Source organism: Bacillus sp. L_1B0_5 (assembly GCF_000836715.1).
Taxonomy (GTDB): Bacteria; Bacillota; Bacilli; order Bacillales; family Bacillaceae_G; genus Bacillus_A; species Bacillus_A thuringiensis_S.
Map to the genome: position 1 here is coordinate 1 of NZ_JXIS01000020.1, position 56812 is coordinate 56812.

The window sequence follows — 56812 nt, forward strand, 5'->3', positions numbered from 1 at the left end:
TTACATTTTTGAGTCGTCCTTTTTGCTTTAAAATCATTTTTAAACTGTTTTTAATAATTACTGCGCCCCCGCCATAAATAAACACGTATGGATCGTCTTTCATATCATCGATTTTATTTATAATATCTGTTGCAACACGCGCTGCTAAACCTAATAGTGCCGGCTGTGATTCCTCAACTAATAAGATATTTCTCGGATGCTTATCATTTAAATAAATTTGATTGAACTCTGTAATGCTATCAATCGTCTTAGTTGGATACTTCCGGTTCCATCTCGTAATGATTTGTAGTAACGTTTCTTTTACACCATAAGATAAACCTTTACTTAGTTGCGGACGGAAATTTACCCCTAATGAAACAACTTCTTCTGTCGTCCCTGCACCAATATCAAAAGAGAGTAGTGTTTTATCTACAAAATCAATTTCAGAAACTTGATTTTGCTCACATTCTATTTTATGTTTCACAACATTTCCTTCTTCATCATATACAATGCCCCACGTCCCAGAAGCGCCCTCAGGCAGGCATTTACAAAACTCAATTGAAACATTAATTGTCACATCGCGTCCGTTCGGATAATGGAAAATAACCTTATGATTTCCCATATAACGTTTTGCATTTTCAGCAGCTATTTCTTGTGTAATAAGCTGCATAGGAAGAGCGACAGATAAATCATAACGAATATTAATATGGCTAGAAGTTGGACTTTGACGCATAGCGCTTACCGCCAAACCTGATAGTATTGTAATAACCATTAACTCATCCGTTGACTTATTCGATTTTTTCTCTACCTCAGTACCTTTTAATTGATCTTGAATGACTTTTTCTCCAACGATGTATCGTACATTATTTAGCATTAACGATGGCGAACTTATAGTCACATCAATGTGGTTTTCTAATTCCGATAATGAAACATCTACCTCATCTAAGAGTCCTGTCGGCTCACCTATATATAAAGAATAAATACTCGGAATAAAAATAGGGTCTTGCCCTTTCACCATTAACTTCAAACCGTTATTTCCTGCATCTGCACCAGCTTTTAAAAGTATAGACATAACTACCCCCTAAATTAATCTGACATCCCTTCCAAATATATGCGAGCCCATTCTTTTACATTCAAATGTATTGTAATTTTTTACTTATCATAAAAACAAAATATTACACACTTACATATTGTGTGTAAAAAGTATTTGACATGATACTTCTACAATTTTATACTTATATTTGTAAAGAGTTTTTTACAATCGAGGGGGGCAATTATTTATTGAATACTAAAAAAACTATTTTTATAATCATTGTTTTAGCATTAATTGCAATACTAGTACATGGCACATATAAATACATCACTGAAGGTTCTATTTTGGGTGGTACGATTTTTGCTATCTCGTTAATACTTAGTAATTTAATTAATCACATTACTTGGGGAGATCCCCACGGTGTATCAGAAGAAAGTCAAGATGAAATGGGCCAACAAATTACATATAAAAGCTTTAAAATTGCGTATTTTGTGCTTGTAGTTGTAATGTTCCTTTTATTAATCTTCTCCGAAGGATTTTCTATGGGGGCTAATTTAGATGGCGTTAAAAACCTCCCTCTGTTCATCGCAATTTGCTCTTCATTCTTTATTTATCCTATTGTCGAACTCATAGTTGCAAAACAATATAAGTAAAAAGATGAGGTTTTCTACATGTAGAAAATCTCATCTTTTTATATTTACATACTCTCTACAATTGCTTTTAATTTATTCACAGTACGCCAATTCCTAACTGTAGCTGGTGTATGTAATTTCTGAAACTGGTTCATTAATTTAGAATTTCGAATGCTATTTTTGAAAAACAAATAAGCAACCTTCTCATCTATATAGCAATCTTCAAGTTCACTTTTAAATGTAAGCAATTGACTACTTTCCTCTTCAGAAAGTACATTAGCTAAAAAAGCAACATGAACACTTTCTCCTTCTAACAATGAATGAACTTCATACGGACATTGTTTAATAATATTTATAAATTCACCATATGTTCTTAGCATGACTGGAACATCGAAATCAAATTCATTTTTTATTTCAGATTGTATTCGGTCCTTTAGAAAGTTTATATCTTCCTCAGATTCGAACACGATATTACCACTTTGTATATATGTTTTCACTTGTTTTAACCCTATTGATTCAAACACTCGTTTTAAATCAGCCATTTTGATTACTTTATGGCCACCGACATTGATTCCTCTTAGTAATGCAATATAAAGTGTCATATTATCCCCCCACAATAAAATGAACTTATCAATTGAATCGATTTTCCCACTCATATTTCTCGGATATTTGTTTTAATTCTTCTAACATATCATGAATAGATAATACCTCAAATAAAATAATAGATTCACTTAAAAAATGGTGATGATAATGATTTGGTTTATAATCTTTTAAATCATTTTTATAACTCCAAAATTGCTTATCTAATTCAGCAATAAGTTTGAAATGTTCCTCATCAATTTCATTACAATGGTTTCTCAATATAGCAATTATAGAATGAATTGTTCGTTGTAATATTTCTCTTTCACTTTGTGACCAGTCACAAATCTCAATTGATACCCGAGCTAAATTATCTATATGGTAAATGATTTGCTGTAATATATGAAGTTGCTTCTGCATCATTAAAAAGCTTCTCATTTCCTTCTTTGTATGTTGATGATATTTCCAATCTTTCTGCTCATATTGAACAAATTGTATCGCCTTATGCAATAATACAGTCAATTTAGATAAATCCTGAGCAGTCTCCTTTTTCATACCTTTTCCTGCAACTAATGCAGTAATCCATTCTTCCATAATATTTGCTGTTTTAGCGAATAGATCCTCTGTACATCCAAAAATCGTTTTCGTGTAGTGGGGTGGGAAAATGAAAAAATTCACTAAAGTAGATACTATAATACCAGTAGATGTAGTAGCTAAACGAATTAAAAATGCAGTAAAATAATGATCTGCCGTAATTGGAATCATAGCTACAGCAGTTAAAGTTGCGACTAAAGTTCCCGCGTGTAACCTTAGTTTTTGACATGTTACGATTGTAAACATTGCAGCTGATGCATAAGAAATTGCTTGGTGACCTAGGAAAAATGTGAAAGTCATAGCATATGCCGATCCAATTGTTGAGGCCAGAAAGCGAATAAGTCCTTTTTTTATTGAGTCTGTTGCAGTTGGTTCAATTGTAACAATTGCTGTTATTACAGCAAAAATAGTTGGAATGTTAAAAAAATCACAAACTAACACTGTAAGAAAAACTGCAATCCCAGTTTTAATCACTCTTCCCCCAACGATATTCCATTTTCTATCTTGATTCATTTTTTATATCCTTCATTTCTATTTCATTTTATATACATATATTATATATTGTTAAAATAAAAAAACCTACTACATGAATATTCAAGAGTAAGTTTTCTATCTCATTATTTCATTATAGGTAAATGCATTATTATTTGTTGGCTAATTGGTCCCATTCTTCTAAAACCTTTATCCTCGAAGCCGACTTTTGCATATAAATTTTGTGCAGGAATATTTCTTTCATTCACAGCAAGTACAACTTCATTTTTTATTGGAAAATAGCGTTTTACAAACTCTTCTAATAATAACAATGACTTTTTAGCGAATCCTTTTCTTTGTCTATTGTGATTAATAGAAAATGACGTTAAAAGTAAAGCATCCTCATTATCTGTGAACTCCTTTACTCTATCTCCCGTTTCCAATGCGAAAAGACCCACCGGTACCCCATTGTAATCTAAAATAACAATCACATTTTTTGTACGATCACTTTTTGCTTTTTCCAGTAATGCGCTTGGATCTGCTGTAAACTGAACTTGTTCACTTGGTAAAGTAAATGTTTGTATAACTTCTTTATATTTCTCCTTATACGGAACTAATTGAATTTCCCCTGTGTGTGTGTTCATGCTAAACTCTCCCATTTTTTAGCTTATTAACTTATACCTTGCTGTGCTTTTGAATGCACTCTTCCATCTAAAAAGGTAATTTCAACAAATGAATTTGGATCGTTTCCTTTCCAAGCAAAAATTTGTTTAATTTGTGTAGAATGTTCTACCCCTTCTTCTATAAGTAAATCCCCTTCAAAACCAATTAAATCTTTCACTTCTGTATAAGTCATTCCTTCATTTATGTTCGAGAAATGATTTATATTGATAGATTCTTTCTGTTGCCTTTCCATCACAGTAGAAGAAGTTGCTGTTTGATTTTTCACTTCTTTTCTCTGTTCACACGCTGTCATACTGAAACCTAAGCATAAACTAAACAATATACATGCGCTTTTTTTCATCATAACAGTTGTCCCTCCCATCATAATTAAACCATATATTCCCTTAAAAATAAACTGAATATTTAATATTATACTTAAAAACCTCGCACAATTAAGTACGAGGCTAATTTCATTTATTCAAATGATTATTTGATTGATCATCCTGTTCTTTTCTTAACTCTTGTTCTTCATCTTTTGGTAATTGTTTATCATTATCTTTAATTGGATTCGTTTCTCGATTTTCAATCATATCATTTGGAACTTGTGGCATTACTCGTCCCACAATAGCCGCTAATTCATCTAGTATACCTTCACCTGTTTTTCCTTTTTTAATTTGCTTTCCGATTTGTTTGAGGCGTTCATACGTATCAACATCTGCTACAACGACTGCATTAGCACCGTCAGGGTCATTTTTTAAACTTTCTGCAACAGAATATTTAATTGATTCAACACGAGTTCGATCAAGTTTTGCTTTTACGTCTATACCTACAATAGCATATTTTCCAACAACGACCGCTGTCGCATCATTCACACCTGGCACACTTGCTGCTAAAGATGCTAAATGATCTGCCGCTTTTTCATTTGGCTTATTGGATTTATTCGTATAATTAACATTTTTCATTGAAACATTTTTTTGTTCCGGCTTTTCGTTTGGGTTTTCTTTTGTTCCAATACTGCATCCAGTTATAACGAAGCAAAGCATTAATATATATATTAGAGTTTTCATTATTTTCACCACTTCACTTTTAAGGTTTAATCATAAATTTTTTCAACAGCTTGCATTTTCTTTACCTTTTCCTCGGCCCCACTATTAGCATTAATGAATATTTGGTACGTATCTTTTCCTAAAGTACCTACAAATTCATAGCAAAGTACTTCATTATGCAAATCATTGACTACTACAGCTTTACGTTCTTCCATGACTTTTACATCCGGATTGATTTTCTTTCTTGCTTCTGCTGCAGTTAGCTTCGCCGATGGAACTGTTCGCTTTTGATGTGACGCTAAATATTCTTTTGCGGAGAACCCAACGATAGAACCATCATCTAAAGCAATTTTCATTTGGATTGCTTCTGGATAAATTCGTACTCCATTTTCATTTACTACATACGTAAATACACCAACATTATCATATTGTGAGCTATCATAAAGCTCCATATTATTAAACTTATGGTCCTTTAAAAATTTTAAACCTTTACTACCTGCATCGTTTAAACTAACTTTCTGTTCTTTAATTTCGCGGTTATTCATAACCCAAATTGGATATCCGCCTTTTCCGGTAATATCCATATAGAACTCATTGTTCGTTGCTTCATCTTTAATTTTCACACTATAGAAGGATTCTTTCGCACCTTTTCCACTTTTCTCTACATCTACTTTTTCATTTCCTTTTAAATTCAAAAACGATTTGGCAATTTTCGCCGCTTCATCTTTAGAAATTGCCTTTCCTTCCGCTTCAAATCCGCCTTTTTTATTTTTTTGCGCACTTGTAAAGGTCGGTCCGAAGTTTGTAGAAGAATATGATGTTACGTTTTTCTCTACAGTTTTCAATCCATCAATAATTGTGTTATCTGCTGGATCACGATTTGATGCAAGTGCCATTTCTACATCCATCCAGCGTAAATTATTTTTCAAAACAAGATGTTGTACTTTTCTTAGTTCATCTTGTATATTTCCTGCATTTGAATATAAAGTTTGTAGCGTTTTATATTCTTGCTCATTTAACGGCTCTTTTTCTAAATCACGAATGGCTGCACGGTAACTGAAATCACCGATATTCGCTAAAAATTCTTCCGTTTTATTAAATGGCATTAATGTTAAAGGAAGTTGTCCTACATCTGAGCGAGCTTCAGATGTTAAACGCCATACATCCGCTAATGCAGGTGATAAAGATGATCGTGAATTCATCGCAAGTGTTGTGCCAATTTTATCGTGTAATAAATCGACTTCGTATGCTAAATCATGGAATGCACGTTGATAGCTATTTTCCGCTCGAATTAAAACCGCATTTTTCTCTTGGTGCTCTTTATAGCCCCAATAGCCTGTTCCTACTACACCGACTGTTAATAATACAATGATAATACCTCGTAACATTGTCCCACCTCCGCTCTATTTACAGAAAATATGTTTACCGATTTTTTTAATTTGTGGACGAGTCCAAATCCATTTACTAGTCGCAGTATCTGGATTGAAATAATATAAAGCATTTCCTGTTGGATCCCATCCGTTAATCGCATCTAAAACTGCTTTTTTTGCTGTTTCATTTGGCGTTAAATATATTTGTCCATCGGCTACTGCTGTAAATGCTCTAGGCTCAAAGATTACACCTGAAACAGTATTTGGGAATGACGCACTTGTAACACGATTCAAAATAACGGCAGCTACCGCAACTTGTCCTAAATACGGTTCACCACGTGATTCTCCGTATACTGCGTTTGCCATAAGCTGAATATCATTTTGAGAATAACCGTTCGGAACATTTGTCCCTTTATTTTGAGGTGGTTTATTCTCTTGTGCAGTTCCGCCGCTATTTCCTTTATTCGTTGTTGTCCCTTTATTAGCAGTTGACTTGTCATACTTCGTTGCCTTCACGAGCATTTGCTTCGTTTTAGCTCCAGCTAAACCATCAACGGGTAATCCGAATTTCTCTTGAAAATTCCGAAGTGCCCAGTATGTACCCCATCCGAAAACACCATCCACTTTTCCCGTATAAAATCCGTTATATTTCAAACGAGATTGCAGTTCAATGACATCTTCGCCAGATGCTCCTCTTTGAATAACTTGATTAGAAAAAGCTTCTACATTCTTTAGTTGTATACTACTGACCATTAAAGACAGTCCTATGAACGCAAGTAAAACTGCTATTTTAAAAATAGCTTTTTGGCGCATAATTTTCCCTCCTTAATTACGGAAATGATTTCTTGGTTATGTTTTGTAAAAGCCTCGCTTTTATGTAAAGAAGACAAAAAAATCCAAACTAATATCGTTGAAAAAATATGTAAACAATATAAAAAAAGGATGAAAGGAGTTCATCATGAAGAAATCGTTAAAACGTGTCGCACTCGTCATTCTGTTCCTAACAACATGTTCAAATATATATACAGGCTCATCAATTGTTCATGCGCAGCCGCCGTATGCCAAATGGGGTAAACTTGCCGTAGAAAAGACGAAAGAACAATACCCAAAAGCAGAAATTATTGACTATCTTCATATAGGTAGAAAACCAAAAACAGTTCAAATAACTGTTGAAAAATTTAAATTGTGGTTACGTGAAGATGGAAAAGAATATGGTGTTTTTGTTGATGTAGAATTTGAAACGAAGACGGAGAAATTTATAAAGTTGTCGTTTCAGAAGACGAGTAGATAAAGTGAAACTTTAATCAGCCCTCACCAATCGGGCTGCCCGTTAATGCGGGATAAAATGAAACCCCACTGTTAAAAATGGAAACAGTGGGGTTCCTTGCATTTCTAAAATTTTTTCCTAAAGTTTCGATTCCCTAAAAATCTTACCAATATACAAATAGCGCCAATTACTACAGCTATCCCTATGCTATATAAAAGTACTTTACCATATCCACCTATTCTCGGATCTAAAAACGGATATGGATACCAATTCACGATTGGACCACGTATTAAGCTATATACAACGTAAAAACACGGGAATAAGAGCCAACTTGCAGCTTGTTTCCAAGTGATTTTCTTAATAGGTGGATTTAAAATCCAATCTAAAAGCATTGCAATCGGCATGACATAATGTAGCACAGTATTTACCCATGGTATTGCCGTTTGAAGTGACTCTTCTAACCCTCTTAGTAACAAAAAATAAACGAGTCCTGTCGTAAGTATGTATACCGTTGCCGCACCACGAAGTATACTAAACTGTTCTGAGCGACCAAATGTAGCTGTTCCGATACTGCTTAAAAGGAGAATACATGCAACTAAAATGTTACTTTCAATGGTGAAGAAACTAAAAAAGTTAACTGGATTAAACGGCTTCACTTGTGCCCTAATTATGAATTGCGTAACAATGGCGCTACACACTAGAAGACTTAAACATAATCTAAATAAAGATAAAATTTTTTCATCCTTCATACATTCCCTCCTTTTCTTATATATAATTAGAATTTCCCTGTACATGCTCAATAAATAGTTTTAATGGAACAAGCCCACGTTTTGGCATATGACTACTTATAATTGCTACTATTTCTAACTGAGGAATGATAACGATGTATTGTCCGCCGTATCCCATAGCAAAATATATACAATACGGTATGTGAAATCTTCCGTTATGTAATACCCACCAGTGATATCCATATGCACCGACATGTTCATATGTTTCAAATAGAGCCCTACTTGACTCTTCTAACCATTTCGCTGATACAATTTCTTTTTCATTCCAATATCCATTTTGCAAACATAACTTTCCTAATTTTAATAAATCGGTAGATTTCATTTTCATACCGAAGCCGCCGACATATATACCTTGCGGATCTTGTTGCCACTCGTATTCGTTAATTTCTAATGGATCAAATAAATATTTCTTTGCAAACCGCTCTGTCGACATTCCAGTAGCTTCTTGAATAATATAGCTCAGTAAATGAGAAGAACCTGAATTATAATTCATTTTTGTAGCGGGTTCTTCAATTATTGGCTTTTCTAATATGTACTGCACCCAGTTCTCTGATTCTACAAAGTCATTTGGGAATACTACTCCATTTCCAAACTCTTTCCAATCCTCACCAGTAGTCATTGTTAATAAGTGATAAAGCGTCAAATCATGTTTTTCTCCAGGTACATTTTCAATCCACTCTGTAATCGGTGTATGTATATCATTTATATAGCTCTTATCAATTGCAATACCAATTAATAAAGATACGATACTTTTTGTAATCGAATTTATTTTATATAAGTTATTTGCACATTCGGGTGTTTTATAATACTCAGTTGTTAATTCCCCTTTTTGATAAACAAGAAATGTATTCACTTTTTTCTTTTCGAATTTATTTTCTAGTTGCTTGAAATCCAAAAACTTTACCTCCATTTAAATAGTTACTCCATTTATTATATCTTGTTACTTCATTTTAAACATAATTGTGCTCAAATAAAAATAAACCTGTCAGCCATAATGGACTGACAGGTTTATTTTTATAATTTCGTACGAACATTCCAAAGCTCTGGGAAGAATTGTTGATCAAGTACTCGTTTTAAATAAGAAACACCGGAGGATCCACCTGTTCCCATTTTATGTCCAATAATTCGTTCTACTGTTTTCATATGACGGAAACGCCATTGTTGTAGCCAGTCTTCAATATCAATCAATTTTTCAGCAAGCTGATATAAATTCCAATATTTTTTCACATCCGCATATACTTCTAACCACGCTGCTTCTACTGTTGCATCTTCTTCATAAGGCTGCGTAATATCACGGTTTAACACATCTTTATGAATAGGGAATCCTTCTTTTACTAATGCTTGAATCGCGACATCATATAGACTTGGTGCATGTAGCGCTTTATGAAGTCGTGCATGTAATTCTGGATCCTTTTCATAAATTTTTAATGCGTGTGGCGTTTTATAGCCAAGTGCATACTCAATCATACGATATTGATACGATTGAAAACCTGAGGCTTGACCGAGTGAATCACGAAACTCAATATATTCTGATGGTGTTAATGTCGCAAGAATATCCCAAGATTGAATAATTTGAGACTGAATTTTTGATACACGTGCTAACATTTTAAAAGCTGGTTGTAATTTATCTTGTTTAATAGATTCAATCGCCGCATTTAGCTCATGTAAAATGAGCTTCATCCAAAGCTCACTTGCTTGGTGAATAACGATAAATAACATTTCATCATGATGGTCCGATAATCTTTTTTGAGAAGATAGTAAACTATCTAATTGTAAATACTCCCCATACGTCATATTCTCTTTAAAATCCGTATGAATCCCTTTTTCCATAATTACTTTTTCATTTTCTTTCATATTAGCCAAACGCCCCTTTTATATGATTCTACTTATATTGGTCTAATAACGGCTCGAACTGGACTTCCATCTGCATCAGTTAATGCAAGTGGTAATGCAATAAGTTCATAATCACCGTCTGCTACATGATCTAGTACGACATTTTCTAAAATATGAATTCCATGTTTAAATAATTGATGATGCGCTGCTAATTCTTTATCATCTAGCGGATCAACTGATGGTACATCTACTCCGATTAAACGAATACCTTTCTCTGAAAGAAACGACGCTATGTCTGCACGTAAATGAGGGATCACATTTGGAAATTCTTCAGCTTTTCCATGTGAAGATGTACGTAATAATAATCGTTCTACACCTTCTAAATGAAAGCTTTCTAATTCCTTTTTCCCGATGCTTTCAAGATTAGAAACGTCAATAATCCGTGCTGGGCCAACATACACTTGAACATCTAAATCCAATACTTTCTTTCCATCATTATCAAAATGAAATGGTGCATCAATATGAGTGCCTGTATGAATACTCATCGTTAACTTTCCGACATTTACCGAGCCACTTTCTTCTTTTGACCATGAAACTTCATACGAGAACGGTGTGTCTCCTGGCCACGTTGCAATATTATTATTTAGCGGTTGTGAAATATCAATCCATTCTGATATTTTCATACTTATGCCACAACCTCTCGCTTATTTTCAAACTGCTTATACTCTTCATTTTCCATAATTTCCTTTAATATCTGTACAGATTTCCACACTTCTTCGTATGTGTTATATAAAGCGACCGGCGCAAGTCTCACCCCATTTGGCGCTCTAAAATCTGGAATTACTCCATTTGCCTTTAGCGCTTTACATATACGTGCTGCTTCTGTATGCTCTAAATAAATGTGCCCGCCTCGTTTTTCATCCTCTAATGGATTTCCAATTGTAAATTCGAAATCTTTTAATTCATGTCCAATTAAATTCAGCATGTACCTCGTAATATGTAAAGATTTCTCACGTAAACGCTCAATACCAGCATCCTTGAAAATTTCAAGTGAACCAATTAATGGTGCTGTACTTAAAACGTGAGGTGTACCAATTTGATAAGCACCTGCATGATCAGCCGCTGTTAATGTATGCTCCATATCAAACTGCTTATCTTTTCTAGAACTAAACCATCCAGACAACCCTGGTAGTCTATTAAAATGTTTATTATTTACATAAATTCCTGCAACGCCACCCGGTCCTGCATTTAAATATTTATAATTGCACCAAACAGCAAAATCGACATCCCAATCTTTGAAATGATGCGGAATAGATCCTATTGAATGGCATAAATCAAATCCGATATGAATGCCGCGTTTATGAGCTTCCGTTGTTAAACGTTTCATATCCAGAATTTGACCACTTCTATATAAAACAGAAGGTAATAAAATTAAAGCGATATCATCTTCCATCGCATGAATAATATCTTCTTCAGAAAGTGTTCTACCATCTCGGCTTTTCACTCTTACTAGATGCTCCTCTGGATCTAATCCTTTTAAACGAATTTGACTTTGAAGTGCATAAATATCTGACGGGAAAGTCAATTCATCCGCAAGTATTTTTGTACGAATTCCTTTCGGCTCATAAAACGTCGCAATAACTTGGTGTATATTTGTAGTCGTAGAACCGGTTACAATAGTTTCCTCCGGTAAAGCTCCAATAAGAGGGGCTGTAAGTTTACCTAATTTCTCTGAAAGGAAGAACCACGGGTGCTCACCTTCAGTCCAGCCGTCAATTCCATATTCTTTCCACGAATCTAGCAACGTAAGTAATGATTTCTCTGCTCTTTTTGAAAGTAGCCCTAATGAGTTTCCATCTAAATATATAGTACCTTCTTTTTTATAGAATTCAGTTTGAAAATCTTTCAGTTCATCATGTTTATCACATTCAAGCGCATACTCATAAGTTGGTTGAAATGGTTCTTTATACATGGTGTCACCTTCTCTTAATTTTCTTTTTATTCTAACTAATTGAAATATAGCACCTTAATTGATATAACGTCAATGATATTATGTCAGTTGACTTTATATATGAACTTCTTTTACAATACAGTTATATTTTCAGACATTTCAGTATAAAGAGGTGATTCTTTGAAAAACTCTACTCTTTCATCAAGAAAACACCGCTCCTTAGAAACGAAGAAGAAACTATTACACGCTGGTTACACTATTTTTATAAATAACGGATTTCAAAAAACGACAATTACACAAATTATTAAACATGCAGAAACCGGTTACGGAACAGCATATGTATACTTCAAAAACAAAGATGATCTCCTAATTAGTTTAATGGAAGATGTTATGAATCGTTTTTATAATATCGCTGAGCGCTCTTTTTCTCCACAAACAAAAGAAGAAGCACGTATAATGATCCAAAATCAAGTTAGAGCATTCCTGCAATTAGCAGATGAAGAACAAGCTATTTTGCAAGTTGTAGAAGAAGCAATAGGATTATCAAGAGAAATACGTCAAAAATGGGATGAGATTCGGGAACGTTTTATAAAAAGCATTAAACAGGATATTACATACTCTCAAGAAAGTGGATTAGCACAACCTAATTTAAATAAAGAGATTGTAGCACGCGGTTGGTTTGCGATGAATGAATCGTTTCTTTGGACTATTATGCAAAATGATAAAAAGATTAACTTAGAGGAAATTGTGTATACGTTAACGGAGATGTATACGACCGGGTTATATAAATAACACACCTTCAATAAGTAAGGTGTGTTATTTTACATCTATAAAAATATATTATCTGGGTATGGTAGTGCTAAAGTAGGCTTTTCAGAAAATGAGAAATATTGTAGTTTTAAAGATTCACCATCTATCGATTTCAGTTTTCCACTAGTAATTTCACATTCAAACACAACAACAATATATTCTACTTGATCGCCATTCGGATATATATGACGGAACCTTTCCCCTCCAAATACCCCTTTTTGTTTTTTTACTTGCACTTTCAAACCCGTTTCTTCCCACACTTCACGAACTACCGCTTCTTCTGGAGTTTCACCAAGTTCAATTGCTCCAGCTGGCAAACTCCAGTATTCTCCACCAGGATATTGAAATAAGATTTTCCCTTGCTCATTTTTAATAACAGCAGCTACACTCGGTATTAGAATTAGTTCATGGCCTAATTGCTCACGGATTTTTTTATAATATAGCGACATTGACATACAATTCTCTCCTAACCTATTAATAACTGTATTTTCTGATATTAATTGTATAATATTCTTAATACAAACTACTATATAGAAAGGATAAGAACATGTCACAAGAAAAACTTGTAAACAAGTTTCTATCGTTTTTAGGCGCTACAAAACAACCTACTAGCTTAAAGTTTTTAAATGAGCTTATTAAAGCTCATCAAGAAAAGGTAAAGTGGGAAACGCTTACTAAAATAATTGACTGGGAAAAAGGTAATGAAACAGAGGATTATTTTCCTTACATTGAGACATACATAAACCGTATTACAACAAAAGGTCTCGGGGGTACTTGTTGGACGCACTCAATTGGATTCCATTGGTTATTATCAAATCTTGGTTTTAATGTTCATTATATGTATATGGATCCCGGACATTTATGCTTACGGGTTAACTTAGACCAACCTTATTATGTTGATGTTGGTTATTGTGCACCCTTATTCCAAGCTTACCCACTTTATGAATCATTTCAAGTAAGTACTGTAAGAGAAACTTTCACTTATCAAGTATCAAATAAGGAAATTCATATTACTAGAGATCCTGGTCCAACAAAAACCTTAATTACAGAACCGATACAATTAACAAGTATGAAAAAACAAATTATAAAATCTAATGATTGGCGTACATCTCCTGTATTAAAAAAGATTCAGATTTTCGGTTATGTTGACAGTGTCCCAACTTCTATTAATGGGAATGTATTAAAGCAATATTTCGCAGATGAGAAAATGGAACATATCCTTAGCACTCCTGAACTTACTTATTGGATAACAAAAAAGTTTTGTATTGATAAAGAAATATATGAAAGAGCTATTAAGATTTTCAATGAAAAATCTTCAAACAGTAAAAGCGTTACTCATGAGATTGAGTAACGCTTTTACCTTAATATATTTTTAATATCAATCTTCTTTATGATAAGCAGCTTCTACACATTCTGCTAGACGTTCCATTTGTTCCATAGTTAAACCTCGTGAAATCCAGCCTGTTAACTTATACATCATTTTATAATAAAAATTACTAGGTTCATATTCTGAAATTAATGTTAGTGCTGTACCTTCCTCATCTTCTTCTAACATATAAGTCATTGCTGAATATCCTTGCTTCATTTCACTACCAAGTGAAATAATATGCGGTGCATCGTATTCAAGGATTTCTACTTCAGCCTCGAATATTTTCTTACCGACTTTTTGAACAGTAATATATTTATCTCCTACACGTGGATTCTCTTTATCCATATTTGAAGGATAGCGATTTTCTATTATAAACGTATTCCATTCTTTTATTTTTTCATCTTCTATTATGTAGTCACATACAATATCCAATGGTGCTTTTATTACTATTTCAATTGCAAAACTCATTATACTGCCCCTCTCAAATACCCTATCCATTTCTATTTTAACTAAATTATTATGCCATATTTTATATAGTGAAATACAAGTAGAATTTTAACTTTTTATTGTGAGGGGGATTCAATAAATAATCATTTTTTATTAATTTAAAAACTTATTCATACAAAATATTTTATTAAAGATACAACAATTAAAAACAAAGCCACGAGTAGTAAAGCAATCCCTATACTTCTATTTTCTTTTTCGTTATTTTTTAAATTTTGCACACCTAAGCTAACTAACATAAACCCTAAAAGCGTTTGTAAAATTAGTACACTCTGTTTTGAATCATCATTCCAGCTATAAATAGAATATCCCATTACAATTATTGCAAGTAAAATCGTTAAGATCCTATTCATACAAAAATCCCTCCTATTTAAAAAGAAGCCGCTAATTTTCCTTAGCGGCTGTATTAACATTCTATATTTGCAAAATTACTTTTTATGAACTTGATATAAGTCCAAAGAATTTCCTAGCCAATATAACGATGTATGTTAACACACTTCTTCTTTATTTAGTCTACTTACAATCCCAACTATAAATTTATATTCACTCCTCCTCTTCTGAACTTTTTTAAACCCTTCTTTCGTATCAAAAATAAAACACGTTTTCCGAAACCAAATACGTACGTATAAAGACTCAAAATAAATAGGTTTTATAATTCCTCGTTCTTCAAATTCAGTTCCATCTTTATTTTCAGTTTCCGTTCGAACAAACTACTTATTCCCGATTCCAATTTCAATGTACTTCACACACTAACCCCCATTTGGAAATTTCCCTTCTAACAATTCTATTATTTCCCCGGTAAGCGCACATTCCGACAGAACATGAGCCCACAAAGAAAAAGTAGATTACAAAAATCTACTTTATAACTTATATTTTTGCATTCGTTTATAAAATGTACTACGGGGTACATCTAATAGTTTTGCAGCTAATGAAACATTTCCATTTGTCTTTTGTAATGCTTCAATCATGCTATCACGCTGTATTTTTTCGCGAAAATTCAATGTATGTTCGGTTTTATTTTCAACTTGTAACTCAAGTTGTTGTTGATTTCCCATCATTGTTTGTATCAAAAGAGCGACTTGTTTTTCGCATATTTCCCGTCCTTGCGACAAAATGTAAATGCGTTCTAATGCATTTACTAGTTCTCGAATATTTCCGGGCCATGTATGTTGTAAAAATTGATTGCAAATACTCTTCGGAAATACAACATTCCAATTCTTCCGTTCGCAAAAGTGTTGTATAAAATATGGGATATCCTCTTTTCTTTCTATTAACGATGGAACATATAACGGATAAACGTGCAAACGATAATATAAATCTTGACGGAATTCCCCTTCTTCTACTAACCGTAGTAAATCTTTATGTGTGGCAGTAATAATACGAATATTTACCGGTACCTCTTTTGAACTTCCTATTGGAGTTATTGTGCGTTCTTGTAAAACACGCAATAATGCTACTTGCATCTCTGGTGGTACTTCACCAATTTCATCTAAAAATAATGTTCCTCCATTCGCTTGTTCAAATTTCCCTTTATATCCTTGACGTCGCGCACCTGTAAATGCACCTTCAGCATAACCGAACAATTCACTTTCCATTAATTCTTTAGGCAAAGAACCGCAGTTAACAGCTATAAAGGGCCCGTCTTTTCTTGGACTATTTTCATGAATCGCTCTCGCGACATATTCCTTTCCTACTCCTGTCTCACCACATACATACACACTAGCATCAGTCGGTGAAACAAGCTTAATTTCTTCTAGTGTGTGTTGAAATGCTTTGCTTGTCCCGGTAACTCCTGGAAAAGTAATTCCTTTTATAAATGTGAAAGCAGAATATGTATTCATTTGTTTGTTTTCCTTTAAATACATACATTTCCCGATCATTCTTTCATTACTATATACTGGTATCTCTAATTTAATTTCCAATCCATGGTGCATTAACTCTTCAAGTTTCATTCTTGACCAATTATTTATTCGTTCACGAACGCTCTTACTCGCAGAAACGATAACATCACGATGATTACAAATAACTACTTGTTCATCACTATCAATGACATCTAAAAAACGATGAATTAAGTGTAATTCATTTTGATGAACTCTTATGCTACATTCACGTTCTATCGCATGTGCAATTGAAGTTACCATACCGAGCATATATGGATGCGAAAATTCAATTGGACAGGAGAAATCTAGAACACCAATTAATTTCCCGTCATCATTATGAATGGGAGCAGCCGCACAACTCCAGCTATGAGATACCACGGAGTAATGTTCAGTACCACTTATCATAATAGCTTCTTCAATTTCTAGCGCTGTTCCTATTGCGTTTGTCCCCACAGCTGCTTCCGTCCATTTTACACCTTCAATAAAATTAATATGTTTCGCTCGCTTTAACGTTTGTTTATTTCCACTTAACGATAGAACATAACCATCTGGATCGATTAATAATGCCATCATTTGTAGTTCATCAATGGTTTTTCTCATATTTTGTATTTGAGGGATTGCGATATCTAGGAAGATTTCACTCTTTTTCTTTTGATCTTGAAAAAAATTAGAAGACAAAATTTTCTGACCTTTATTCATGTGAGGATTCACATTTGCTTGTTTACATCGATGCCATGACTCTGAAATTCTTTCGTTTATACGGTTCGAATCAAGGACTCCTTCATTAATAAACTTTTTCCATGTATGTAAGTAAAAAGGTGAAGCTAACATTGTATCATCTCCCTATTCATTGTTTTGGAGATCTGTAAAAACATACTTTTATTATAAAACTGAATAAAAGCGTTTTCAATAAAACTAGAAAGACGACACAAATATGTTAATAATTTGAATATCTTAACGCACTTCTTTATTCTTTTTTAGTAGCACTATATTTTGTATAATGGACGCAAAGAAAATAAAGAACCAAAACCACTTTTGTGGATTACCGTTTATAAAGAAAACAATCACGGCTATTGCAAATAAAATAGTGGATGCTAAACTAAAATATAATTTTGTTTTCATTCCTATTATCCCTCACCCCTCTATTACTTTACAGTACATACTAACCCTTCATTTTTCATCTCTACTATGTACTCCTGTAAAACATATTCTTTCCCGCCATGGTTTTCATACCATTCATGTATTCTTTTAATATGCCTCTCGTCACTTCTAATTTTCAATTCTATTTCTTTATACTGTTCATAACTATCATATTCCCATATGGCAAATACTTCAGACGTACCATTCTTATTATCTTTCATCCAGCGTCCTATTAGCTTAGAACCATGCTTTAATTGATTAGGTAAGTTTGTGTTATTGAAATGATCATTAAATACTTCTATGAATTCATTTTTCACTACATAGTACTTCCTTCTGTAAAACATACTTCTTCACCTCTTTTATGAAAAGTATCAGTAAACCTTCCCATCACTACCGTATTATAATACTTTCCGTCCGATAGTCTTTTGTCATTTTTCAAAACGCCTTCTACTTCAAAACCTAATTTTTTATAAAGATGAATAGCTTTCTCGTTTGTCTCTAATACTTGTAAAGATATTTTATTTACTGCATTTTCGTCAGCCCATTTAATAGATTGTTGTAATAGGCTCTTACCCATTTTATATCCCCAAAACTCTTTTAAAATGCAAACGCCAAACTCCACTTTATGAGATAATCTCTTAAAATTTGATCCTTCACACCTTGAAAATCCAACGATTCGATTGTGCACTTCTGCAACTAAAAAGAGATTCTTCGTCTCTTCACTATCTGTTTTTATTATTTTTTGAAATCCTAGATTATCTATAAATCCCTCTCCAGCATCTCTATCCATATTTTCAGTTTCTCCATCAATCTGAACTCTAATTTTCGATAACTGGTCAGCATCTTTCTCAGCTGCAGAACGAATTGTATAAGTTAATCCATTTATATGAAACTCTTGCTCTTTTACAATCATGTCAAACTCCTTTCAAATGAATATAATGGCGCTATTACAACTTGTTTACCTTGTTTCTCAAATTCCTGAACAGTTTCTTTACTAGCCTCTTCGTCAGTTATAATAAGGTCAATTTCTTTTAGAGACTCTCCTCTTATAAAACAATCTATTCCAAGTTTATTATGCGGGGCTAAACAAATATTTTTTCTAGCAATTTCACTTACTCTTTTACTAAAATAAGCAACTTCAGGTGTTGCAGTACTAATACCTTGTAATGAAATGCCTCCACCTGTAGAGAAATAAAGATCAATAGAAAATCTACTTATCAATTCAGAAGCAAGTGTATCAGTAATATTCCCTGAAGGTTTTACTTTTCCGCCAATTAAATACGTATCAATATTCTTATATTCTCGTAGATAACCAGCTATTTCTATAGAATTCGTAATAACCGTAAATGATACTTCCGGTAAATATTTCAGCATCGCATTATGAACGGAAGCCCCACCAATAAAAATCGAATCACCTTCTTGTATATAAGATGCTGCAACTTTTGCAATTGTGTCCTCATATATTGAGCTATCACTATAACGTTTAGTTGGTTCCGTAGCTAAGTTTCTCACTCGCGTAAGTTCAATTGCACCTCCGTGCGTTCTTTTTAATAAACCATCCTTTTCCATAATAGACAAATCTCTTCTTATAGAATCAATAGACATATCAAATCTTTCCGCAAGATCCTTTGCTATTACTCTTCCATCTGTATTAAGTAGTTCTAAAATTTTCTCTCGACGTTCTTCAGTAAACATGTTATCACCACCGTTATTGAAGGTTCAGAAACTTAAACTTTATTTTAATTATATGCATGCCTCTTCCGTTTTACAATATTTTCAATTCTTATTTATTCCGTTTTATACAGTCTTCTCCCTCTTTCTATCCTGTTAACTTGACAACCAAATAAATGTATATCTGTATATTACGCAAAAATACTTCCATTTACCTTCCTATTGATGTAAAATTATTCCTATGTTTTACTTTTTAATACAGAAAGGGATTACTATGAACTCTTTAATTAAAGTAACTTGTACAGCATTATTATTTACAGGAATATTAACAGGATGTAATAGCAATACTTCACAAAAACAAGAAAAGAGCGCTCTCAATAAGAATGCAATGCACTATGGAGAAATAGTTAAAAACGAATACTATAGAGCGACAGTTGAGAATGCAAAGTTTGAAAAAATAGACAAAGAGCGGCGCCTTACTACTCGTGTTATGATTAATAATGTTCGAGACGATGGACAAACTATTGATCTTTCGGAAATAAAATATTTCATACAAGATGAAAAAACTGGTGAGAAATATGAAGGTGAAGCTCATCCGATAGATGACGAGCACTATAAAAATGTTCCACACGAATTCTCTTTAACTACTGACATTGTGTTTGAACTGAAAACTTCACCAAAAGATTTAAATAATATGTATTTATACATAGATAGCAAAGCTGCGCCGTTAACAAATACATATTGGAAGCTTGATAATTTAGTATCTAAATAGAAAGACCAGTCTTAAATGACTGGCCTTTTTATATTCATACATTTACCTTTCATTAGCACTTATATTAATTTTCTAATAACAACTTGAATAACATCGGCTAAACCAGTGTGCCCTTTCCCTTCAACTCGCTCTTGTTCTCCATTAAAAAAATGAATTACCTTATGTTCTTCACACCAAGTAAGGATATCAATTGGATCATACAGCATATCAACATCTTTTGGTCCACCAGTACTATAGTTTATTTGTTTTTTTGAGTAAACTTCAAACATAATTAATCCACCAGGCTTTATCGTTTGTATCATTTTACCTAATATCATTTTTTTATAATCATCATGAAAATGTCCAAATACCATAATTGCTGCATCATATTCATTTTCTGGCAAACTATCAGCTAATAAATCTACTTTTTTTGTATGCACGTTTACGTTATGCTTCTCTGCCAATTTTTTTGTCTTTTCTAATCCATCTTCCGAATAATCAATAGCTGTTACTTCGTTCCCTTGTCTTGCTAGAAATACAGCATTTCTACCTTCTCCCTCCGCAAATGCTATTACTTTATTGTGATTTGCTAAACGAAATGCTTGTTCTTTAATAAATGTATTAGGTTCTTCCCCGTAAAAATATTCATCTGATTTATATCGATCATTCCAAAAATTATTCATCATCTTCTCTCCTTCTACATATCATTTTCTAACTACAATTAAAGATATTAAAGAGCCTTTTTATCCTTAATTAATTTAAAAATAAAAGCAGATTAAAAATCCACTTTTATTTTTTTCGCAAGATCTACGATTTTTTGATTTCTTAACTCTTCTTCCATTTTCTCTTCTGCTGCGAGCATTGCCTCATTAATTAAACATCCAGGTTTGTCATGTAAACAACAGTCAAACAATGATGTTTTCCCTTCAATTGCATGTATAATATCTAAAAATGAAATATCTTCCCAATTCTTACTAAGCGAGTAACCGCCCTTTGGACCAGATGATGAATGTATCATCCCTTCCTTTGTCAACTTAGTTAGTATTTTAGACAAGTACGTTGGTGAAACATTTTGCATTTCTGCTAATTGGTGAACACTAACTAACTTATTTGGTGTGGCCTTTGCCAGAAAAAGCATTGTATGAAGAGCATAATTTGTAGCTTTAGAATATTTCATAGTACAGCTCCTATTGTAGACTTCATGTATCTACAATAACTTTATTTTTTTATTATGTCAAACGTTTGTAATACTCCATACAACATTATTTCTTCACAAGTAATACATCTGCTGCGCAAATCGTCACTTCTCTAAATGGAGAGTCAAATAAAACACCTAGTTCGAAACCATCTTCAGTAAGAGCTATTTCATGATATAGCCACCAAGCACTTTCAAAGTTTTCCGGCATAGAACACTTTGTTACTCCTATAAAGGTTACTTCAAGTTTATCAAATTCACTAAAAGTACCACTGCAATCTAATACGATAGACAAAGTATCTTCTGATTCTCTCTTTATTACTTTCATTACACTATCGTGTAGTGATGTCTTGTGTAACTGAGCGACATTTGACGGAAGTTTTTTCTCAATGGAATTAAAATATTCTACGTATGATTGATCTAATTGTGCCACTCTTTTCTCATAATCTGTTGTCCACTCTTGCATACGTTTTTTCAGTTCACCTGATGGGTATTCTGAATTAATTGTGATGTTTTGTATAATTGAGTATATCGATTCAGGAAGGAATTTTAATAAATCTATTTTCCTTTCCTCTATTTCTTCCTTTAAACTTTGTATATCTATTTCTGACCATTCTTTTATAGACTCTATAAAACTTACAAATTCTAAAACTTGCATTTTTTTATACCATTCTCTTGTAAAATATTTCAATGACATCTCTCCTAAAACATCTTTACATCCAGTAAAAGCAATACATTCACTTATTATATCATTCCAATAACCATTTTTTCTAAAGAAATAATGTAAAAATGTAAATATTCCGCCTATTATTTCTAAAACTTCAGAATATTTACAAAAATATAAAATTAGAATACATTTTAGCTGTACAAGATTCACCTGTACAAAAATTCAAACAAAAAGGGATGGTTATATGTTGAAGAAATTAGTAGCAGGGACATTAGTAGCGGGTTTTGCATTAACTGGAGGACTAGGTGCAGTAAGTGCTGAGGAAAAAAGTAACACAATTAAGTCATTTGATTATTTAAAAGTGGATGAACAAAATGTTAATTCATTTGCAAAATTAAGTGATCAGGATAAGAAAGATATCCAAATTACTATGGTATTACCTAAGCAAAATGAAAATGGAGATTGGCTAGCTTATGGTTTTACTAGCCGCGAAACATTGGATGCGTATATTGCAAAGGATAAAAAAGCAATTAAAAATAATATTAATCCTTTAGGTAGCGGTGCTGGTAGTACTGATTTTTACGAACATAAAGATAAAGGTGGTCAATATATTTACTGGAGCAGCGGCTTTAAAAACTTACCATCTAGCTGGAATGACAGAATTTCTTCTGTAAGTACAGCCTCACCTTCTGCAAGTTATTCAACGACACTTTGGGAGCACACTTCAACACAAGGATATGGAAAAGGTGTTATATTTAAACACGCTGATTGGTATGGTAAAACTGCTAATTTAGCTCCTGATTGGAACGATATTACTTCAGCGATTGAAATTAAATAGTAATAAGATATTTAATTTCTTCTATAAAAATTCAAACCACTATTCTCTCTTTCATTTAGAGAATAGTGGTTTATCATATTTCCATTTAAGCATGTACAGCATGTCCTACCGCTTGCATTAACGCTTCATGAATTGCTTCTGATAAAGTAGGGTGTGCTGCAATATAATCTCTCATTATATCAGCGGTAACTTCTGTATGAATCATTACGGTTCCTTGACCAATAAGTTCAGTTGCATGAGGACCGATAATAGAAATCCCTACAATTTCTTGGTATTTAGGTTCTACAATGACTTTTACTTTACCTACTTGTTCTCCTAAAATAAGAGCTTTTCCGTTCGCTGTAAAAGGAAATTCTCCGATGAGAATATCACCATATTGTTCTCTTGCACCTTTTTCACTTAACCCGACACTAGCTATTTCTGGAGTTGTGTATATACAACGGGGCACAGCGTGATAATTTACTTTCACGTCTTCTCCGCTTGCGTGTAATGCTGCTGTCGTTCCTTCATGGAAGGCAACGTGAGCAAGCTGAATTCCACCGATCACATCACCAGCTGCGTAAATATGCGATATGTTCGTTTGCATATTTTCATTCACAGCAATCCCTTTATTTGAAAACTGAACTCCTGCCTTTTCTAATCCTAATTGTTGCACTCGTGGTTTTCTTCCTACAGAAACAAGAACAAATTCTGGAGTTACTTCGTGAGTAATTCCCTCGTATTCAAATGAAGCTTGCTTCTTATAGTTATTTAAACCTTTTAAAACTGCTCCCGTAAAAATTTTCACCCCATCTTTTTCTAATTTCTCTCTTAAAGTATTCGCGATATCTTCATCTTCACCAGGTATTAATTGCGGTGCCATCTCAACTATCGATACTTTTGTGCCAAGTCTACTATAAATGCTTGCAAACTCGCATCCTATTACACCACCGCCAACGATTAACAATGAAGATGGTACACTCTCAAGAGACATTGCATGGCTACTATTTAAAATCCATTTTCCATCGAACGGAGCGAATGGTAATTCTGTAGGCTTGGAACCAGCTGCGATAATAAAGCTCTCTCCATCGATTAATTCTTCTTTATTTTCTTGTACAACTCGCACACGATGATCCGTTTCGAATTTCGCTTTTCCTTTTACAACTTTAATTTTATTTTTCTTCATTAAATATTGTATTCCTTGGACAAGTTGCATTACGATTTGTGATTTCCTCGCCTGTATTTGATCCCAATCAATTGAGATATTTTCTGTATTAATCGTAACTCCATAAGCATTCGCTTTTCTCACAATGTCATGTACTTCAGCACTTTCTAACAGTGATTTCGTCGGCATACACCCAACATTTAAACATGTTCCACCAAGGTCAGCTTCATCAATAAGAGTGACATCTTTGCCATTTTGAGCCGCGGTAATCGCTGCTACATAGCCAGCAGGTCCGCCCCCAATAACAACTAATTTACCCATTCTCTCACCTTCTCTTTATAAAAGAATTGTTATAGGTTCTTCTAAATAATGTTTAATTGTGCGTAAAAATGCAGCTGCTGGTGCACCGTCTAGTACACGATGATCGAATGTTAAACTTAAAGGTAACATACTACCTTTTTTCAATTTTTCCCCTTTATATACAGGAACATGTTCAATTGCACCTACACCTAAAATACCAGTTTCAGGTGTATTTAATACCGGCGTAAAATATTCAATACCAAAGCTACCTAAATTACTAATTGTAAATGTCGTTCCGTGCATATCATCACTACTTAAGCTACCTGCTCGTGCCTGTTGTGCCACATTCTTAATCTCTTTAGACAACTCTACTAAAGATAAATTATTTGCAAAGCGAATAGCTGGAACGACTAACCCTTTTTCTAATGCGACTGCCATGCCTAAATGCACATGTTCAAATTGATGAATTGCATCATCTATATAAGCGCTGTTCATTTCTTTATGCTCTCTAAGTGCTAATACAACAGCACGCGAGACGAAATCCGTAATGGTTAATTTATTATCATATCTTTTTTGTACAACTTCCGTTATTTCTTTATGTAAAGCAACTAAATCTGTTACATCTACTTTCATCGTTAACGTTAATTGTGCACTATTTTGTAAGCTTGCGTGCATACGATTTGCGATTGCTTTACGCATACCAGTAACAGGAATCGCTTTACTTTCTTCTTGTTCAGATATTTCCGGAACGTTTACTCTTACCTCAAGTGCTTTTAATACATCTGCCTTTGTAATCCTTCTGCCAGGACCTGTACCAACTAATGCCTTGATATCCAGATTTTCAGACTTTGCAATTTTCTTCGCTACAGGTGAAATTTTAATTCTTTGCTTCGATACTTCTTTCCCATTTGCTTCTTGATTTTGTACATTTTGTACTTCTATATTAGATGTTTTTTCTTCTACAACATGTGTGCTTTCCTGCATTTCTACTTTTTCATTCGGTTTACCGATGTAGCAAATTACAGTACCAGGCGGTACTCCTTCATCTTCACTTACAGCTATATCAAGTACCGTACCATCAGCTGGCGCTTCAATTTCTGTTTCAATTTTTTCTGAGTTAATACTAGCGATCAGTTCTCCTTTTGCTACATTATCGCCTGCTTTAATATTCCAGCTCGTAATAATACCTTCTTTCATCGCCATACCTAACTTCGGCATTACAACTTCTACAGCCATGTGTCTCTCTCCCTTCTCATCGTTTTATTACACATGTAATAAAGATTGGTCTCCGATCATTTCTGATACAGTTTCAATTACTTTTTCTGGCGTTGGCAAATACAACTTTTCAAGTGGTGGTGAGAACGGAACAGGTGTATGTGGTGCTGTAATTCGTTTAATAGGTGCATCTAACAAATCAAAACCTTTATCCGCTACAATTGCCGCAATATCTGTTGCGATACTACATCTAGGATTCGCTTCGTCAATGACGATAAGACGATTTGTTTTTTCAACAGATGATAAAATAGTATCTTCATCAAGCGGTGATAAAGATCGTGGATCAATTACTTCTACTTCAATCCCCTTTTTCGATAATTGCTTTGCAGCTGCAAGCGCTGTATGAACTTGCTTTCCAATTGCGACAATTGTTACATCAGAACCTTCCCGTTTAATATCTGCTTTTCCTAATGGAATTGTATAGTATCCTTCTGGTACTTCACCTTTCATATTGTAAAGTGTTTTATCCTCAAAGAAGATTACTGGATCATCATCTTCAATTGCTGCTAATAACAAGCCTTTTGCATCATACGGCGTGGAAGGAACAACAACTTTAATACCTGGTATACTCGTAAATAATGCGTACAAACTTTGTGAATGCTGAGCTGCTGCACTAAAACCAGCGCCATGCATCGTACGTACTGTAACGGGTACTTTTGCTTTACCTCCAAACATATAACGGAATTTCGCACCTTGGTTTAATACTTGATCAAGACAACTACCGATAAAATCATTAAACATTAATTCAGCTATCGGACGTAACCCAGTTGCTGCAGCTGCCATCGCAGCTCCCATATAACCCGCTTCAGAAATTGGTGTATCCAATATACGATTTCGGCCAAACTCTTGTACAAGTCCTTTCGTAACACCAAGAACACCACCCCAAGCTTCATCATCTTGCAGATGATCAACTTGTGCACCGCCTGCAACATCTTCACCTATTAAAATTACATTTTCATCACGACGCATTGAGATTTTCATCGCTTCATTAATTGCAGTTGACATACTTACTGTTCTAGTCATAATTTTTCACCCTCCTCTTATTTGTAAGAAACGTATACATCTTTTAATAATTCTTCATCGTCTGGGTATGGACTATTTTCACTAAATTCAATGGATCTTTGTACTGCATCATCTACTGCTTTTTCCATATCAGCAAGTTCAGATTCCGTTAATAAACCTTCATGAATTAAATGCTTACGGAAATTCACAATTGCATCTTTTTCATTTAAATGTTCTTCTTTTTCTTCTGATGTTTTATATGTTTGCGCTTCACCTTCGAAATGACCATAATTACGATATGTCATACATTCAATAATTGTTGGACCATCACCATTACGCGCATGTTCCACTGCTTCTGCAGCAGCTTTATATACAGCTAAAAGATCTTTTCCATCTACTTGAACACCTGGAATATTATAAGCTTTTGCACGATCAGCAATAGAATCACAACTTGAAGCATATTCGAATGTAGTTGCTTCACCGTAACCATTATTTTCTGCGATAAAAATAACCGGTAACTTCCAAATCGCTGCTAAATTAACCCCTTCATGAAATGTCCCTTCATTATTTGCTCCGTCACCGAAGAAGCAAACACTTACATCTTTTGTTCCTTTATATTTAGCTGTTAATGCTGAACCGCAAGCAAGTGGAAAACCGCCGCCTACAATGCCATTCGCACCAAGCATTCCTTTATCTAAATCAGCAATATGCATGGAACCGCCTTTGCCTTTACATAATCCTGTCGCTTTCCCAAAAAGCTCAGCCATCATACCATTTAAATCACAACCTTTTGCGATACAATGTCCATGCCCCCTATGTGTACTTGTAATACTGTCACTATCCGTTAAGTGGGCACATACACCAACTGCTACCGCTTCTTCACCTGCGTATAAATGAACGAAACCTGGCAAAACGCCTTGCGCGAACAATTCATGCACCTTATCTTCAAACTTACGAATTTCTAACATTTTTTCGTACATCCAACGAGCTTGTTCTTTCGTAATTTCATTCCCTTTACTTTCAGTTGTTTTTAACATGTCCAGCCCTCCTATTTTCTTGTTCGTCTTTTATATTGCAAGTATTGTGCCAATTTTGAATCCTTGATTTAATAGGTTTTCTCTATCTTTTAACAATAAAAAAGTGGACAAAATGAGACGTTTGTCTCGTTTTGTCCACTTTTGTTCCCTTAATAAGAGAATTGTTACTTTATTCATTATCAAAGCTCTTCTGTAGTTTTCGGATGTAAATAATTTGACCAATATGATATGCATTATGAGTTGTTACATTCGCTAGCACTTCCCACCACTTTGCAGAAACAGGAAATCCCACTACATCACTTTCAACCTTTTCTTCATTTATGAGATTTTGCCATTGTAACAGTTTTTCTAGTAGTTTTTCCCGTAATTCATCGAAAGTTTGATTATCTGAGAGCATAAAACTTTTGTTATTATCTCCTATAGCGGGTACTGCATTCACATTTGATTCTTTATACCTAGTTTGCCACGTAGAGTTCCAATAAAGTAAATGTTGTACGATTTCAGCTATACTATTACTCTCTTCATTCGGTTTCCAGAAAGCTTCCCTCTCAGATAAATCCTTAACTGCATCTGAAAATGGCATATACCAACTAGGATCATTTGCATTCGCTAATAGCTGATCTGCTAATACATCTTTCACATGGACCATTTTTCTCCCTCCTGTTAAAAAGATTCATTTCATGACAAGACTCACTTCTCTAAATACGCTGAGTTTGTAAGATTTCCTCTTTTTAAACGCAATCCCATACATATGCACATAAAGAAACTGAAAGCACCTAATCCATAAGCTGCTGTATAACCACTTTCCCCAATAATCCAGCCCGCAAGTCCTGGTCCAATCATTTGACCAACTGCATAGAAAACAGAAATAAAACTAATTGCCATTGATACATATTTCCGAGATACTTGCTTTGAAGCTGCAACTTGAATTAATAAAAGTATACCTCCGAGGCTAGAACCCCAAATAATTGCCGACACGATAAAACCAACTATATTTCCAAATATAATTGGAACCATATCACCTATAACAGCTAATAAAAGCGCAATACATAAACTCTTCTTTATACCTATCCGATCCGAAATAAATCCCCAGCCAGGTGCTCCTGCTATTGAACAAATACCAGCAATCGCATAAACAGTTCCCGAAATTGATGCTGAAATACCACTATCAATCATAAAACTAGTTTGATATAAATTTGGAATTAAATATACAACACCAACAATAAAATACATCCATGCTATGATATAGAGCTCTTTCGTTTTCCATAAAAACAATTTATTACCCTTTTTTTTCTCATCTTCAGTAACTTCTGGATTTTTCAAAACAACTGAAGCGGCGAATACAACGATACATGTAATAACTCCAAACAAAAACCATGCACCACGCCAACTATACTCAGGAAATGTGTGCACTACATAAGGAACAATTATTCCACTAAATAGCATACCTATACCTGCACCACTTAATAACAGCCCCATTACAGTTCCTCTTTTGTCTGGAAACCACCCTACCGTTATTGACATGAGTGGTGTATATACAAGAGCACTACCAGCTCCAGCACATAGCATACAAAAAGCAACTATCCAAAATGAAGAAACAAACGCTAATCCCATTAAGCTTATAACGACGAACCAACTGCCTATTAATAAAACTGATTTTGCGCCAAAACGGATAGTAAATATTCCAGATGTTCCTACAGTTAATAAATAACCTAAAAAAAGTATGGTTCCTAGCATACCTGATTGAGCCGTAGACAAGTGAAGTCCTTCCTGCATAAATGGCAGTATTATTCCATATGCCCTACGGGCGAAACCAGTTGTTGTTATAATAAGAAAGATTCCTATTAATACAAATATCCAAAAATGACTTTCATTCCGCTCTTTCATTTAAATTCCTCCATAAAAAATTATTTCCAATTGGATGTTGATTGTAATTATAATGATTATGACAAAATACAACTACCAAATGGCGGAGGAGTTTACGGTATAACGGATTTTTAATACATACGCAAAATTTCAGAAGGTTTCATTCCATATTTCTTTTTAAATGACTCTGAAAAATGACTAATATTATTGTATCCAACAGCAACTGCCGTTTCGGTCACATTACTAGTTCCCGAACGTAATAAAAGCATTGCTCTTTCCATTCGCTGTTCTCTTAAATATGCAAATGTGGACGTACCAAATAATTCTTTAAAACCAATTTTTAATTTATAATCATTTAATCCTACTATTTTAGCCAATTCTAATAATGATGGGGGTGACTCTATTCTTTGAAGTAAAATTTCTTCAGCTTGTTTTATTTTATTCAAATCCTTTTTGGATAATTGACTCCTTTTATTTGCGTCACGATCATTAAGTAATACTTTCCCAAAGTATATAGAAAGCAATTCGAGCGCTTTGCTTTCTATTTCGAGTTGATTAATACGATCCTTTTGGGGATTCTCTAACATTCTCTTAATAATATTAGATGTTAGGGAATCAATGGGGGTTTGAAACTTTTTAAAACATTGATTTCCTATTATAGTATGAAAATCATGACTTTTTTCAATAGCGTAATTTAGCATGAAATGATTAAACAACTGTACAGGAATTCCAATTGCTAATGAATATAGTGGAGTTTCTTTTTCATATTCAAATAGAACTTCAAAGTCATTCATAAAATATAAATAGCTATTCCCAGCCATTAATTTATTTGTGGAGTGACCAACTTGTACTTCCCCGGATCCTTGTAAACAAAAATTAAGTTCCACCATTGCTGCATCCGATGCAAATTGAATGCGATGGTTTTTATGAAACTGATAATTTGATAGTACTATTTCCATCCCAGAAAACGAGCTCCACCTTCGCACTTCACCCTTACCTATTGTTTTTGGCACATACATATATCTTTCTTCTACAACTTGTAACCCATGAAAATATTTATTAAAAATGTCATGAAAACTGTTAGTCTTCATGAAATCCACACTCCTTTTATATACAAATTACAATCAATCGATAATCATTTTCAATTATAACAAATATCTTTATACAATAAATAGCTTTTACCTTTATATCTCGTTATGATAAAAGAAAAAGAAAGCGAGCCGACAATGAATAAAAAAATTGCAATTATTACTGGGGCTTCAAGTGGATTCGGCCTATTAACAACGCTTGAACTTGCAAAAAAAGACTATTTAGTCATTGCTACAATGCGACACCTAGAAAAACAAGGAACCTTACTATCTCAAGTTACTAAGCTCAACTTACAGCACAATATAAAAGTTCAACAATTAGATGTAACAGATCAAAATTCTATACATAATTTCCAATTGTTTTTAAAAGAAATTAATAGAATAGATCTCCTAATAAATAATGCAGGATATGCAAATGGGGGCTTTGTAGAAGAAATCCCAGTAGACGAATATCGAAAGGAATTTGAAACGAACCTTTTTGGAGCTATATCAATCACTCAGCTTGTTTTACCATATATGAGAAAACAAAGAAGCGGAAAAATCATTAATATAAGCAGCATTAGCGGCCAAGTTGGATTCCCTGGCTTATCTCCTTATGTATCTTCAAAATATGCATTAGAAGGCTGGAGTGAATCGCTTCGCTTAGAAGTAAAACCTTTCGGAATAGACGTCGCTTTAATTGAACCTGGTTCTTACAACACAAATATATGGGAGGGTGGTAAACAACTAGCTGAAAACCAATCTGATACAACATCTCCTTACAAAGAATATATGGATAAAATACAAAAACATATTAATAGCGGTAGTGATACATTTGGTAATCCGATAGATGTTGCTAATAAAATTGTAGAAATTGCTGAATCTAAGCGTACAAATTTACGATATCCAATCGGTAAAGGTGTGAAATTTATGATCTTTGCAAAAAAAATTCTTCCTTGGAGATTGTGGGAACACCTTGTTTTGAGAAGCTTTAAGAAAATGTAATAAACTTTTTGAAAACTATTTTGAAAGAGGTGCTAATTAAATGTTAGGTTTACCGTATGGGAAAGTGTTTTTAGTGCCGTGGACTGAAGAATGGGAAATTGAGTTTATGAAAGAGAAACAAATCATTGAGGAACAAATTGGCGAACATATTTTAGCTATACACCATATTGGTAGTACTTCTATTCCACATTTAAGTGCAAAGCCAATTATTGATATAGCAATAGAACTAAAAAATAATGCAGTTGGCATACAATGTATCGCAAAGTTGGAACTACTAAATTATAAATACAGAAAAGATGTCTTGCCTGAAAGATACTATTTTAATAAAGGAGAGCCACGAACTCATCAAATTCATATGTATGAACAAGGAAATAAATATTTAATAGAACAATTAAAATTTCGAGATTACTTAATAGACAATAAAACTGCTCGTATACAGTATGAACAGTTAAAAATTCAACTTTCACAAGCTAATCCTACTGATAAACATAAGTATGCGGAGGACAAAACAAATTTCATTACATTCATACTAGCTAAAATAAATGATTGAATGAAGAAGACCGAATTTCATACACAGAATAAGAAACCATGTATTCCTAAGTAAATGGTTTCTTATTCATTAGTTATCTCATTATTTGTACTATTAATTTTTTATTATACAGCAGGTGGAACGAAATAAAATAGTATTGAGAGCATCAATATAAGTGCAACCATTCCCGTTATTGAAAGTATATACTCTTTTGATTCTCTATCATACTTCCATTCCATCCATGCTCTTAAAGTCCAAGATATTCCTAAATAAGTGAACATGACATAAGCCATTTTAGAATTTTCAAATTTAAACATATAATAACAACTACCTATTACATAAATAATAATAAGCCCTATTTCTAATTTTACATGTAAACTATTCACATGCTTATATCCAAAGAAGCCTCTTTTCTCCATATTCAATTTTTTTCTTAAAAACTGTTCTAAAAAGTAACCACCTATACCTAGTCCAATAATAATAATCAAAATTGTAGAGGTCCCCATTGTTATCCACCTCCTATTCCTTTATTTATTTTTAGAAATAAAGTGGACTATATTTCGGTTATTCTCTTCTAAACAACTTACAATTCCTTCAGGATATGTTGGTTTCTCCTTTAATTCGTCTAGACTTTTCCAAATTAATATAATATCCTCATGCTCTTTATGCCTTATTTCATTTGTAATTATCTCTTCAACCGTTCCCCAATGTATGAATGTACAATGATGTCCTATTTCGTTGTTCCATTCGAAAATATGCTCATTTACAACGGCTAGTTCTTGAACATCAATCTTCAAATTGTATTCTTCCATTAATTCTCGTATTATTGCTTCTTTTGCCGTTTCACCAAATTCAATAGAGCCACCTGGAAAACGATAAAATGTTTCTCTTAAATCACATTGTACAAGTACTTTAGAATGATTTTCATTTAAAATCATTGCTTCAGCACGTAATTTAGCCATTTTCATTTTTTCTCCCCATTCATTCCACATATAATTAAATCCAATAGCTATAAAAGAAAAGGTTAACCATAATTCCTGTTATTACTAATAGCGGAACCGTTCCTAAAGAAATGACATATTCCCTCGATTCTTTATCAAATTTCCACTCCATATATGATTGAAAGCAGTATAAAGTTATTAAAAATAAAATAGGTAAATTACTAATATAAACGGGATTTAAAGTAGCACATATCATCGTAACAATTATATAAGAAACGATCAGAGCCCTAGTGCCCCATTTATGAGAGTGGTTTACATATTTACTATTCCAGTCTGTTTGTTTCGGTATATTTAATTTTTTTCTCACTACTTTTTCCAAAATAACTACAAATATGATCCATAATACTAATAAAATTACTTTAACTAAAAACAGTGATGTCTCCTCCTTTACCTTTTATCTGGCTGGTCACTCGGATACGTAGCATTCTCTTTGTTTTCAACGTCCCAACTAATAATTGTCGCACTATCTCGTCCGAATTGATGATGAACGTGCTCTAATACATGATGAACACTTTCTTCAAGCTCTATTATATTTCTATTCATATCATTATACAGATTTAATGGTGTTTCATAGTGTCGTTCCCCGCATTCTAATACCCCATCTGTCACCATTACAATTCGGTTTTTTCCAGTACGTAATTCACGAAAACCTGATGAATAGCAAGGCACAGGTAAATCAAATGTGTTTACATTTCCAATCCATTCGTAAAAATGACGTTGATTTAATGCATATTGTCCTAACTTATGTAACTCTTCATGAAATACATACACTAAACAATCACCAATAGAAAGCCACCATATATAATTTTCTTTTCTTACACATAGTAAGCAAGCTGTTTCACCTTGTATTCTTTTACACTTTTCCTTAAATGAAGATGACTGAAAAATTGTAAGTATATGATTTTCAACAGACTGAAATACTGTATCAATTGGTTCATTCAAAATTACGCTTATATTTTCATATTCTTTGTCGATTGTATTTACTACTAAATCAACACTTTCCGCACTATTATGTCCATCTAAAATAGCTGCAAATTCCCATTCACCATTTGACCAAACTAATGCACCATCTTCATTCTTTTTCGCTCCAGCACTTATATTCCCGCCATATTTACCAAGTACAATATCACCATATTGCTTAACTGAAATTTCTCCTAAACACATTTCTGTATTTCCAACCCATGAATATTGTATATTATTTGTTGTATGCATACTCATTTACCATATACTTTCGTATTCTTTCGCATAGTTTTTTTATTTTCTCTTCATCACCATATGGTGCACCAGTCCATTTCGCTACTTCGGTTGGTGACCAAAACTCTTTTGGTGTATTCGGATAACGCGGAATAATGTGCATATGCATATGTGGTACACCATTTCCTGAAACAAAAGTGTAAATATGCTCTGCACCTTCGCTTTCTTTTAGCGCTTTACTTACTCTACTTGTTATAAGTCCGAACGCTTTCGCTTCTTCATCTGTTAGTTCAGCAAGGCCAGGTACATGTCTTTTTATATCTATCATTACATAACCTAGGTATGTTTCTTCACTATCCCAGTAGACATGTCCAACGTAAACGAGTTCATCTTCGTAAATAGCTCCACCTGGAACTATAATATTTCCTTTATGTTTTTCGCAAATGAAGCAGTTTTGTTCTACTTGATTGTTTGTTGACATATCCATCACCATCCTTTTCATATATAATATCACAAAAAAAGGAAAAACAAGTTTCACATTCCGAATTTTCATTCTTTTTATGCAGCAATTTTTGAAATGAATTTACACCTCATTATTTCTTCAAAAACGTAATCCCAATTATAATCCCAATCACAATTCCGATTACTAAATTATTTGTAAAGTGCCCTTGAAATACACCGATTACAACCCCTATACCGACACCTATTGCCAAAGCATCATTTCTTTTTTTATTTTTAGCCAAAATTGCATCTCCTCCCATCATTTCTCCCTAAACAACATGCATTCACTTAAATGTATTAATATACGCACTATCTCGCTTGAATCTTTTCAAAAAATGCACTTTAACTTCATATATAATATTTTCCATTTTCTGTACATACTCCTTTTATAATGAAAAAATTTCAAGTAACCTTTAAATATATATAGGCATTTACTATAAGAAAGATCCGTAATTTATTGAAGGAGGAACGATACAAATGCATCCTCATTGGAATCCAAATATAAATCAACAGTATGTTTATTCCCCCCATCCTGTAAGGAATACATTGCATCATGATTCACAATATATGATGCAGCGCATCGCAAGTCTTGAAAGTCAGTTAGCTAAATTAATCTCATTAATTGAAGAAAATAATCAATTAATTAAATCCATGGAACAACAGCAAAACCAAGTTTGTGCACCAGCTGGAGGTTCTGTTATCGTTCGTATGTAAACTGAATGCAATAAAAAACACACTTTGTAGTATAAAAGTGTGTTTTTTGGTCATTATTTTCTTTTCGTATGGAACCCTTGTGTAATTCGGTCTAATATAATTGCGATTACTACGATAGCTAATCCAGCTTCAAATCCCATTCCGATATTAACTTGTGTTACCGAGCGATATACATCAACTCCAAGTCCAGGAGCTCCTACAAGTGACGCTGTTACAACCATCGATAACGAAAGCATAATACTTTGGTTCACACCAGCCATAATCGTTCCGGTTGCAAGTGGTAATTGTACTTTAAATAGTTTTTGTGATGCAGTGGATCCAAATGCATTCGCTGCTTCAATTAAATCTTCTGGAACTTGTCTAATTCCTAAGTCAGTAAAACGAATTGTCGGTGGCATTGCAAAGATTACTGATGCAATAATTCCAGGTACTACACCTACTCCGAAAAATGTAATCGCTGGAATAAGGTATACGAATGCAGGCATTGTTTGCATAAAATCTAATGTTGGTTTTAAAAATTTTGAGAAACGTTCATTTTGAGATGCTAATATACCAATTGGAATTCCGACAATAATTGAAATAATAACTGACGTAAGTACGAGTGCCAATGTTTGCATCGTTTGTGCCCAGTAGTTAATATTCAAAATAAATAATAATCCAATAAGCGTAAAAATGACTAAAGATAGTTTCCTCGTTGTGTACCAAACGAGGAAACATAAGATAATAATCATCAATATGGCAGGTATTATTGTTAAAAAATTAGTGAGTAAATCAACGAATCCTCCGATAATATAAGAGAATCCTCGGAACAATCCTTCAAAGTGCTCATATAAACTTGCAACAAATGAGTCGACCCATTCCCCTAATGGAATACGCGGTATACTATTCATCGTCTTTCACCTCTTCCTCAATGTTTCCTGCAAGAGCTTGAATGACACTTTCACGTTTAATAATTCCTCTTAGCCTTTTCTTCTCATCGATTACTGGTAACGGATATTTCATCTCCGCCATTTTTGCATACGTCTCTTCCAGTAAAGTATCTAAATACACATGCGGAATATCATTAAGTAATAAATCAGCAATCGGCCACTGTTTTTGTACTGCCTTACTCGCATCATCCGCAGTTAATATACCTAAAAACTCATACTTTTTGTTTACAACATATACAGTTGAAACACCGGCATTCCTCATAATTTGAAGGGCTACACGAGGTCCACGATCAATTAATAAAGTTTCTGGTCGTTTTAAAATAGACTCCGCCGTAATTACTTTTCCTAAATTCACGTCAGCAACAAACTTTTCTACAAATTCATTAGCGGGGCTCATCATAATTTCTTCTGGCGTTCCAATTTGGACAATTTCTCCATCTTTCATTAATGCGATACGATCTCCAATTCGAAGCGCTTCATCTAAATCATGCGTAATAAATATAATTGTTTTTTCCATTTTATCTTGTAACTCTAACAATTCATCTTGCATTTCTTTTCGAATAAGTGGATCTAATGCACTGAATGACTCGTCCATTAGTAAAACATCTGGATTATTCGTTAGTGCCCTTGCGATTCCAACGCGCTGCTGCATACCACCACTAAGTTGACTTGGATAGTTATCTTTATGATGATCGAGTCCTACTAACTGTAGCGATTCTAACGCTTTTTTCTCTCGCTCTTCAACCGGAACTCCTTGTATTTCTAACCCATATGCAACATTTTGTATAACCGTACGATGCGGAAATAGAGCGAACTTCTGAAATACCATACTCATTTTCGTTCTTCTTACTCTCCGTAACTCTTCTTTTCCCATCGTTGCGATGTCTTCACCATCTATGTATATATGACCTGCGGTTGGTTTAATCAATTGATTTAACATACGAACTAGCGTAGATTTCCCGCTACCAGACAAACCCATAATAACGAAAATTTCTCCAGAGTATACTTCAAACGTTGCTTTTTTCACACCAACGTTCATTCCTGTCTCTTTTAAAATTTCCGATTTACTTTTTCCTTCTTTCAATAAGGAAAGGGCTTTTTGCGGATGTTTCCCGAATACTTTTGTTACGTTTTCAACACGCACCTTTGTATTATCCATGTCACTACTCCTTTTCTACCCATCTATTCACATAGTGTTGCGATTTTACAAAGAAATATTACATAAAAATGACATTCATAAGATTTCTTTAAAATTCTCGTTTCCGTTCATAATAAGAATGCTTACTTATACATTTATTTTATAAGGCAAACGTTACTTAGGAGGTTTTCGATGCGAAAGAAAATTTGGTTTATATGCCTTGCATTATTTATTACTATGATTTTCACTTCATGTAATGCAACAAATGCAAATTCGAAAGGAAAAATTAAACTTGGTGTAACAAGTTGGAAAGAAAATATTGCAACTGCAAACATGTGGAAAGTTTTATTAGAAGAAAAAGGCTACAAAGTTGAGCTCATGTATTTAGAAAAAGCCGCAATTTGGACTGGTGTTGCTCGTGGCGATGTTGATGCGAATTTAGAAGTATGGCTACCAGTTACAGATAAACCGCTAAACGATCGTTATAAAGATGATATTGTCTTAAAATCAAAATGGTACGAAGGTACTGGACTAGGTTTAGTCGTCCCTTCTTATATGAAAAACATAAACAGTATCGAAGATTTAAATGCTCATAAAGATGAACTAGATAATAAAATTGTCGGTATCGAACCCGGTAGTAGTCTTATGAATTTAACGAATAAAGCAATGAAAGAATATGATATAAAACTAAAACTTGTCCAATCCTCTGAAGCTGCGATGATGAGTGAACTAAAGAAAGCATATACAAAAAAGAAACCAATCGCTGTTACGCTTTGGAATCCGCATTGGGGGTTTTCAGAATTTGACTTGAAATATTTAAAAGACCCTAAGAAAGTATATGGTGAAAAAGATGACATTTATTACTCCGTTCGTAAAGGTTTCGAAAAAGATCACCCAGATGTTATAAAATACTTTGATAAATGGAAAATGAACGATGAACAGCTCGGTACGTTAATGGTCATGTTAAATAAAACAAAAGATCCTGAAGAAGCTGCGCGAAAATGGATTAAAAAAAATCAAGTATTAGTTGATGAATGGGTAAAGGATTAATAAAAAGGCTAGAGAATTAATATATCCTCTAGCCTTTTTCATCTTATTTTTTCGTAACAACATCATCTACAATCCCATATTCCTTCGCTTCTTCTGCAGTCATAAAATAATCTCTTTCTGTATCATGTGCTACTCTTTCAATCGGTTGGCCTGTTTTTTCTGCAATCATTTTATTAATATCATGCTTTAACTTTAATATTCTTTTCGCAGTTATTTCAATTTCTGTTGCTTGCCCTTGTGCACCACCAAGCGGCTGATGAATCATAATTTCACTGTTAGGGAGCGCAAACCGTTTTCCTTTTGCTCCAGATAATAATAGCAATGCACCAAATGATGCCGCAAAGCCCATGCACAGCGTTTGCACATCTGGTTTAATTAAATTCATCGTATCTAATATTGCAAAACCTGCTGTCGTTGAACCGCCGGGGCTATTGATGTATAAGAATATATCTTTCTCTGCATCTTCTGCTTCTAAAAATAATAATTGAGCTACGACACTACTCGCTACTTGATCATTAATTTCTGAACCAATAATAATAATGCGGTCTTTTAATAACCTTGAATATATATCATAGGAACGTTCTCCTAATTTTGTTTGTTCTACTACATATGGAATTGCATTCATTTTAAATCCCTCCAATACTTGTTATGCTGCGCAAAGCATACAACTGTAGGAAGAAGGTTGTTTCACATTAAATAGTAAGACTGGCTGTTTAGATGGTAACTTAGTAAAATCTATTGACGGAAGCAGTTTCGTTAATAATTCCGGTCTCTCTTCTCGAATAGACGTTACTACAACTTCCATATCATCTGTGAATTCGACTATCTCGACCCCTTCTTCACTTACAGCTTTCAGCCTATTTCTACTCCGAAATAAAGAAGCTTTCACTGCACCTTCTGATACAGAACACACTTTAGCAATATCAGCGATACTATATTGAAAAACATCTTTTAATAATAAAATTGCGGATTGCTGTACATTTAATGAAGACAATACTTTCCCTACCATTTCATGCAAATCTGCAATGTTCTCATGTGGTTCTTCAAAAGTGATTTGTTCTCTTATTTTTTCATGAACAGACTTAGACTTCATCTGATCTAACCAACGATTTCTTGCTATTTTATAGACGAGTGTCATACAAATATCTTTATTTCTATATTTTTGAAGCAATTTACACACTGTTTCTTGGGCGAGATCTTCCCCATCCCATTTGTTTTTCGTTAAAAAAGTACAGTATCTTTTTAACTCTCCATATTGTTCAATTAAAAAGTTTATATTTGAATGATTCATATCGATACGGTTCTTTAAAACATGAGTTACTTTTGTGCACAAAATAACCACTCCTTTTCAGCGCTTACTTAATAAACGATTCAACATTAAAAAAAGTTACGGGGATATAAAAAAAATAATGTTTATGTTCAATAATTCGCGGTCATAAATATGTTATGTACAATTTTACGTGAGGAGGAACAAATTTGCCAAAATTAACAATTGAAGGTGCGGGAACATTTGATGTAAAAGAAGGAACGAAGTTAGTATTAGCAATTGAAGATAGCGGTGTCAACATTCTTCATCGTTGCGGCGGGAATGCACGTTGCACAACTTGTAGAGTAGAAATACTAGCAGGTGATTTCTGTGAAGCGAGTGCGAATGAGAAACATGCAATGACGGAAAAAGGGATTGAAGATCATTTACGATTATCTTGTCAAATGCGTGTACATAAAGATATAGTCGTTCGTCCGGTACTTACAGTTGAAAATTCAGGTCTTGATGCTGGACCGCGTCCGGCGGAGTAAAGCGATGAATTTAAAACAGCTCGCTGGCGAATATGCTGCTAACTTTGTAAATGATGGCATGAAGATTGGGCTTGGTACAGGTTCTACTGTATATTGGACAATACAAAAATTAGGTGAGCGTGTAAAAGAAGGATTATCATTTCAAGCTGTACCGACATCAAAGGAAACTGAAGCATTAGCACAGCAACTAAATATCCCCCTAATTTCGTTAAACGACGTACAAAGTCTTGATCTTACAATTGATGGAGCGGATGAAATTGATTCAAATTTACAACTTATAAAAGGCGGTGGCGGTGCATTACTTCGTGAAAAAATCGTTGCCTCTTCCTCTAAAGAACTAATTATCATTGCTGATGAATCGAAACTTGTAACACATTTTGGTACTTTTCCATTACCTATTGAAATCATCCCTTTTTCATGGAAACAAACTGAAAATAAAATTCAGTCTTTAGGTTGTCAAACAACATTACGTTTGAAAAATAATGAAACCTATATAACCGATAACAATAACATGATTATCGATTGTATATTCCCTAATCATATTTCTAATCCTGCCCATTTACACACTCAATTAAAAATGATTACTGGTGTAGTTGAAACAGGATTGTTTATAAGTATGACAAGTAAAGTAATTATCGGCGCTAAAAATGGGATAAAGGAATTGTAATAAAAGCTAACTTTTTAAAGTTGGCTTTTTAGTGTGTTCTTTTTCTCTTGATAGCGCTTTATTATGATATACTATGAAAACACATCATACTAGAAAGGACTGAACATTTTGCAATCCAAACTTATAACAGAACTTACTGATTTAGAAACTGCCTTTCATATTCGAAAAGAAGTATTTGTAAAAGAACAAGGTGTCCCTCTTGCAGATGAATTCGATACATTCGATGAAATCGGAGAGCAATGTAAACATATTTTAGTCTATTATAATGAGCTTCCTGTAGGTACAGGGCGTATACGATTTGTTGATGGCGTCGGAAAATTAGAACGTATTTGCATTTTAAAAGATTATCGTACATACGGATTAGGTAAAGTCATCATTCAAACGTTAGAAGAAATTGCTCGTAACGAACAAGCTACAAAAGTGAAACTACACGGGCAAACACAAGCTGAAGGATTTTATAAAAAATTAGGTTATGAAACTTCTTCTGATATATTTATGGAAGATGGCATTCCGCATATACTTATGACGAAAATGTTATCATAATAAAAAGGGTAGTGTATGAATCTTATGTATTCATACACTACCCTTTTTTATTAATAGAAAAGTGAATTCTCAAGATTCCCTTTTTCATCAAAGCCCATCATCTCTTAGTTCATATCTAGGTAAAGCTTACACTGTTTTCCATAATGATAATGCATAAATCCAGTTCGGATCACCATTTCCTTGATAACTCTGGACTGCTTCATATACTTTTCCTTCGTGTAGAACTCTATCTCCCTTTTTATATGCTTTTTTTGCATCCCACGCTTCATATGAAGCGCTTTCAGTTTTTGTAGTAATTGTGAATATATCACTCTGTACGGATTCATTTCCAGCTACATCAACAGCTTTTACTACATATTTATAAGTAGTATTAGCGAGCAGATTTTTATCCATATAAGAAGTTGTATTGGATGTTGCAATCTTTTTCATTGATCCTTCTGTTTCTCTATAAATATCGTAATGGTCTACACCAATATTATCGTCAGATGGACTCCACATTAAATCCACACTTGACGCTGTCGTTCCCATACTATGTAATCCTTTTGGTTGTGTTGGTGCTTCTGTATCAGGAATCTCAACTGTTGTTTTTACTGTAAGCGCTGTACTTTCCTTCGATACATTGCCAGCTGCGTCAATTGCTTTTACAGTATAAGAGTATTCTGTGCTTGGTTGTAATTTCTTATCAATAAAATGAGTGCCTATTACTGTATCAATCATCTCTCCGTTACGGAAGATTTGATATCCTTTTACCCCTACATTATCCGTAGAAGCGTTCCATGTTAGTTCTACACTATTTGCTGTTACTTTTTGCGTCTGAAGTCCATTTGGAATACTTGGCGCTTCTATGTCTGGTTTCACATCATTAATAAGATTAACATCAATTACATTATAGAATGCATTTGCTGTATCAGCTACATCCCATACTGCTAAAATCACATGATATCCACTACGATCAGTAGGTACATTGATTTTATGAGTTAAATTATTTGAAGCTGCAGAACCATCATGTTGTACAGTTCCAATTGGTTCGAAATCTGCTCTTGTTAGCGCTTTATTTGGATTCCACCCTTTTTTAGTAATATAGTAATGCCACTTACTCGTTAAGTGAGGCGCAGTATACTTCCAAGTAAATGTATTTTCCCCACCAGTGATTGTATTTTTAAACCAACGATTTGCTGTTTGTTGATCTAAAATACCACCAAATTTTCCGCCTGCTGAAGCAATTTGTCCATCTACTGGACCACCTTGTGGGAACCCTTTTGGAGCTTCTAAACTTTGTGGTTCATACATAACACTTCCACAGTTTACATTTAGCGCACCATAAGTTGAACTACATAAAGCGGATCGGCTACCGGGCTTTTCAACAAAACCGTGCGCATAAGCATTTTGAGGAATAAGTGTCGTACTAATAATTCCAGCTGTTAATGCTACAGCTCCTAAACTTTTTTTGTTCATTTTCATATTTTGTAGTTGTTTTAAAAATCGATTATTCATGTTCATGTCTCCTTCTTGTTATACTTTGTAGTGGAATGTGGGCTTTGATGTAAAAGAATAACAAGAGACAAACTTGTACCGATGTATGTGTTAATTATGCATACACCGCAGTGAAAATATATTTTTTTCTTGTGAAATATTTCACTTTATGAATATATCATGACATAGAAATCGCCAAAACATGTGCAGAAGTTGTGCAGAAATAGTGAAATTATTACTAACACGTAAAACTAAGTCCTAACATTTTAAAATACAATTTGAATATATTTATCTATCATCTTTACTTCATAATTAACAATATATTTAACTGGTTAACTTTTATTCTTATACTTATATCTTTCAGTGCCTTAGTTTTAACCATACTAGATATTAAAAATAAGAATTATAAAGTTAAATAAAAAGCATCCTATTTAGATGCTTTTCTAATGTATAATTTCATTTTTTTCACTGACCTACAAATATAAAAATTTCATCAACAGCTTCCTTATATCCACCTGATTTTTGGAAAGATTCCTTCAAATTCAAAGCAGCTTCTTTATATGAAGGATTATTTAAAATTAGTTCCACATTTTCACGTAGTTGCTCTTCAGTTAATTCCTTCATCTGTAACTGAACTCCCGTCTCAAGACTCTCCACTTGCTTTGCGACTACTGGCTGATCTGCACTTTGCGGTATTACAACGAGCGGAACCCCGTTATACAGTCCTTCATGCGCACTGTTCATCCCGCCGTGTGTAATAAATAGTTTCGTATATGTAAGCAGCTCAGTTTGGGGTACATAGTTTTTCACAATGAAGTTTTTAGGGATTTCGCCTAGATCACTTATTTTTGTTTTATTACCAATAGACATAACAATTGTATGCTCACTATTCTCAAAGGCCTTCATACACAGTTTATAAAAGTCAATCGCTTCATTAAAAACAGTACCTAATGAAATATAAATCGGACTTTTTTCTTCAATCGAAGTAAAATCAACGTCTCTGTTTTTCATTTGTGCAGAGATAGATGGTCCTACAAATTTATATGTTTCATCAAACGTATCACCAAAAGGCTGGAACTCCTTAATTGTATACACAATAGTAAGGGGTGCAGGATTACAGAAAACTTCATACGATGATTTTATTTCAACACCATATTTTTCAGCAATTCCCTTCGTTAAGTTTTGAAAATCATTCTGTATTTTGTCATGAATTTCTACTGGGATATTTTTTGACAGATGACCTAACATTTGCTCAAAAGATTTTTCATCCTGCGCAAAAGATGTACATGAATTTACGGATGGCAATTTAAGAATTTGAGCAATTAAGTGCCCACAGCCAAACATAGAATCATGAATTATGTAATCAAAATGTTCACCTTCAATTTGTTCTAAAACGCTAGGTATTACAATATCCGCTGTATGTAGAAGAACGTTTATTCTTTCCTGTAAATAATTTCTGCCTCCAGATAGAAACGCTTTTATAAATTTTTGATCGTCAATCGTTCGTACAGTAGCACCTGTCTTCTCAATTCGTTCCCTAAAAGCTTCTATTGAAAAATAAACGACCTCTTCACCGCGAGAAATCAACTCTTCTACAACTGGCAAAGTTGGATTTATATGTCCTTCTGATCCAGCGTTAATAAATAAAACACGCGCCATTATAAACACTCCTTACGTTAAATCATTTCTATGTTGGAAAGGTACGGATTCTCTCCATACTCTTTTCTTAGTTGTTCGTATCATATTCCTGCTAAATTGACCTAGCGAGTCTAAAACCGAGATCATCTATATGAAATGTAGGATGGCTTCGACGACGACAAGTAGCGCCGCACCCTCTCGCTGTTTCAGCCCAACTACCACCACGAAAAATACGGTATGATCCGTACACTGTTTCATCATACAAATCATAACACCATTCCCAAACGTTCCCTAGCATATCATAAAGTCCCCATGCATTCGGTTCTTTTTGGCCAACGTCATGAATCTCTCCATTTGAATTTTCATTATACCACGCTATATCATAAAGTTTCCCGTATGTATATCCGGTTGTACTTGCTTTACATGCATATTGCCACTCTGCCTCAGATGGTAATCGGTAGCCATTTGAATCTAAATTACATTTCACAATTTGACCACCATCACTAATAGAATAATATTCTTTTAATCCCGCTTTTTTTGAAAGTACATTACAAAACGCAATGGCATCGTTCCATGAAATATTGACAACTGGTTTATGATTTTTATCAAAATTATTTAATGTACTATTTGTAATAGCATCATATAGTTCCATTGTTACAGCATACTTTGCAAGAAGAAATGGTTGAATTTGTACTAGCCATTCTTTTTTTATTCGATCATCTCTTAATACTACCTCACCAGCTGGAATATTGACCATTAATGAATCGATTAGTTGAATTAAATCGTTAGTCATTTTCTATTCCTCCAAACGTTCATTTTATATGAACTTAAAGTCATATACTCATTACAAAATGCATTTTTCAAAAAGCGTTAAATTTTTCATAATAAAAAACGATTAGTTTAATTAAACTAATCGGTAAGATCCACAAAGAATTGTTGTGTCACATTCTATTATTATATGTGCTCTAAAAATTTCCAAACCTCATTTGGAGATTTTAAAACAATAACCTTTTTCTCTTCGGACAATTGCTCTAACTCTTTTAAAATTGTAGGTCGTTTAGCATTAGGATATTCCCATATCCATTTAAAAAATTGTAAATCAAATCTTTCTTCACATCCCGCGCCCATATCCGGTCTAGTTTTATTTCGATATTTTGCAATTCTTTTAAAAGCCCTATAAACACAAATTGTTCTATGAATATCAAGGAAGATAATTGTATCAGCTGCATTCAGTCTTATACCCATCGTCCCGCCGTAATTCCCATCAATAATCCATTTCTCATCTTTAATTAAGTTATTTTGAACTGTTATTTGTTCTTCTCTCGGAACACCTTCCCAATTCGGTTTCCAAAATAATGCATCAAGATGATGCACCTTAATATTTAATTTATTCCCTAACTTCCTTGCTAATGTAGATTTTCCTGAACCACCAGAACCAATTAATATTATTTTTTTCATACCTTTACGATACCTTCTATAACTTCTTCAATATCTTCCTTATTAGCAAAAATCCAGAAGAACATTTCTTCATTTAACTTTAATAAATCTGGTAACTGGACAAAATAAGCAATAAAGATAATTTGAATTGAAAGCATAACATACCAAATGGCTTTTAGTTCTTCTTTGGTTAAATCATTTTGTTTATAATAACCTTCAAAGACTTTGCTAACGATATGTAACCATTTCCCTCTTAATCTTTCATCACTAAATAGCTCGCTTAATATACTTGTACAGCAATAACATAAATCAAATGTTTTTACATTATTTTCTAAAATTTCGAAATCTATAAACCCTTCCAGTTTATCATCTTTAAAGATTACATTCGATAGGTGCATATCACGATGAATAATTTGTCTCGGTAATGGATGGACCGTTTCCTTGAAAACTGTGTGCATTCGCTCCATCTTTTGAATTACCTCTCGATGAACATGCTCATTCTTTTCTAAAATCGGTATAGCCCATTCAAATACCATCTTATGTAAATCTCTTTTTATTAACTCATGGTCACTATTCACCGAATGTAATGCTTTGTGCAGATTAGCTATTTCTTCTCCAATTGTACTTGCTAGCCCTTCCAGCTTATTCGTATCTTTTATTTCTAAAACACTTCCGGCAATATACTCATATAAGCAATAATATTTTTCTTTATATAATACATATCGTTCATCATTTTCTGTCTTTACTACTCTCTGTACTTTAATTCCCTTTTCATACAGTTGCTCCAAAACATCGAATTCAACTAGAAGTTGCTTTATCGATCCCGTTCTCTTTAAAATATACTCTTTATTCTTGCATATAACCTTCGCTGTTTTTGGTTGAATTACAGTAACTGTGACATGTTTATTTTGAAACCAAAACTTTGCAATTTCCAGTGTTTGTTCCATTTATAAATACCCCTTTTACAATTCTTATTTCTTCCGAAAAATAACCTCACACAGTATCCCCACTCCAACACCAATTGTATAAGCCACTAAATCACTCCACAAAAAACCGTATCCCAACACGAGTCCGCCCAAAGTCGTTGCACGAATGCTGTCTATCCATTCCGCATGATACAATTGGCTCACTTCAATCCCGTAGCAAAACATTAAACTAATAAAAGCCAACTTCTTCGTCTCTGTTTTAGGAAACAAAAATCCAAAGCCATTGAAAATCATTAATGCCCATAAAGCATCGCCTAAGTAATCATTTAATAGATGTGGTAGTGCAAAAGAAAATTTTCTTGAGCTAAGACCTAAAATAATAACAACTATAGTAAATAGTGCATATAATACTCTATTTCGTTTCGTATTCATTTTAAAGTCTCCTAATATATAATGTATAACTGTAAATAGCTAGTAAAATAAAGTTATTTTACTAGCTATTTATTAGTTGCTTTTATGATAAGAAAATGTGGATTCGTATTTAGATAATAATATGATTTTTCGTCTACTTCTTTCATCTTTTCAACTGCCTTCGGTTCCACTATCTCTTCTAATACAAAATAATTTGTAGTTTCATTTATTATGTCTTGTAGTGACCTTCTGAAAAATTCGACTTCAATTGTAATGTTCGGTTTAACCCAAGTATCTATTAATAACTGTTTTTCAAAATAACTTTCACATGGAAACTTTGTGAAATCCATAAAAGGATGATGGATAGAATATATAAGTTCTCCACCCGGCTTCAATACGCGACGAAATTCTTGAAATACTTGATTCCAATTTTCTAAGTAATGAAGAGTTAACGAACTTACAATCACATCATACGTATTATCTTCAAATGGCAATGTTTCTTGCAGATCATGACAAAGGAGCGTTGCTTTGTCCCTTATACTTTCTTTCGCGGCTTTTACCATTTCAGGACTTACATCAATTGCTGTAACATTTGCTCCTCTTCCTATGAATTGAGAAGTATACCATCCAGCTGCACATCCAGCATCTAGTATCTTTTTTCCTTCTAGTTCCTTTGGAATAAGCTCCATCATCGCCGGTCTTTCATAATAACTGTTATATGGATTTGCGAAATCTAGATTTTCTTTATATGTACTCGCTAATTTATCATACGTATCTTTAATCGAATCTTTCATTACACACACTCCTAATACATATTAATCCATTAACTCCTGCTGCTTTTTCTTTGAAAATGATTGTAGTACTAAATCATACGACCAATCAATCATTTTATTTATTTGCTCCTGTTCTATACCCTTATGAATATAAACGGTATTCCAATGTTTTTTATTCATATGATACCCTGGAATAATTGTTTCTGGATAATCTTCTCTTATTCTTAATGCGACTTCTGGATCACACTTCAATGTAATCGCAGCTTTTTCACCTTCTTCATGATTTACTATCGCAAATATTTTATTATTAAGCCTCATACATGTTGCACTCCAACCATCTGGAGAATCTTCTGTCGCTTTTTTTTTCGATAAACAGTACGCTCTTATTGCATTCATTTTAATTGGCACCTCTTTATTCTTTCCCTATTTGATTGCGGTGCATCACAATTTGCTTCGTCGCTTGAAATTGCTGCTCACCGTAAAAGTTTATTAGCTTCTCTCCGCAAAATAGACTAACAATATCAATATGTGATATTTCTCGAAGTAATATTTTAAGCATCTTCTCTCCAATACCTTTACTTCTTACACTCTCATGTACGACAACATCTTCAATGTATGCTCGATAAACACCATCAGAAACGACTCTAGCAAATCCAACTAATTCATTTTCTTCCCATACTCCAATGGCTATGCTATTCTTTAACATTTTTTCAATATCGACTTCTTTTCTTTCTGGCCACCAACCGACAGAATCATAAAGTTTTTTTATTTTTTCTGCACAGATTGGTTGTTCTTGTTGCAATTTATACGTGTACATATTCTTTCTCCCATCAAACAGTATACATAATATTATTATAATCTCTTTTCAAAAAAGTGCTGACTATGACCTTTCGGGTGATCTTCAACAATTCCATACTCCCTGTAACCATGCTTTTTATAAAATTCTGGTGCTTGAAAACTAAATGAATCTAGTAGTATTAATCTACACCCTTTTTCCTTCGCAATCCCTTCAATTTCATGTAAAAGTTGACTGCCATAACCGTCATGACGAACTGATTCATCAACCCATAAAAAGTCGATATGAAGGTGATAAAAATACATCGTACCTGTTACGCCACCAAAAATTTTTCCTTCTTCATTTTTTACTACGAGGCGTACTTCTTCCATCGTCTGTCTTGCCTCATCTGTTAAGATGGACATATTATATTGAATAACTTTATTTTTAATATATTCTCCTTCAGTACGTGTACCGTTCTCTATATGTTTCATATACATTGCTTCCTTTCAGCTTAGTAATCTACATTTTATTTTTTCTCTTTAAAATACTAATACATACGAATCCACCATATGTAACAAAGCATGAAAAGCCAATTATCCCTGGTACAGAGACATAGCCTATCCTTATGTAACTTATAACTGCAAAACAAGCGATAGACAATAAAATAGATGGCCAAAATATAAGAGCTGTTTTTCTTCGCCCTCGTTTCGATTTACTTTCTTTCTCTTCAGAAACACGTGTGCCAAAAAGCAATACAATACAAATAAGGATCGCTGCAAAGTAAATTGTATCTAATGACAAATTGTGATTATATAGTGCGATTCCAACTTCAAGAGCAATAATCGTTAAAATTAAAATAATGATTGTTGAAGTCTTTAAGTTTCTTTTCAATCGCTCACTCCTAGCATGCTTTCACTATATTCTTTGTATATGTACTTTAAAACTACTGCAAAAGCTTCATCTACCTCTTTATTTTCACGTCGATTCGGTAAATCTTTTCCCCCAATTACATAAAGAAGCGGAAATTCGTTAAACATTCCTATTATACCAATATTTATTGTAGCTGTGAGCAATCCACCTGTCATATGAGCTAAATGATAATATGGGATTTCTTCATACTCTCCTTGTTGTCTTACCATGCCACTAATAATTGGTTCCCATAATTCTGGTTCTAATTTATAACCTTGAAAGGTTTGTATGAAAAGGGCAAGAACTTCATTTAAGTCTCCAATATTTTTCTCATCTCTAGCATTCTCTTGTATATGAATTTTTGAAAAGTACGTTTGTACATACATTTTCACAGCATCCCATCCACCACAGTGCATTACAACTGACTGTGCAACGTAACTATCATGACAAGCTATCATTACCTCGACCGCTTGACTAAGTGTTAAAGAAGTTCTTCCTTGTAAATGCGGATATAACTGCGCACTATCTTCATGCGGATTAAATTTAATGTGATGAAGTATATCATTCCAATTATGTTTATTTTCCCTCACCATTTGTGCTACTACAAATCCAATAACTAATTTTGCTGCTGATGCTAACGGAATATTTAATTCACTATTATATGAAGCAACTATACGATTGTTTTTTGTAGAATAAATTGCCATTCCCACATAATTAGATTGTACCTCTTTTATTTTATTTTATTTATGACAGTTTCCATTTCCATCCCTCTTTTCATATCGTTATATTAACTTCTAATAATTCAATATTGAATATAAAAAACCTTTTCATCAGCTATTAAAATAAGAAAAAGGTAGCATGAATTTTTTCTTGCTACCGAAAAATATTTATCCTTCTATAGGATTTTCAGGACCGTTAAGCTCCAGCTGATAAAAAGCTAAATCTAGCCATTTATTAAACTTATAACCAGCTTTTTTTATTGTCCCTGCATGAACAAATCCATAGTTTTGATGCAAGGCAATACTTTTCTCATTCTCTGCATCAATTCCAGCAATTAAGGTCATATACTCTCTTTCCTTCGCAATTTTGATTAATTCTTTCATTAATGAAGACCCAATGCCATTTTTTCTATATGCCTTATCTACATACACAGAATGTTCAACTGAATATTTATAAGCAGGCCACGCTCTAAATGGGCTGAATGTCGCAAATCCTACTACTTTATTATCTAATTCATATACGAAAATAGGATACCCTTCAGCCTTTTTTTGTTCATACCAATCTATTCTATTTTCAAGGGTTACAGGTTTATACGCATATACAGCTGTTGTATAAAGTATCGCTTCGTTATAAATATCTAAAATGTATGCTAAATCTCTTTTCGTTGCTTCCCTTATCATTATTTTCTTCCTTTCATCATGTTCATCTTATTTCACTATCTTTTTAATAGTTTTATTTTATCGAAATTTCCGATTTTTATCTACATACGAATACTAGCTTTTCGGAAACCATCAAATATATTTATTGCAGCAGATAACATATAAAAGAAAATTCCTCCCCCAATGAGCCACGTTTTAAACTCCTCTGGGGAAATAGTAAATGCATTTGCCAAATACGTAATAAATCCTGCGTTAAATAAATGTGGATTTACTACAATTACAATGAATACTATCGTCCCAGCTACTTGAAGAATAGCATTTCCAATCGCCAATCTTTGCGTCCATTTTCCTTGCACTAATTTATAAAGGGATATACCTATTTCAAAAACGATCATAATTACAACGATTGGCCAGCACTGCAGTAAAACATCTTGATTAAAAGTTGGCGAGACAAACTTCAGTCCATTTGCCGTACCATGATATACGCCAACAAGATGATTCGCATAAAAGTAAAGTGTAGCCCAAACTGCTGTCCACATTAAACCTCCAAAAACTTCAAACTTCGAGATTATTTTTTTCTTTGGGATATACGAGATATTTTTCAAATCATCTGGTGTCCATTTTTTAAAACTTGTCGTCAACGGCTGAATGCCTTTGTCTTTATTTGTTCTTTCTAAAATAACAAACACAAGTGTCAACCAGAAAAATACATGAAGACCCACTTCAAAAATTTCCCCAATACCTTTACCTATCAATTGTAAAATAACATTTAATACCGCTTGATCACCACTATAACCTATAAAATTTTCTGCAACCATTGATATGAGTGCAATGATTGCTGCGATTGGTATAATCATTTTTAACAATGTCGTATATACATCAAAATAACGTGGTCCAATTAAATGCATCGGTCTATCCAAATAACCATTAGCCAATGAAACCGGACTCCCCAATTTTTCGAGAACGCTCTTTACATCTTCTTCATTATAATTATTAGGTAGCATATCCTCTATAGTTGACCTTAGTTCAAGTGTAATATCTTCACGATTTTTTTCCGGTAATCTCTTCGCAACTTCCTGGATATAGAGATCAATTAAATTCATTCTCTTCCTCCTCCTTTAATAAGTTATAAAGTTCTTTTGAATCCTTTATCCATTCCTTTTTTAACTGCAAAAATATTTCTAATCCATATTCACTTAAAACATAATATTTACGAGGTCTACTCTCCGTTTTATCCCAACTACTCGTTACTAGCTCCTGCTTTTCTAATCTGCGAAGTAGTGGATATAAAGTACTTTGATCAATTGTAATCCCTGATTGCTCCAATAACTGGACAAGTGAATATCCGTACTGCGGCGTTCTTAATTGGCTTAAAACGGCTAACGTTAATGTCCCTCTTCTTAACTCAGTAATTAACGAGTTTAATAAAGTATCCATTCACTCACCTCATTTCCATTACTATATGTCATACAGTATGTGTTTTATACTATGTATCGTACAGTATTAGTGTGACAAAAACTGTGCTTTTTTTACCAAAAACAGATAATAAAAAGCGCAAATTATATGATTTGTGCTTTTTTAGCTAAGTTATATATATCTATAACACTCTAAAAGGTAGCAACCTTAACTACTAATTTTGAAATTCCAGTAATGCTATATTAAGTTACAAGTATCGTACACATATGATGTGACCATAACATATCACTATAGGAAGCTAATAAAACGGAAAATTACCATGGTTGAATGATTCCTGTTTTATTCTTTAGGCACTGTTGATTTCACACTGTTTTCAGCACCTAATCAACGTTATTTCCTTCATAAACTTCATCTTGTTCAAAATCTCTATTTTTATTTGGTTTATTAAAGTAAAATAAAAAAACAATTAAATTAGGTTAATTGTTTTTCAAATGCAAAATCTTTATTTTTTTAAATAACCTATGATATTCGAAAAGACAAACTCTCCAAATGCAAGTGGTATATAAATAAACCATAACTTTAATATCGCCTTTGTTTCTTTGTGATCAGAATCCCCCATTAAAACCAACCCAATCCTTTTTCTTCTAATATTTTCATTTTAATTCCAATAACAAGGAAATTATACCATTTATCGATGTTATAGTCTATGTTTTCTAAAAATTAGATAAATAAAACTTTTGAATTCCCTCAATATTCAGATAAACATAATAATTTTTTTACGTTTCATCTTCAAAGTCTATAATGAGTCCTGTTAGAACTGCTTCATTACCAATCGATTGGATCCCGTGACCAATAAAATCCATCTTAAATTCTTCCCACTCTAACTGCTCTTTTTAAGTCTGTTCGAATAAAATTAAAAATCCTACTGATAAACAAAAAATCTCGTTTATCAATAGGATTCATTAGCTATATATAGCAATTATAGCGAACTCCATCGCCTATTACTAAAGTCGAACTGATTTAAGTAATATAAATTCCCCGTTTTCTTTATAAAATGGAACAACCTCTACAATCGCCTCAACATTAATTACTCCGTAAACATGCGGATATTCTTGACCGTTTGAAGCAAGTTCATATTTTACTTCTGCTTTTAATAGGGCTGGATCAATTGTAAGTAATAAAACATCTTCTTCATGCTTGAAATATTTTTCTGCAACTCTTAAAGCTTGATCTACTAATGAACAATGAATAAATCCCTCTTCTATAAGAGAATCTTCATTAATTTTTCCAATTATTTTTGCAATTTCCCAATTACTTTTCGTAATTACTTTTGTAATCATAGTAACTCTCCCTTTTTAATTTATGTAATGATATAATAACACTAAATTTTCAACACGTTCTTAATAGATTGGGGACTTATAATGGATAAACCTCTCACTACATTACAAACTATTATTATACATATGAATACAAATGAGCATTGGCATGATTTTATTTGTTACTGTCAGCATCGCGAAGCGGGACTTCGAAAATTAGCTTATAAACATTTAGAGGTATTTATTTCAAATGCAAAGAAATGGAAATCAAAAGATCAAGAAGAGTTTGCCATTTCGCTGTTTACTATTTTAGATGCATTAAACGAAAAAGATGAGGTGTTAACTTTCTCACTAAATAGTTTTCTAATTGACATTCTATATAGATGGACAGAAAACAACCCGATTGATTCAAGACCTTTTAGATGGATAGGAATTTATATGAATTCTAGCAATAAAGAAGACGATTTAGAAAAATTCCTTCGAAAAGCGATTGAATTAGGTGGTGATACCGAACAAAAAGCCATGATATACCTAGTTTCTAATTACATCAATACTTTAGAATTTGGTACACATGAATTCCCGTCAGGTTATTGCGGAGATTTAAGCGAATGTATAGAAAAACTACCCTACATGCTTCAATTAACTAATAGAATTCAGAATAAGAACAGTAAGGAACGAAATATTGGGCAATTACAAGAACAACTACACTCAATTCTAGATTGGTTAAAACATACACAAACTCCAGTAGATGCTGTTCGTATATGGGAAAAAGAACAAACTAAGGAATTAGAAAAAAGCATCGTATATCATTTAAACAACAGCTCAAGTCATTAATTCGTCTACCATTTCAATATAAAAAAGAGGATCTTCATACTGTACTAGAAAATCCTCTTTTTATATTTATCCCACATTAACTTGCAGTAAAACTCCCCACTGATTATAGTTTCACTTTATTTTAATCCTTTAATTAAAGGTGACGCTTTTCCGCTATGGAAAATCCATAAATCATGAAGTGATCTCGTACATCCGACATATAGTAACTTTGCATCATGTTTTGTATTTTTGTAATGTTCCTCATCTACATCAATTAAAAGCACTGCATCAAATTCTAAACCTTTCGCTAAATAGACAGGTACTACAGAAATACCGCCTTCATATTTACTTTGGTTTGCTTCAATGACGTTTACTGTTAAACCTGCATCAGTTAATTTCTCATACATATGACGGCATTCATCTTCTGTTCTTCCTATTACCGCAATTGTTTTCACATCTGCATTTTGCAAATGTTTTATCGTCTTCACAATTTCAATAAATTGATCTTCTGCATAAATCACTTTCACATCTTCTCCACTGCGGAAGACTGGTGTTGCGAGTCCTACTGGAATTTCTGCATTTTTAATTATTTCATTAGCAAATTCAATAATTTCTTTTGTAGAACGATAACTTCTTGTCAGTTCATAATATCCTGTTTCTTGGAATACTTCCTTAAAAGCACTCCAATCTTCAATTCCTTGGTAATCATAAATCGCTTGCGATAAATCACCTAATATAGTGAAAGAATTACCTAGTGTAATTTCTTTTAATACATAAACTTGGAAAGGCGAAAAATCTTGCGCTTCATCAATAACAACGTGATGAAACTTCTGCCCGATTTCAATCCCTGTTATACGATGATGTATGTATATTAAAGCTGGTAAATCTTCTACATACACTTCTTTTTTACGACAACTCTTTTCTGTTTCTTGAACAAGTTCTTCAGGTAATACTTCGAGTATTTCTTTGCTTTTCAACATTGAACTGTATAGTGAAAGTGGGCTCATTTTTGGCCAAAAATTCATATAGGTGTTCAATCTCTTTGTTGCTTCTTTTTTTAGTAACTTTTTCTCGTTTGTTTCTCCATACTTTTTAAGTTCAATTTCAATCCAACGTTTCATACGGCCGACTAAACGTTCTCTTCTCTTCTTTAATGGATAATGTTTATATTCCACTTGCATCCATTTTTTAACGTCTTCCACTGGAATAACAGCTTTATCCCATGCCTCAAAATCTTTTGTTGGCACTAAATCGTTTTCAAATTGAGTCATTCTTTCTTCTATAAACGCCTTAAATTCTAGCGTACCTTTTAATTTACCGATCATAATCTTTCTTTCATCGCGATTAATTGAAAAGGCTTCTTTCAATTTTTCTTCTGTCTGCTTTAGTTTCACGGAACCCTCTAATGTACGTAATGCCCAATCTGGAAACGTTGTTTGACTAATATTTCCTACCCCTAATTCAGGAAGTACGCTGGAAATGTAGTCTAAAAATAAACTGTTTGGAGCGAATACAATCATTCTCTCAGCTTCTAGCTGCTCACGATATTCATAAATTAAAAAAGCAAGGCGATGTAAAGCGATTGTTGTCTTTCCGCTCCCTGCAACCCCTTGAATTAATAATGGCAAGTTTCTTTCCGCACGAATAATATCATTTTGTTCCGATTGAATCGTTGAAACAATATCCTTTAGCTTATTATCTTTATTCTCACCTAATCGATATAGAAGAAAATCATCGGCATGCGATACATCTT

Annotated in this window: 71 protein-coding genes, 2 pseudogenes and 1 riboswitch (1 of these 74 cut by a window edge); of the genes and pseudogenes, 14 read left to right on the forward strand and 59 right to left on the reverse strand. The window is 33.4% G+C overall.

Annotated elements, in window-relative coordinates; all coding sequences use genetic code 11:
* Positions 1 to 1051, reverse strand: a 1051-nt coding sequence (locus tag RT27_RS06465) for a ParM/StbA family protein (RefSeq protein WP_043935582.1), incomplete at its 3' end; no start/stop codon positions are given.
* A gap of 209 nt (positions 1052 to 1260) precedes the next feature.
* On the opposite strand from RT27_RS06465, the gene RT27_RS06470 reads away from it, so the two are divergent.
* On the forward strand, positions 1261 to 1665 hold the full coding sequence (locus RT27_RS06470) for a hypothetical protein (protein ID WP_001093141.1): 405 nt from the start codon (positions 1261 to 1263) through the stop codon (positions 1663 to 1665).
* Positions 1666 to 1709: 44 nt separating this feature from the next.
* Here the strand turns inward: RT27_RS06470 and RT27_RS06475 are convergent, their stop codons facing one another.
* The 7 genes from RT27_RS06475 to sleB form a co-directional block, all read right to left on the reverse strand.
* The gene (locus tag RT27_RS06475) at positions 1710 to 2246 is read right to left on the reverse strand and encodes a DUF1697 domain-containing protein (RefSeq protein WP_000177384.1); all 537 of its coding nucleotides are present in this window, start codon (positions 2244 to 2246) and stop codon (positions 1710 to 1712) included.
* 28 nt (positions 2247 to 2274) lie between these two features.
* The gene (locus RT27_RS06480) at positions 2275 to 3330 is read right to left on the reverse strand and encodes an aromatic acid exporter family protein (protein ID WP_043935583.1); all 1056 of its coding nucleotides are present in this window, start codon (positions 3328 to 3330) and stop codon (positions 2275 to 2277) included.
* 104 nt (positions 3331 to 3434) lie between these two features.
* Positions 3435 to 3947, reverse strand: a complete 513-nt coding sequence (locus RT27_RS06485) for a GNAT family N-acetyltransferase (RefSeq protein WP_142397261.1) — start codon at positions 3945 to 3947, stop codon at positions 3435 to 3437.
* A gap of 11 nt (positions 3948 to 3958) precedes the next feature.
* Positions 3959 to 4315, reverse strand: a complete 357-nt coding sequence (locus tag RT27_RS06490) for a hypothetical protein (protein WP_016081336.1) — start codon at positions 4313 to 4315, stop codon at positions 3959 to 3961.
* A 106-nt stretch (positions 4316 to 4421) separates the two neighbouring features.
* Entirely contained in the window at positions 4422 to 5018 is a 597-nt protein-coding gene (locus RT27_RS06495) for a YhcN/YlaJ family sporulation lipoprotein (RefSeq protein ID WP_000854060.1), read from the reverse strand.
* 26 nt (positions 5019 to 5044) lie between these two features.
* Positions 5045 to 6385 carry a germination protein YpeB gene (ypeB, locus tag RT27_RS06500; protein ID WP_016081334.1) on the reverse strand — a complete coding sequence of 447 codons (1341 nt, stop codon included), beginning with the start codon at positions 6383 to 6385 and terminating at the stop codon, positions 5045 to 5047.
* A gap of 15 nt (positions 6386 to 6400) precedes the next feature.
* Positions 6401 to 7180, reverse strand: coding sequence for a spore cortex-lytic enzyme (sleB, locus tag RT27_RS06505; protein WP_001249053.1), 780 nt, complete (start codon positions 7178 to 7180; stop codon positions 6401 to 6403).
* A gap of 145 nt (positions 7181 to 7325) precedes the next feature.
* Between sleB and RT27_RS06510 the strand changes: the two genes are divergently transcribed.
* On the forward strand, positions 7326 to 7658 hold the full coding sequence (locus RT27_RS06510; protein ID WP_000749154.1) for a DUF3889 domain-containing protein: 333 nt from the start codon (positions 7326 to 7328) through the stop codon (positions 7656 to 7658).
* Positions 7659 to 7759: 101 nt separating this feature from the next.
* Here RT27_RS06510 and RT27_RS06515 read toward each other — a convergent pair whose 3' ends face one another.
* From RT27_RS06515 to kynU, 5 genes are all read right to left on the reverse strand, one after another.
* Positions 7760 to 8383: a Pr6Pr family membrane protein gene (locus tag RT27_RS06515; protein WP_043935585.1), complete on the reverse strand. Its 624-nt coding sequence runs from the start codon at positions 8381 to 8383 to the stop codon at positions 7760 to 7762.
* Positions 8384 to 8399: 16 nt separating this feature from the next.
* Positions 8400 to 9317 (reverse strand): serine hydrolase, encoded by a 918-nt coding sequence (locus tag RT27_RS06520; RefSeq protein WP_043935586.1) that lies wholly within the window; start codon positions 9315 to 9317, stop codon positions 8400 to 8402.
* A 119-nt stretch (positions 9318 to 9436) separates the two neighbouring features.
* Positions 9437 to 10276 (reverse strand): tryptophan 2,3-dioxygenase, encoded by an 840-nt coding sequence (gene kynA / locus RT27_RS06525; RefSeq protein ID WP_000661957.1) that lies wholly within the window; start codon positions 10274 to 10276, stop codon positions 9437 to 9439.
* Between the two features lie 32 nt (positions 10277 to 10308).
* Positions 10309 to 10938: an arylformamidase gene (gene kynB, locus RT27_RS06530; RefSeq protein ID WP_043935587.1), complete on the reverse strand. Its 630-nt coding sequence runs from the start codon at positions 10936 to 10938 to the stop codon at positions 10309 to 10311.
* A gap of 2 nt (positions 10939 to 10940) precedes the next feature.
* The gene (gene kynU, locus RT27_RS06535; protein ID WP_043935588.1) at positions 10941 to 12227 is read right to left on the reverse strand and encodes a kynureninase; all 1287 of its coding nucleotides are present in this window, start codon (positions 12225 to 12227) and stop codon (positions 10941 to 10943) included.
* Between the two features lie 159 nt (positions 12228 to 12386).
* On the opposite strand from kynU, the gene RT27_RS06540 reads away from it, so the two are divergent.
* Positions 12387 to 12998 (forward strand): TetR/AcrR family transcriptional regulator, encoded by a 612-nt coding sequence (locus RT27_RS06540; protein WP_043935590.1) that lies wholly within the window; start codon positions 12387 to 12389, stop codon positions 12996 to 12998.
* 35 nt (positions 12999 to 13033) lie between these two features.
* On the opposite strand, the gene RT27_RS06545 is transcribed toward RT27_RS06540, so the two are convergent.
* Positions 13034 to 13471 carry an NUDIX domain-containing protein gene (locus RT27_RS06545; protein WP_043935591.1) on the reverse strand — a complete coding sequence of 146 codons (438 nt, stop codon included), beginning with the start codon at positions 13469 to 13471 and terminating at the stop codon, positions 13034 to 13036.
* Positions 13472 to 13563: 92 nt separating this feature from the next.
* On the opposite strand from RT27_RS06545, the gene RT27_RS06550 reads away from it, so the two are divergent.
* Positions 13564 to 14367: an arylamine N-acetyltransferase gene (locus RT27_RS06550; RefSeq protein ID WP_043935592.1), complete on the forward strand. Its 804-nt coding sequence runs from the start codon at positions 13564 to 13566 to the stop codon at positions 14365 to 14367.
* Between the two features lie 27 nt (positions 14368 to 14394).
* Here the strand turns inward: RT27_RS06550 and RT27_RS06555 are convergent, their stop codons facing one another.
* The 7 genes and pseudogenes from RT27_RS06555 to RT27_RS06585 all read right to left on the reverse strand — a co-directional run bounded on the left by RT27_RS06555 (position 14395) and on the right by RT27_RS06585 (position 19604).
* Entirely contained in the window at positions 14395 to 14853 is a 459-nt protein-coding gene (locus tag RT27_RS06555) for an SRPBCC family protein (protein WP_043935593.1), read from the reverse strand.
* A gap of 149 nt (positions 14854 to 15002) precedes the next feature.
* The gene (locus tag RT27_RS06560; RefSeq protein ID WP_043935594.1) at positions 15003 to 15242 is read right to left on the reverse strand and encodes a DUF3953 domain-containing protein; all 240 of its coding nucleotides are present in this window, start codon (positions 15240 to 15242) and stop codon (positions 15003 to 15005) included.
* A gap of 135 nt (positions 15243 to 15377) precedes the next feature.
* Positions 15378 to 15635, reverse strand: a pseudogene (locus RT27_RS32335) (DUF3977 family protein).
* Between the two features lie 114 nt (positions 15636 to 15749).
* Entirely contained in the window at positions 15750 to 17600 is a 1851-nt protein-coding gene (locus RT27_RS06565) for a sigma-54-dependent Fis family transcriptional regulator (protein ID WP_043935595.1), read from the reverse strand.
* 314 nt (positions 17601 to 17914) lie between these two features.
* On the reverse strand, positions 17915 to 18253 hold the full coding sequence (locus RT27_RS06575; protein WP_043935598.1) for an NIPSNAP family protein: 339 nt from the start codon (positions 18251 to 18253) through the stop codon (positions 17915 to 17917).
* Positions 18226 to 18822, reverse strand: coding sequence for a GNAT family N-acetyltransferase (locus RT27_RS06580; protein ID WP_000635672.1), 597 nt, complete (start codon positions 18820 to 18822; stop codon positions 18226 to 18228). Before RT27_RS06580 ends, RT27_RS06575 begins: the two co-directional genes overlap by 28 nt.
* On the reverse strand, positions 18819 to 19604 hold the full coding sequence (locus tag RT27_RS06585; protein WP_043935599.1) for a DeoR/GlpR family DNA-binding transcription regulator: 786 nt from the start codon (positions 19602 to 19604) through the stop codon (positions 18819 to 18821). Before RT27_RS06585 ends, RT27_RS06580 begins: the two co-directional genes overlap by 4 nt.
* A gap of 250 nt (positions 19605 to 19854) precedes the next feature.
* On the opposite strand from RT27_RS06585, the gene RT27_RS06590 reads away from it, so the two are divergent.
* A complete protein-coding gene (locus RT27_RS06590) occupies positions 19855 to 20352 on the forward strand; it encodes a hypothetical protein (protein ID WP_043935601.1) in 498 nt (165 codons plus the stop codon).
* A gap of 59 nt (positions 20353 to 20411) precedes the next feature.
* Here RT27_RS06590 and RT27_RS06595 read toward each other — a convergent pair whose 3' ends face one another.
* The 3 genes from RT27_RS06595 to RT27_RS06605 all read right to left on the reverse strand — a co-directional run bounded on the left by RT27_RS06595 (position 20412) and on the right by RT27_RS06605 (position 22217).
* On the reverse strand, positions 20412 to 21017 hold the full coding sequence (locus RT27_RS06595; RefSeq protein ID WP_029442524.1) for a class I SAM-dependent methyltransferase: 606 nt from the start codon (positions 21015 to 21017) through the stop codon (positions 20412 to 20414).
* An 89-nt stretch (positions 21018 to 21106) separates the two neighbouring features.
* Positions 21107 to 21508 (reverse strand): Rrf2 family transcriptional regulator, encoded by a 402-nt coding sequence (locus RT27_RS06600; protein ID WP_000877649.1) that lies wholly within the window; start codon positions 21506 to 21508, stop codon positions 21107 to 21109.
* Between the two features lie 85 nt (positions 21509 to 21593).
* A complete protein-coding gene (locus tag RT27_RS06605) occupies positions 21594 to 22217 on the reverse strand; it encodes a DUF4085 domain-containing protein (protein WP_016081318.1) in 624 nt (207 codons plus the stop codon).
* A 220-nt stretch (positions 22218 to 22437) separates the two neighbouring features.
* Here RT27_RS06605 and RT27_RS06610 point away from each other — a divergent pair, with 220 nt between their 5' ends.
* Entirely contained in the window at positions 22438 to 23031 is a 594-nt protein-coding gene (locus RT27_RS06610; RefSeq protein ID WP_016081317.1) for a hypothetical protein, read from the forward strand.
* 85 nt (positions 23032 to 23116) lie between these two features.
* Here RT27_RS06610 and lpdA read toward each other — a convergent pair whose 3' ends face one another.
* The 8 genes from lpdA to RT27_RS06645 all read right to left on the reverse strand — a co-directional run bounded on the left by lpdA (position 23117) and on the right by RT27_RS06645 (position 30746).
* Positions 23117 to 24496, reverse strand: coding sequence for a dihydrolipoyl dehydrogenase (lpdA, locus tag RT27_RS06615; RefSeq protein WP_043935603.1), 1380 nt, complete (start codon positions 24494 to 24496; stop codon positions 23117 to 23119).
* A gap of 15 nt (positions 24497 to 24511) precedes the next feature.
* Complete coding sequence (locus tag RT27_RS06620; RefSeq protein WP_043935604.1) at positions 24512 to 25711, reverse strand: dihydrolipoamide acetyltransferase family protein; 1200 nt, start codon at positions 25709 to 25711, stop codon at positions 24512 to 24514.
* A 27-nt stretch (positions 25712 to 25738) separates the two neighbouring features.
* Positions 25739 to 26773: an acetoin:2,6-dichlorophenolindophenol oxidoreductase subunit beta gene (acoB, locus tag RT27_RS06625; protein ID WP_043935606.1), complete on the reverse strand. Its 1035-nt coding sequence runs from the start codon at positions 26771 to 26773 to the stop codon at positions 25739 to 25741.
* 17 nt (positions 26774 to 26790) lie between these two features.
* Positions 26791 to 27789, reverse strand: a complete 999-nt coding sequence (gene acoA / locus RT27_RS06630) for an acetoin:2,6-dichlorophenolindophenol oxidoreductase subunit alpha (protein WP_043935608.1) — start codon at positions 27787 to 27789, stop codon at positions 26791 to 26793.
* A gap of 30 nt (positions 27790 to 27819) precedes the next feature.
* Positions 27820 to 27966, reverse strand: a complete 147-nt coding sequence (locus tag RT27_RS35135; RefSeq protein WP_016081313.1) for a hypothetical protein — start codon at positions 27964 to 27966, stop codon at positions 27820 to 27822.
* Positions 27959 to 28438 (reverse strand): DinB family protein, encoded by a 480-nt coding sequence (locus tag RT27_RS06635; protein ID WP_000233794.1) that lies wholly within the window; start codon positions 28436 to 28438, stop codon positions 27959 to 27961. The genes RT27_RS35135 and RT27_RS06635 overlap by 8 nt, the downstream gene beginning before the upstream one ends.
* A 41-nt stretch (positions 28439 to 28479) precedes the next feature.
* Positions 28480 to 29676 (reverse strand): MFS transporter, encoded by a 1197-nt coding sequence (locus RT27_RS06640; protein WP_043935610.1) that lies wholly within the window; start codon positions 29674 to 29676, stop codon positions 28480 to 28482.
* Positions 29677 to 29786: 110 nt separating this feature from the next.
* Complete coding sequence (locus RT27_RS06645) at positions 29787 to 30746, reverse strand: AraC family transcriptional regulator (protein WP_016081311.1); 960 nt, start codon at positions 30744 to 30746, stop codon at positions 29787 to 29789.
* A 135-nt stretch (positions 30747 to 30881) separates the two neighbouring features.
* Between RT27_RS06645 and RT27_RS06650 the strand changes: the two genes are divergently transcribed.
* Both RT27_RS06650 and RT27_RS06655 read left to right on the forward strand, forming a co-directional pair.
* Positions 30882 to 31727, forward strand: a complete 846-nt coding sequence (locus tag RT27_RS06650) for an oxidoreductase (RefSeq protein WP_043935611.1) — start codon at positions 30882 to 30884, stop codon at positions 31725 to 31727.
* Positions 31728 to 31767: 40 nt separating this feature from the next.
* Positions 31768 to 32277 (forward strand): GrpB family protein, encoded by a 510-nt coding sequence (locus RT27_RS06655; RefSeq protein WP_043935613.1) that lies wholly within the window; start codon positions 31768 to 31770, stop codon positions 32275 to 32277.
* Positions 32278 to 32381: 104 nt separating this feature from the next.
* Here RT27_RS06655 and RT27_RS06660 read toward each other — a convergent pair whose 3' ends face one another.
* From RT27_RS06660 to RT27_RS06680, 6 genes are all read right to left on the reverse strand, one after another.
* The gene (locus RT27_RS06660; RefSeq protein ID WP_029442532.1) at positions 32382 to 32762 is read right to left on the reverse strand and encodes a DUF4181 domain-containing protein; all 381 of its coding nucleotides are present in this window, start codon (positions 32760 to 32762) and stop codon (positions 32382 to 32384) included.
* A 21-nt stretch (positions 32763 to 32783) separates the two neighbouring features.
* Complete coding sequence (locus RT27_RS06665) at positions 32784 to 33224, reverse strand: NUDIX hydrolase (RefSeq protein ID WP_029442533.1); 441 nt, start codon at positions 33222 to 33224, stop codon at positions 32784 to 32786.
* A 28-nt stretch (positions 33225 to 33252) separates the two neighbouring features.
* A complete protein-coding gene (locus RT27_RS32940; RefSeq protein WP_080681787.1) occupies positions 33253 to 33576 on the reverse strand; it encodes a DUF4181 domain-containing protein in 324 nt (107 codons plus the stop codon).
* Positions 33577 to 33644: 68 nt separating this feature from the next.
* The gene (locus RT27_RS06670) at positions 33645 to 34475 is read right to left on the reverse strand and encodes a PP2C family serine/threonine-protein phosphatase (protein WP_043935615.1); all 831 of its coding nucleotides are present in this window, start codon (positions 34473 to 34475) and stop codon (positions 33645 to 33647) included.
* The gene (locus RT27_RS06675; RefSeq protein WP_025118383.1) at positions 34453 to 34953 is read right to left on the reverse strand and encodes an HIT family protein; all 501 of its coding nucleotides are present in this window, start codon (positions 34951 to 34953) and stop codon (positions 34453 to 34455) included. The genes RT27_RS06670 and RT27_RS06675 overlap by 23 nt, the downstream gene beginning before the upstream one ends.
* A 91-nt stretch (positions 34954 to 35044) precedes the next feature.
* Positions 35045 to 35212 (reverse strand): hypothetical protein, encoded by a 168-nt coding sequence (locus RT27_RS06680; protein WP_029442535.1) that lies wholly within the window; start codon positions 35210 to 35212, stop codon positions 35045 to 35047.
* 217 nt (positions 35213 to 35429) lie between these two features.
* Here RT27_RS06680 and RT27_RS34765 point away from each other — a divergent pair, with 217 nt between their 5' ends.
* Positions 35430 to 35666 carry a hypothetical protein gene (locus RT27_RS34765; protein ID WP_016081307.1) on the forward strand — a complete coding sequence of 79 codons (237 nt, stop codon included), beginning with the start codon at positions 35430 to 35432 and terminating at the stop codon, positions 35664 to 35666.
* A gap of 53 nt (positions 35667 to 35719) precedes the next feature.
* On the opposite strand, the gene RT27_RS06690 is transcribed toward RT27_RS34765, so the two are convergent.
* Both RT27_RS06690 and RT27_RS06695 read right to left on the reverse strand, forming a co-directional pair.
* On the reverse strand, positions 35720 to 36556 hold the full coding sequence (locus RT27_RS06690; RefSeq protein ID WP_029442536.1) for a proline/glycine betaine ABC transporter permease: 837 nt from the start codon (positions 36554 to 36556) through the stop codon (positions 35720 to 35722).
* Complete coding sequence (locus RT27_RS06695) at positions 36549 to 37754, reverse strand: glycine betaine/L-proline ABC transporter ATP-binding protein (protein ID WP_000370603.1); 1206 nt, start codon at positions 37752 to 37754, stop codon at positions 36549 to 36551. Before RT27_RS06695 ends, RT27_RS06690 begins: the two co-directional genes overlap by 8 nt.
* A 171-nt stretch (positions 37755 to 37925) precedes the next feature.
* On the opposite strand from RT27_RS06695, the gene RT27_RS06700 reads away from it, so the two are divergent.
* Positions 37926 to 38783 (forward strand): glycine betaine ABC transporter substrate-binding protein, encoded by an 858-nt coding sequence (locus RT27_RS06700; protein ID WP_043935617.1) that lies wholly within the window; start codon positions 37926 to 37928, stop codon positions 38781 to 38783.
* 43 nt (positions 38784 to 38826) lie between these two features.
* Here the strand turns inward: RT27_RS06700 and clpP are convergent, their stop codons facing one another.
* Together clpP and RT27_RS06710 are read right to left on the reverse strand one after the other, a co-directional pair.
* Positions 38827 to 39408 (reverse strand): ATP-dependent Clp endopeptidase proteolytic subunit ClpP, encoded by a 582-nt coding sequence (gene clpP / locus RT27_RS06705; protein WP_000991612.1) that lies wholly within the window; start codon positions 39406 to 39408, stop codon positions 38827 to 38829.
* A 21-nt stretch (positions 39409 to 39429) separates the two neighbouring features.
* On the reverse strand, positions 39430 to 40116 hold the full coding sequence (locus RT27_RS06710) for an RNA polymerase subunit sigma-70 (RefSeq protein ID WP_043935619.1): 687 nt from the start codon (positions 40114 to 40116) through the stop codon (positions 39430 to 39432).
* A 143-nt stretch (positions 40117 to 40259) separates the two neighbouring features.
* On the opposite strand from RT27_RS06710, the gene RT27_RS06715 reads away from it, so the two are divergent.
* The 3 genes from RT27_RS06715 to RT27_RS06725 all read left to right on the forward strand — a co-directional run bounded on the left by RT27_RS06715 (position 40260) and on the right by RT27_RS06725 (position 41790).
* Positions 40260 to 40580 (forward strand): 2Fe-2S iron-sulfur cluster-binding protein, encoded by a 321-nt coding sequence (locus tag RT27_RS06715; RefSeq protein WP_001125388.1) that lies wholly within the window; start codon positions 40260 to 40262, stop codon positions 40578 to 40580.
* A 4-nt stretch (positions 40581 to 40584) separates the two neighbouring features.
* A complete protein-coding gene (gene rpiA / locus RT27_RS06720) occupies positions 40585 to 41247 on the forward strand; it encodes a ribose 5-phosphate isomerase A (RefSeq protein ID WP_043935620.1) in 663 nt (220 codons plus the stop codon).
* Between the two features lie 108 nt (positions 41248 to 41355).
* Positions 41356 to 41790, forward strand: coding sequence for a GNAT family N-acetyltransferase (locus RT27_RS06725; RefSeq protein ID WP_043935622.1), 435 nt, complete (start codon positions 41356 to 41358; stop codon positions 41788 to 41790).
* Positions 41791 to 41916: 126 nt separating this feature from the next.
* Here the strand turns inward: RT27_RS06725 and RT27_RS06730 are convergent, their stop codons facing one another.
* The 16 genes and pseudogenes from RT27_RS06730 to RT27_RS06805 all read right to left on the reverse strand — a co-directional run bounded on the left by RT27_RS06730 (position 41917) and on the right by RT27_RS06805 (position 54270).
* Positions 41917 to 43284: a lytic polysaccharide monooxygenase gene (locus RT27_RS06730; protein WP_001065160.1), complete on the reverse strand. Its 1368-nt coding sequence runs from the start codon at positions 43282 to 43284 to the stop codon at positions 41917 to 41919.
* A gap of 444 nt (positions 43285 to 43728) precedes the next feature.
* A complete protein-coding gene (locus RT27_RS06735; RefSeq protein ID WP_043935624.1) occupies positions 43729 to 44922 on the reverse strand; it encodes a macrolide family glycosyltransferase in 1194 nt (397 codons plus the stop codon).
* Between the two features lie 91 nt (positions 44923 to 45013).
* Positions 45014 to 45694 carry an SUMF1/EgtB/PvdO family nonheme iron enzyme gene (locus tag RT27_RS06740; protein ID WP_043935625.1) on the reverse strand — a complete coding sequence of 227 codons (681 nt, stop codon included), beginning with the start codon at positions 45692 to 45694 and terminating at the stop codon, positions 45014 to 45016.
* A 161-nt stretch (positions 45695 to 45855) separates the two neighbouring features.
* Positions 45856 to 46359: a DNA topology modulation protein gene (locus tag RT27_RS06745; protein ID WP_029442540.1), complete on the reverse strand. Its 504-nt coding sequence runs from the start codon at positions 46357 to 46359 to the stop codon at positions 45856 to 45858.
* Entirely contained in the window at positions 46356 to 47285 is a 930-nt protein-coding gene (locus RT27_RS06750; protein ID WP_043935626.1) for a phosphotransferase, read from the reverse strand. The genes RT27_RS06745 and RT27_RS06750 overlap by 4 nt, the downstream gene beginning before the upstream one ends.
* Before the next feature lie 24 nt (positions 47286 to 47309).
* A complete protein-coding gene (locus tag RT27_RS06755; RefSeq protein ID WP_029442542.1) occupies positions 47310 to 47696 on the reverse strand; it encodes a DUF2809 domain-containing protein in 387 nt (128 codons plus the stop codon).
* Positions 47697 to 47761: 65 nt separating this feature from the next.
* Entirely contained in the window at positions 47762 to 48469 is a 708-nt protein-coding gene (locus tag RT27_RS06760) for a class I SAM-dependent methyltransferase (protein WP_016081297.1), read from the reverse strand.
* A gap of 21 nt (positions 48470 to 48490) precedes the next feature.
* Positions 48491 to 48844 (reverse strand): MmcQ/YjbR family DNA-binding protein, encoded by a 354-nt coding sequence (locus RT27_RS06765; protein WP_043935627.1) that lies wholly within the window; start codon positions 48842 to 48844, stop codon positions 48491 to 48493.
* Positions 48845 to 48860: 16 nt separating this feature from the next.
* On the reverse strand, positions 48861 to 49265 hold the full coding sequence (locus tag RT27_RS06770) for a GNAT family N-acetyltransferase (RefSeq protein ID WP_043935629.1): 405 nt from the start codon (positions 49263 to 49265) through the stop codon (positions 48861 to 48863).
* A gap of 35 nt (positions 49266 to 49300) precedes the next feature.
* Complete coding sequence (locus RT27_RS06775) at positions 49301 to 49717, reverse strand: GNAT family N-acetyltransferase (RefSeq protein ID WP_043935630.1); 417 nt, start codon at positions 49715 to 49717, stop codon at positions 49301 to 49303.
* 28 nt (positions 49718 to 49745) lie between these two features.
* Positions 49746 to 50117, reverse strand: coding sequence for a hypothetical protein (locus RT27_RS06780; protein ID WP_016081293.1), 372 nt, complete (start codon positions 50115 to 50117; stop codon positions 49746 to 49748).
* Positions 50114 to 50895 (reverse strand): annotated as a pseudogene (locus RT27_RS06785) (serine hydrolase). The gene RT27_RS06780 and the pseudogene RT27_RS06785 overlap by 4 nt, the downstream one beginning before the upstream one ends.
* 127 nt (positions 50896 to 51022) lie before the next feature.
* Positions 51023 to 51535, reverse strand: coding sequence for a GNAT family N-acetyltransferase (locus tag RT27_RS06790; RefSeq protein WP_043935632.1), 513 nt, complete (start codon positions 51533 to 51535; stop codon positions 51023 to 51025).
* 80 nt (positions 51536 to 51615) lie between these two features.
* Complete coding sequence (locus RT27_RS06795; protein WP_043935634.1) at positions 51616 to 52617, reverse strand: hypothetical protein; 1002 nt, start codon at positions 52615 to 52617, stop codon at positions 51616 to 51618.
* Positions 52604 to 52951, reverse strand: a complete 348-nt coding sequence (locus RT27_RS06800; RefSeq protein WP_000380295.1) for a PadR family transcriptional regulator — start codon at positions 52949 to 52951, stop codon at positions 52604 to 52606. The genes RT27_RS06795 and RT27_RS06800 overlap by 14 nt, the downstream gene beginning before the upstream one ends.
* Before the next feature lie 925 nt (positions 52952 to 53876).
* Positions 53877 to 53938, reverse strand: a riboswitch (Fluoride riboswitch).
* Complete coding sequence (locus RT27_RS06805; protein ID WP_043935635.1) at positions 53935 to 54270, reverse strand: DUF952 domain-containing protein; 336 nt, start codon at positions 54268 to 54270, stop codon at positions 53935 to 53937. It overlaps the preceding riboswitch by 4 nt.
* 81 nt (positions 54271 to 54351) lie before the next feature.
* Between RT27_RS06805 and RT27_RS06810 the strand changes: the two genes are divergently transcribed.
* Positions 54352 to 55080, forward strand: coding sequence for a hypothetical protein (locus tag RT27_RS06810; protein WP_043935636.1), 729 nt, complete (start codon positions 54352 to 54354; stop codon positions 55078 to 55080).
* A gap of 116 nt (positions 55081 to 55196) precedes the next feature.
* On the opposite strand, the gene RT27_RS06815 is transcribed toward RT27_RS06810, so the two are convergent.
* A protein-coding gene (locus tag RT27_RS06815) for a 3'-5' exonuclease (protein ID WP_016081289.1) crosses the window boundary here: on the reverse strand, positions 55197 to 56812 show its 3' portion. The gene runs 460 nt beyond the window's last position; 1616 of the gene's 2076 nt are visible here — the last part of the coding sequence; its start codon lies off the right edge, out of view; it ends in the stop codon at positions 55197 to 55199.

Bases quoted from the DNA above. Each gene is read 5' to 3' on its own strand.
- RT27_RS06475 (WP_000177384.1), bottom strand. From the start codon at position 2,246: ATGACACTTTATATTGCATTACTAAGAGGAATCAATGTCGGTGGCCAT.
- RT27_RS06480 (WP_043935583.1), bottom strand. From the start codon at position 3,330: ATGAATCAAGATAGAAAATGGAATATCGTTGGGGGAAGAGTGATTAAA.
- RT27_RS06485 (WP_142397261.1), bottom strand. From the start codon at position 3,947: ATGGGAGAGTTTAGCATGAACACACACACAGGGGAAATTCAATTAGTT.
- RT27_RS06490 (WP_016081336.1), bottom strand. From the start codon at position 4,315: ATGATGAAAAAAAGCGCATGTATATTGTTTAGTTTATGCTTAGGTTTC.
- RT27_RS06495 (WP_000854060.1), bottom strand. From the start codon at position 5,018: ATGAAAACTCTAATATATATATTAATGCTTTGCTTCGTTATAACTGGA.
- ypeB (WP_016081334.1), bottom strand. From the start codon at position 6,385: ATGTTACGAGGTATTATCATTGTATTATTAACAGTCGGTGTAGTAGGA.
- sleB (WP_001249053.1), bottom strand. From the start codon at position 7,180: ATGCGCCAAAAAGCTATTTTTAAAATAGCAGTTTTACTTGCGTTCATA.
- RT27_RS06510 (WP_000749154.1), top strand. From the start codon at position 7,326: ATGAAGAAATCGTTAAAACGTGTCGCACTCGTCATTCTGTTCCTAACA.
- RT27_RS06515 (WP_043935585.1), bottom strand. From the start codon at position 8,383: ATGAAGGATGAAAAAATTTTATCTTTATTTAGATTATGTTTAAGTCTT.
- kynA (WP_000661957.1), bottom strand. From the start codon at position 10,276: ATGAAAGAAAATGAAAAAGTAATTATGGAAAAAGGGATTCATACGGAT.
- kynB (WP_043935587.1), bottom strand. From the start codon at position 10,938: ATGAAAATATCAGAATGGATTGATATTTCACAACCGCTAAATAATAAT.
- kynU (WP_043935588.1), bottom strand. From the start codon at position 12,227: ATGTATAAAGAACCATTTCAACCAACTTATGAGTATGCGCTTGAATGT.
- RT27_RS06545 (WP_043935591.1), bottom strand. From the start codon at position 13,471: ATGTCAATGTCGCTATATTATAAAAAAATCCGTGAGCAATTAGGCCAT.
- RT27_RS06550 (WP_043935592.1), top strand. From the start codon at position 13,564: ATGTCACAAGAAAAACTTGTAAACAAGTTTCTATCGTTTTTAGGCGCT.
- RT27_RS06555 (WP_043935593.1), bottom strand. From the start codon at position 14,853: ATGAGTTTTGCAATTGAAATAGTAATAAAAGCACCATTGGATATTGTA.
- RT27_RS06560 (WP_043935594.1), bottom strand. From the start codon at position 15,242: ATGAATAGGATCTTAACGATTTTACTTGCAATAATTGTAATGGGATAT.
- RT27_RS06565 (WP_043935595.1), bottom strand. From the start codon at position 17,600: ATGTTAGCTTCACCTTTTTACTTACATACATGGAAAAAGTTTATTAAT.
- RT27_RS06575 (WP_043935598.1), bottom strand. From the start codon at position 18,253: ATGTTTTACAGAAGGAAGTACTATGTAGTGAAAAATGAATTCATAGAA.
- RT27_RS06580 (WP_000635672.1), bottom strand. From the start codon at position 18,822: ATGATTGTAAAAGAGCAAGAGTTTCATATAAATGGATTAACTTATACA.
- RT27_RS06585 (WP_043935599.1), bottom strand. From the start codon at position 19,604: ATGTTTACTGAAGAACGTCGAGAGAAAATTTTAGAACTACTTAATACA.
- RT27_RS06590 (WP_043935601.1), top strand. From the start codon at position 19,855: ATGAACTCTTTAATTAAAGTAACTTGTACAGCATTATTATTTACAGGA.
- RT27_RS06595 (WP_029442524.1), bottom strand. From the start codon at position 21,017: ATGATGAATAATTTTTGGAATGATCGATATAAATCAGATGAATATTTT.
- RT27_RS06600 (WP_000877649.1), bottom strand. From the start codon at position 21,508: ATGAAATATTCTAAAGCTACAAATTATGCTCTTCATACAATGCTTTTT.
- RT27_RS06610 (WP_016081317.1), top strand. From the start codon at position 22,438: ATGTTGAAGAAATTAGTAGCAGGGACATTAGTAGCGGGTTTTGCATTA.
- lpdA (WP_043935603.1), bottom strand. From the start codon at position 24,496: ATGGGTAAATTAGTTGTTATTGGGGGCGGACCTGCTGGCTATGTAGCA.
- RT27_RS06620 (WP_043935604.1), bottom strand. From the start codon at position 25,711: ATGGCTGTAGAAGTTGTAATGCCGAAGTTAGGTATGGCGATGAAAGAA.
- acoB (WP_043935606.1), bottom strand. From the start codon at position 26,773: ATGACTAGAACAGTAAGTATGTCAACTGCAATTAATGAAGCGATGAAA.
- acoA (WP_043935608.1), bottom strand. From the start codon at position 27,789: ATGTTAAAAACAACTGAAAGTAAAGGGAATGAAATTACGAAAGAACAA.
- RT27_RS35135 (WP_016081313.1), bottom strand. From the start codon at position 27,966: ATGAATAAAGTAACAATTCTCTTATTAAGGGAACAAAAGTGGACAAAA.
- RT27_RS06635 (WP_000233794.1), bottom strand. From the start codon at position 28,438: ATGGTCCATGTGAAAGATGTATTAGCAGATCAGCTATTAGCGAATGCA.
- RT27_RS06640 (WP_043935610.1), bottom strand. From the start codon at position 29,676: ATGAAAGAGCGGAATGAAAGTCATTTTTGGATATTTGTATTAATAGGA.
- RT27_RS06645 (WP_016081311.1), bottom strand. From the start codon at position 30,746: ATGAAGACTAACAGTTTTCATGACATTTTTAATAAATATTTTCATGGG.
- RT27_RS06650 (WP_043935611.1), top strand. From the start codon at position 30,882: ATGAATAAAAAAATTGCAATTATTACTGGGGCTTCAAGTGGATTCGGC.
- RT27_RS06655 (WP_043935613.1), top strand. From the start codon at position 31,768: ATGTTAGGTTTACCGTATGGGAAAGTGTTTTTAGTGCCGTGGACTGAA.
- RT27_RS06660 (WP_029442532.1), bottom strand. From the start codon at position 32,762: ATGGGGACCTCTACAATTTTGATTATTATTATTGGACTAGGTATAGGT.
- RT27_RS06665 (WP_029442533.1), bottom strand. From the start codon at position 33,224: ATGAAAATGGCTAAATTACGTGCTGAAGCAATGATTTTAAATGAAAAT.
- RT27_RS06670 (WP_043935615.1), bottom strand. From the start codon at position 34,475: ATGAGTATGCATACAACAAATAATATACAATATTCATGGGTTGGAAAT.
- RT27_RS06675 (WP_025118383.1), bottom strand. From the start codon at position 34,953: ATGAAAAGGATGGTGATGGATATGTCAACAAACAATCAAGTAGAACAA.
- RT27_RS06680 (WP_029442535.1), bottom strand. From the start codon at position 35,212: ATGGGAGGAGATGCAATTTTGGCTAAAAATAAAAAAAGAAATGATGCT.
- RT27_RS34765 (WP_016081307.1), top strand. From the start codon at position 35,430: ATGCATCCTCATTGGAATCCAAATATAAATCAACAGTATGTTTATTCC.
- RT27_RS06690 (WP_029442536.1), bottom strand. From the start codon at position 36,556: ATGAATAGTATACCGCGTATTCCATTAGGGGAATGGGTCGACTCATTT.
- RT27_RS06695 (WP_000370603.1), bottom strand. From the start codon at position 37,754: ATGGATAATACAAAGGTGCGTGTTGAAAACGTAACAAAAGTATTCGGG.
- RT27_RS06700 (WP_043935617.1), top strand. From the start codon at position 37,926: ATGCGAAAGAAAATTTGGTTTATATGCCTTGCATTATTTATTACTATG.
- clpP (WP_000991612.1), bottom strand. From the start codon at position 39,408: ATGAATGCAATTCCATATGTAGTAGAACAAACAAAATTAGGAGAACGT.
- rpiA (WP_043935620.1), top strand. From the start codon at position 40,585: ATGAATTTAAAACAGCTCGCTGGCGAATATGCTGCTAACTTTGTAAAT.
- RT27_RS06730 (WP_001065160.1), bottom strand. From the start codon at position 43,284: ATGAATAATCGATTTTTAAAACAACTACAAAATATGAAAATGAACAAA.
- RT27_RS06735 (WP_043935624.1), bottom strand. From the start codon at position 44,922: ATGGCGCGTGTTTTATTTATTAACGCTGGATCAGAAGGACATATAAAT.
- RT27_RS06740 (WP_043935625.1), bottom strand. From the start codon at position 45,694: ATGACTAACGATTTAATTCAACTAATCGATTCATTAATGGTCAATATT.
- RT27_RS06745 (WP_029442540.1), bottom strand. From the start codon at position 46,359: ATGAAAAAAATAATATTAATTGGTTCTGGTGGTTCAGGAAAATCTACA.
- RT27_RS06750 (WP_043935626.1), bottom strand. From the start codon at position 47,285: ATGGAACAAACACTGGAAATTGCAAAGTTTTGGTTTCAAAATAAACAT.
- RT27_RS06755 (WP_029442542.1), bottom strand. From the start codon at position 47,696: ATGAATACGAAACGAAATAGAGTATTATATGCACTATTTACTATAGTT.
- RT27_RS06760 (WP_016081297.1), bottom strand. From the start codon at position 48,469: ATGAAAGATTCGATTAAAGATACGTATGATAAATTAGCGAGTACATAT.
- RT27_RS06765 (WP_043935627.1), bottom strand. From the start codon at position 48,844: ATGAATGCAATAAGAGCGTACTGTTTATCGAAAAAAAAAGCGACAGAA.
- RT27_RS06770 (WP_043935629.1), bottom strand. From the start codon at position 49,265: ATGTACACGTATAAATTGCAACAAGAACAACCAATCTGTGCAGAAAAA.
- RT27_RS06775 (WP_043935630.1), bottom strand. From the start codon at position 49,717: ATGAAACATATAGAGAACGGTACACGTACTGAAGGAGAATATATTAAA.
- RT27_RS06790 (WP_043935632.1), bottom strand. From the start codon at position 51,535: ATGATAAGGGAAGCAACGAAAAGAGATTTAGCATACATTTTAGATATT.
- RT27_RS06795 (WP_043935634.1), bottom strand. From the start codon at position 52,617: ATGAATTTAATTGATCTCTATATCCAGGAAGTTGCGAAGAGATTACCG.
- RT27_RS06800 (WP_000380295.1), bottom strand. From the start codon at position 52,951: ATGGATACTTTATTAAACTCGTTAATTACTGAGTTAAGAAGAGGGACA.
- RT27_RS06805 (WP_043935635.1), bottom strand. From the start codon at position 54,270: ATGATTACAAAAGTAATTACGAAAAGTAATTGGGAAATTGCAAAAATA.
- RT27_RS06810 (WP_043935636.1), top strand. From the start codon at position 54,352: ATGGATAAACCTCTCACTACATTACAAACTATTATTATACATATGAAT.